The following is a 54,811-nucleotide window of genomic DNA, read 5'->3' as shown; positions in this document are numbered from 1 at the left end:
ATCGGCTGCGGCCTGCAGCAGTTCATCGTCTACCTGTTGCTGGGCGTGTTCCTGGCGGGGTTGATGACGGGCCGGACGCCGGAACTGTTCGGTCGCAAGCTGGAGACCCCGCAGGTGCGCCTGCTGGCCCTGCTGGTGCTGCTGCAGCCCATCACCCTGCTGGTGTTCACCGCGGTCACTCTGGCCGTGCCCGGCCTGGCCGGCACCTCCAATCCCGGCTTCCACGGCATCAGCCAGGTGTTCTACGAATACGTATCGGCCTACGCCAACAACGGTTCGGGCTTCGAGGGACTGGGTGATGCCACGCCGTGGTGGAACCTGAGCTGCTCGCTGGTGCTGCTGCTGGGTCGCTTTCCGCTGCTGGTGATTCCGCTGGTGGTTGCTGCCCAGCTCGCCGCCAAGCGGCAGGCACCGGAATCAGCGGGCAGCCTGCAGATCGAAACCCCGACGTTCGCCCTGACCCTGGTGTCGGTGATCGTCATCCTGACCGTGCTGCAGTTCATGCCGGCGCTGGTGCTTGGCCCGATCGCCGACCACCTGAGCCTGGGACTGCATTGAGGACACCCCCATGAGTAGCCACGCAACCTCAACCCGTAACCCGCTTGCGTCACGCCCTGCCCTGCTCGATGCGGCCGGCCTGCGCCGCGCACTGGTCGACGCCGTACGCAAGCTTTCACCGATGCATCTGGTGCGCAGCCCGGTGATGGCGGTGGTGATGGCCGGCACGATCGTCGCCGCGACCATCACCCTGACCGGCAACGCTCCACTGGGCTTCGGCCTGGCGGTGACCGCGATCCTGCTGGTCACCGTATTGTTCGGCAACTTCGCCGAGGCCGTCGCCGAAGCACGCGGGCGGGGCCAGGCCGCATCGTTGCGCCGTGCCCGCCAGGACCTGGTGGCGCGCCGACTGGCCGCCCCGCAGCCAGGGGCCGCAGAAACGCAGGTGCCGGCCGCCGAACTGCGCCCGGGCGACCACGTCATCGTCAGTGCCGGCGAGCTGGTGCCAGCCGATGGCGAGATCGTGCAGGGCCTGGCCACCATCAACGAAGCGGCGGTAACCGGCGAATCGGCACCGGTGCTGCGCGAAGCGGGTACCGATCGCTCCGGCGTGATCGGCGGTACCAAGGTGCTGTCCGACCAGATCGTCGTGCGTGTGACCGCCGAGCCGGGCCACAGCTTCCTGGACCGGATGATCGCGCTGGTGGAAGGCGCCAACCGGCAGAAGACACCGAACGAGGTCGCCCTGACCCTGCTGCTGGCGGCGATGACGCTGACCTTCCTGGTGGTGGTGGCGACATTGCCGGCCATCGGCGCCCATGTCGGCGTCCAGGTCGATCCACTGCTGCTGATCGCACTGCTGGTCTGCCTGATCCCGACCACCATCGGCGGATTGCTGCCGGCCATCGGCATCGCCGGCATGAACCGCGCCCTGGCGGCCAACGTGCTGGCCAAGTCGGGCAAGGCGGTGGAAGTGGCCGGCGACGTCGATGTGCTGCTGCTGGACAAGACCGGCACCATCACCTACGGCGACCGCCAGGCCAGCCACTTCCATGCGTTGGCCGGGATCGACGCCAGCCAGCTGCGCGACGCGGCCCTGTTGTCCTCTCTGGCCGACCCGACCCCGGAAGGCAAGTCGATCGTGCGCCTGGCACGCGAGCAGGGGTGCACCACCGCCGAGCCGGAGCAGGCCGTCTACCTGGCCTTCAGTGCGCAGACCCGCATGTCCGGCGTTGACCTTGCCCATGGCCGGCAGATCCGCAAGGGTGCGCTGGATGCGATCCGCAACCATGTGCAGGCGCAGGGAGGCGTGGTGCCGGCCGAGCTGGGCGGGCGCGTCGAACAGGTCGCCCGCAACGGCGCCACGCCGCTGGTGGTGGCGGAAGGTCGCCATGTGCTGGGCGTGATCGAACTGTCGGACGTGGTCAAGCACGGCATGCGCGAGAAGTTCGCACAGCTGAGGGCGATGGGCATCCGGACGGTAATGATCACCGGTGACAACCCGCTGACCGCGGCCGCCATCGCTGCCGAAGCCGGCGTCGACGACTACATCGCCGAAGCCCGGCCCGAGGACAAGCTGGCACGCATCCGCCAGGAACAGGCCGGGGGCCGTCTGGTGGCGATGGTCGGCGATGGCACCAACGATGCGCCGGCGCTGGCCCAGGCCGACATCGGGCTGGCCATGAACTCCGGCACGCAGGCCGCCAAGGAAGCCGGCAACATGGTCGACCTGGATTCGGATCCGGCCAAGCTGCTGGCGGTGGTGGAGGTAGGCAAGCAGCAGCTGATCACCCGCGGCGCGCTGACCACCTTCTCGCTGGCCAACGATGTCTCCAAGTACTTCGCGATCCTGCCGGCGCTGTTCGCCGCGGCGGTACCCGCGATGGCGGCGCTGAACGTGATGCAGCTGTCCAGTCCGCGCAACGCGGTGCTGGCCGCGCTGATCTTCAACGCCCTGGTGATTCCCGCTCTGATTCCGCTGGCTCTGCGGGGCGTGCGCTTCCGCCCGGCCACGGCCACCGCGCTCCTGCGCCGGAACATGCTGGTGTACGGCCTGGGTGGCGTGCTGCTGCCGTTCGCGGCGATCAAGGCGATCGACCTCCTTCTTGTCCTGGTATCCGGCTCATGAACCGCTCTGCTTCCACTTCTTCTTCCCTTCCGCGCGAAGCCAAGGCCGCATCCCGCATGGCCCGCCTGCAGGACGACGCCAGCTGGCGCCCGGCGATCGGCCTGGGTGTGGCGACCCTGCTGCTGGCCGGTGCGGTCTACGCCGGCATCGCCACCGGTTTTGCCGGCCTGGCGTACCCGATGCAGGCCGAAGGCAGCCTGCTGCGCGATGGCAGCGGCCAGGTGCGTGCGTCGGCGTGGCTGGCGCAGCCGTTCGCTGGCGATGGCTACTTCCAGGCGCGGCCATCGGCCGCCAACTATGACCCGATGGCGGCGGCCGGCTCCAACCTGGCACGCAGCAACCCTACGTTGATCGAGCGCGTCACCGCAAGCACGGCTGCGGTCGCAGCGCGCGAAGGCGTCGCACCGGACCAGGTGCCGGCGGACCTCGTCACCCAATCCGGCGGCGGGCTCGATCCGCAGCTGACGCCGGCGGCGGCGCAGCTGCAGGTGGCCCGCGTGGCGCGTGCCCGGGGCCTGCCGGTGGAACGTGTGCAGGCGCTGCTGCAGGCCCACACCGAGGGACGCCAATGGGGCGTGTTCGGCCAGCCGCGGGTGAACGTGGTGACGCTGAACTTCGCGCTGGACCACGCAGCCGCCAGGCCGTGATGCGATCGTGCACCCGCTGCGCGCACAATGGCCGCCATGACTGACCTGCGAACCCGCCAGGCCGACGCCCTGGTGGAAGGCCTGCAACGCGAAGCCGGTGGCAAGCTGACGGTATTCCTCGGCGCGGCGCCGGGCGTGGGCAAGACCTACACGATGCTCAACCGCGCGCAGGAACAGCTGCGCCGCGGGGTCGACCTGGTGGTGGGGCTGGTGGAGACGCATGGCCGTGCCGATACCCAGGCGTTGCTGGAAGGACTGCCACGGCTGCCGCTGAAGGACGTGGCCTACCACGGCCACGCCCTGCAGGAAATGGACCTGGATGCCGTGCTGGCGCGGCGCCCGGCGCTGGTGCTGGTCGACGAACTGGCACATCGCAATGCACCGGGCAGCCGCCACGAGCGACGCTGGCAGGATGTCATGGAGCTGCTGGATGCGGGCATCGATGTCTGGACCACGGTCAACATCCAGCACCTGGAAAGCCTCAACGACGTAGTGATGCGCATCACCGGGGTGCGCGTCAGCGAAACCGTGCCGGACGGTGTGCTCGACCGCCTGCACGACATCGTGCTGGTGGACCTGCCGCCACGCGAACTGATCGCCCGCCTGCAGCAGGGCAAGGTGTACGTGCCGGAGCAGGCGGCACAGGCACTGCAGGCGTTCTTCTCGCCGGCCAACCTGACCGCACTGCGCGAGCTGGCCATGCAGGAAGCCGCTGATCGTGTCGACAGCAGCCTGCGCGAGACCCGTGCCGCACGCGGCGAGGGCAACCTGCCGCTGCGCCGCGGCGTACTGGTGGCGATCGATGGTGGCGGGCAGAGCGAGTATCTGGTGCGGGTCGCGCGCCGCATTGCCGAACGGCGCGATGCGCCGTGGACGGTGGTGACGGTGCAGGGACGACGCCAGGACGAAGCGACCCGACGCGAGATCGACGCGGCGTTCGCGCTGGCACGTCGCCTGGGCGGCGATGCCGAACTGCTGCATGGCTCCAGCATCGCCGATGCCCTGCTCGACCACGCCGCGCACAACGGTGTCTCGACCCTGGTGCTGGGCCGCACCCGCGAGCGGCCGCTGGCACGGATGTTCAACCGCACCCTGACCCAGCAGCTGATCCAGCGCGGTGCGCACTACGAGATCACCATCATCAGCACGCCGCAGGCACGTGCGCGTTCACGCCGCGAAGGCCTGTTGCCGCCGGCGCGCGGCATCAACCACGAACCACTGCAGGCCCTGCTCGCCACCGCGCTGGCCTGCCTGGTCGCGTGGCTGGTTGAACGCTGGGTGGGCATGGCCGACCTGTCGATGGTGTTCATCGTGGCGGTCGTGCTGGTCGCAGCCCGCACCCGCGCCAGCGTGGCGGTCATGGCCGCGATCCTGTGCTTCCTCGCCTACAACTTCCTGTTCATCGCACCACGCTTCACCTTCGCCATCGGCGCACGCCAAGGCGTGATCACCGTGTTCCTGTTCCTGGCAGCGGCACTGGTGGCCGGGCGCCTGGCATCACGGCTGCGCATGCAGGTGATCGCCCTGCGGGCCGCCAACCGGCATGCGCGCGCGCGGCAGCAGCTGGGGCGACAGCTGGCCAGCGCTGCCGGCGATGGCGAGGTGGCACTGGCCGGCCGCCATGCGCTGGAGCAGGCGATGGACGTGCCGGCATGGCTGCGGATCGGCGTGGACACCACCGCCGGCGGCCGCACCCTGCCCGGCGACACCGACCTGGCTGCCGCCGACTGGGCGCTGCGCCACGGCCAGCCCAGCGGGCGTTTCACCGATACGCTGGCCGGCGCGCAATGGTGGTTCCTGCCCCTGCTTGATGGCGAGGACCGTGCAATCGGCGTGGCCGGCCTGTATCTGCCAGGTGCACGCCTGCTGCCCGAGCAGCGCCAGCTGGCCGAAGCGATGGTGGACGACATTGCCCAGGCGGCATTGCGCACGCGGCTGGTGGCCGAGCTGGAGCGGGCGCACGTCAGCAACGAGACCGAGCGCCTGCGCTCTGCTCTGTTGTCTTCGGTATCGCACGATCTGCGCTCGCCGCTGGCGGCGATGATCGGATCGGCCGACAGCCTGGCCAGCTATGGCACGGCGATGGACGTGGCTGACCGCCGCGCGCTGCTGGACACCATCCTGGTCGAAGGCGAACGGCTGGACCGCTACATCCAGAACCTGCTGGACATGACCCGGCTGGGCCACGAAGGCCTGAAGATCAACCGCGACTGGATCGGGGTGGACGAGTTGATCGGGTCGGCCGCGCGACGGCTGCAGCGCTACCAGCCCAACGTGAGGCTGGAACTGGATATCCCGCCGACCCTGGCGCCGATCTGGGTGCATCCGGCGCTGGTCGAGCAGGCGGTATTCAATGTCATGGAGAATGCGGCCAAGTTCTCCCCCGCCGATGCCGCGGTACAGGTGCAGGCGCGCGAACTGGACGGCCAACTGCGCATCGACGTGATCGATGCCGGTCCCGGCATCCCCGACGAAGAGCGGGCACGCATCTTCGACATGTTCTACAGCGTCGAGCGTGGCGACCGTGGCCGCCATGGTACCGGTCTGGGCCTGACCATCTGCCAGGGAATGATCGGCGCGCATGGCGGCAGCGTGCAGGCGCTGCCGGGACGTGACGGTCGCGGTACCCTGATCCGCATCACCCTGCCCCTGCTCAAGCCAGCCTCCCACGATGAGCCCGACCCCGATTGATGCGAGCGTACCGGCCCCGCGCGTGCTGGTGATCGATGACGAGACCCAGATCCGCCGTTTCCTGGATATCAGCCTGCGGGCGCAGGGCTATCAGGTCAGGCAGGCCGCGACCGGCCAGGAAGGCCTGCAGCTGGCTGCCAGCGAGGATATGGACCTGGTGATCCTGGATATCGGCCTGCCGGACATGGAGGGCCACCAGGTGCTGGAGCAACTGCGGCAATGGAGCCAGGTCCCGGTCATCATGCTGACCGTACGTGCCGGAGAAGCGGAAAAGGTGCGGGCGCTGGACAACGGTGCCAACGACTATGTGACCAAGCCCTTCGGCACGCAGGAACTGATGGCGCGGGTGCGCGCGCTGTTGCGGACACGCAGCGTGCCGACCGATGGCACGCCTCCGGTATTCGACGACGGCCATCTGCATGTGGACCTGGTGCGCCGGGAGGTGGCGATCGCGGGCGAACCGGTGGCGCTGACCCGCAAGGAGTACGCGCTGCTGTCGCTGCTGCTGCGCAATGCCGGCCGGGTGGTCACCCAGCCGCAGATCCTGCAGGAGATCTGGGGACCCACCCACCAGCACGACACGCACTACCTGCGCATCCTGGTGGGCAAGCTGCGGCACAAGCTGGGCGATTCGGCGCTGGATTCACGCTACCTGTTCACCGAACCTGGCGTCGGATTGCGGTTCAAGGGGTGAGGGTGTGCCGACCAACGGTCGGCACCCACCCGGATCGATCAGAACCCCAGCGGGGTGTCGCCAACGATCGGCTGCAGCTGGCTGCGGAACAGTGCCTGGATGCGCTCCAGCGCCGCCTCGTCGTCGCCCTCGAAGCGCAGCACCAGTACCGGAGTGGTGTTGGAGGCGCGCACCAGTCCCCAGCCGTCGGGGAAATCCACACGCAGGCCGTCGATGGTCGACAGGCGGCCACCCACATACGGGTTGTCCGGCGACTGCGCTGCCGCCACCAGCATCGCCACCAGGGCGTGCGGCGTACCCTCGGACACCGGCACCTTCAGCTCCGGTGTGGCCACCATCTCCGGCAGTCCGGACAGCACCTCATCCGGGGTTTCCTCGCGCTGGGCCAGGATCTCCAGCAGGCGCGCGGCGGCGTACAGCCCGTCATCGAAGCCGAACCAGCGTTCCTTGAAGAAGAAGTGGCCGCTCATCTCGCCCGCCAGCTCGGCGTCGGTCTCGCGCATCTTCGCCTTCATCAGCGAGTGCCCGGTCTTCCACATCAGCGGGCTGCCGCCGTTGCGCAGCACGTGGTCGGACAGCTTGCCCGTGCACTTCACGTCGTAGATCACCATCGCCCCGGGATTGCGCATCAGCACATCGGCGGCGAAGAGCATCAGCAGGCGGTCGGCGTAGATGATCCTGCCCTCGCCGGTGACCACGCCCAGGCGGTCGCCATCACCGTCGAAGGCCACGCCGAGATCAGCGCCAAAGCGTTTGACCGTCTGTACGAGGTCCTGCAGGTTGTCCGGCTCGCTGGGGTCGGGATGATGATTGGGGAAGGTGCCATCAACATCGCAGTAAAGCGGAATCACCTCGGCACCGATCGCTTCCAGCAGCTGCGGGGCCAGCGCACCGGCAACCCCGTTGCCGGCGTCGGCCACCACCTTCAGCGGGCGGTCGAGCTGCACATCGTCGGCGATCCGCTGGATGTAATCGGCGCCGACATCGCGCTGCTGGTAGTCACCCGGTTCGGCCGCCTGCACCAGGCGGCCCTCGACGATGCGCTGGTACAGGCCGGTGATGGCATCGCCGGACAGCGTTTCGCCGCCGATGACGACCTTGAAGCCGTTGTACTCGGGAGGATTGTGGCTGCCGGTCACCGCCACGCAGGTGCCGGTACGCAGGTGGAATGCGGCGTAATAGACGACCGGCGTGGGCGCCAGGCCGATGTCGATGACCGCGCAGCCGGCACGGCGCAGGCCTTCGGCCAGGCCGGCTGCCAGCTCGGGGCCGGACAGGCGCCCGTCACGGCCGATCACCACCTCGCGCAGGCCCTGTTCCAGCGCAGCGGTACCGATGGCCTGGCCGATCAGCGCGGCGGTCTTTGCCGTCAGTTCGCTGCCCACCACACCGCGGATGTCGTAGGCCCGGAAGATGCCCGCTGCCAGCGCTTCCGCCGGGACCGGCGGCGGAGGGGCCACTGTGGCGTCGGCGGCAGCTTCGGCGGCCTGTGGCGGCGCCATCTGCAGGCTCTCGCGCAGCGTCGGGCCCTCATCCACCTCGACGGCGGACGTGCGCCGCGGCAGCGGCAGGCGCTTCGGCAGGCGGTCGCGACCGACCAGCAGCAGCACGGCGATGAAGGCCAGCAGCAGCGCGACGATGCCGCTGGCCAGCGCGCCCAGACCGAGCGGGCCGGGTTCGACGTTGGGCACGGCCGCTGCCAGCCGCAGCGGGGTGCCGGCAATCGGCCTGGCCTGCGCCTCGGCGATCTGCGCCAGGCCGGAATCGCCCTGGGTGACCAGATCGTGCGTGCCCTGGCGCAGGCCGAGGAAACCACTGGCAGGTGCGCGGATCTGATCCAGCGGCGCGGTCAGGCGCAGCAGCGGCTGACGGACGTAGACCACCGCCGGCCCCAGACTGCCCAGTTGCACCGGCGCAGCCAGGCCGAGGCGGTTGCCTCCCCCATCGCGGACCACCCGCAGGCTCGGCCGGTCCTCGCCCAATGCCTGCTCCAGCAGGGCCAGGCGCGCATAGCCAAAGGTGGCCGGATCGGCGTAGGCAGCGGCCAGGTCGGCGCCCAGCACCTCCACCCGCTCCACGCCGGACCAGCTCTCGCGCAGGGCCAGCGCAGCGGCGGACGCATCGCCGGCCTGCAGCGCCTGCTGCAGGCGCTCGTTCTTCAACTGCTGCTGCAGCTGCTGCAACTGGCCACTGGCGGCCTGTTGCAGGCCCTGCACGGCCTGGTCACGCGCCTCTTCCAGCGCCTTGCCACCTGCCTCCTGGCGCCACTGCTGCACGGCGCTCCAGCCGAACCAGCCGGCCAGCAACACGAGCAGCACTGCCAGCAGCGGTGCGCTGCGCCCCAACGACCGTCCCTGCTGCCTTTCCCCGATGCCGCTCATCGATGTCCCCCGTCAACGCACCCCGGTATGGCCGAATCCACCCGTTCCCCGCACGCTGTCGGTGAAAGTATCCACCACCTGCAGGCTGACGCGGGCAATCGGAACCACCACCAGCTGCGCGATGCGGTCACCCGGCTCGATCGTGAAGGCCTCGCGGCCCCGGTTCCAGACGCTGATCAGCAGCGGACCCTGGTAGTCGGCGTCGATGAGGCCGGTGCCGTTGCCGAGGACGATGCCGTGGCGATGGCCCAGTCCCGAACGCGGCAGGATGACCGCGCACAGGTGCGGATCGGCAATGTGGATGGCCAGGCCACTGGGAACCAGCGCGGTATCGCCCGGCTGCAAAGTCAGCGCGGTGTCCAGCGCTGCGCGCAGGTCCATGCCGGCACTGGCCTCGGTGGCATACGCCGGCAGCGGCCAGCTGTCGCCGAAGCGCGGATCGAGCAGTTTGACCTGCAACGGTTGCGATGAAATCACCTGGGTCATGCCTGAAGCCTCCGCGCGATCAGCGCCAGCAGTTGTTCGGCCAGCTCGCGCTTGGAGGTCGCCGGGAATACCTGTTCGCCGTCCTGCCAGAAGGCCGTGGCGGCGTTGTTGTCACTTTCGAAGCCACCGCCACTGATGCCGACCTGGTTGGCGATCACCAGATCCAGGCGTTTGTCGACCAGCTTGCCACGCGCGTACTTCTCCACGTCGTGGGTTTCGGCGGCGAAACCGACCACCAGCTTCAGCGACTGCGTCTGCGCGGCCACCTCGGCCAGGATGTCCGGGGTACGCACCAGTTCGATCACCAGTGACTGGCTGTCGGCGGTCTTCTTCAGCTTCTGCGGCGCCACCTGCCGCGGGGTGTAGTCGGACACGGCGGCGGCACCGATATAGATGTCGGCCGGCAGCGATGAGAGCACGGCGTCGCGCATCTGTGCGGCCGAGCGCACATCGACGCGCTGCACGCCGACCGGCGTCGGCAGCTGCACGGGACCACTGACCAGCACCACCTGCGCCCCCATCGTCGCCGCGGCCGCGGCCAGTGCGAAGCCCATCTTGCCGCTGCTGCGGTTGCCGACGTAGCGCACCGGGTCGATGTCCTCGTAGGTGGGTCCGGCGCTGATCAGCACACGCAGTCCCTGCAGCGCGCGGGTTGCCGCGGGCGCGGCAGGCGCCACGGCATTGCCGTTGGCCGCCAGCGCGGCAACGATGTCACCCGGCTCGGCCAGCCGCCCCGGGCCGGACTCACCCTCGGCCAACGGCCCGTCGACCGGTCCGATCACCTGCGCGCCCCGCTGGCGCAGCAGTGCGATGTTGGCCTGCGTGGCCGGATGCAGCCACATGCGATGGTTCATCGCCGGACACACGGTCAGCGGCGCGGTACTGGCCAGGCACAACGTGCTGACCAGGTCGTCGGCGTGACCATGGGCCAGGCGCGCCAGCAGGTCGGCGGTGCCCGGTGCGATCACGATGCGGTCGGCCCAGCGCGCCAGCTCGATGTGGCCCATGGCCTGTTCGGCGGCGCTGTCCCACAACGTAGTGCGGGTCGGCTGCCCGGACAGGGCCTGGAAACTGAGCGGGGTCACGAACTGCTGGGCGCCGGCAGTCATCGCCACCTGCACCAGCGCCCCGGCATCGCGCAGCCGCCGCACCAGTTCCAGGGCCTTGTAAGCCGCAATCCCGCCGCCGACACACAACAGCAGTTTCTGGCCTTCCAGCGCGCCGGCCGGCGCGGGGGATGCGTTGGGGGAGTCAGCCACCTGGAATTCCTGTGCAAACGAGGGCGCTAGCTTACCCGATGGTCGGTAATGTCCCGATGCACAGCGCACATAGCTGGCAGCTATCAGCAGATGGAACTTCCACTACCGCAGTTCCCGGGTTCACCCGCCGATGATTCGGAACTTTCCTATACCCGTGCCCGGGTCGGCTTTGCAGAATCGGTACTGGCCACCTCCGGTGCGCCGCTCCGCTTCCCCGAGGATCCCGCGTGCAACCGCGCATCATCATCGCCGACGACCATCCGGTTGTACTGCATGGCATCCGTATCGTGCTGGAGGCTCACCAGATGCAGGTGGCCGGCAGCGCGGCCGACGGTGCCCAGCTGCTCGACCTGCTGCAGCGTGAAACCTGCCATGCCATCCTCACCGACCTGTCCATGCCCGGCGTCGGCCCCGACGGCCCTGCGCTGCTGGGCGCACTGCGCGAGCGTCATCCGGGCCTGCCGGTGGTGGTGCTGACCGGTGCCCGCCACCCGGGACTGCTGGACAGGCTGCTGCGCGAAGGCATCGATGGCCTGGTCGACAAATGCGCCGGCTTCGCCGAGCTGCCGATGGCGCTCGCGGCAGCCATGTCCGGCCAGGTCTTCGTCTCACAGCAGCTGCGTCATCACCTGCAGTCGCGCGACCTGCTGTTCCAGCGCACACCGGTCTCGCTCTCCGCGCGCGAGCAGGAAGTCCTGCAGCTGCTCGCCGAGGGCCTGAACATCAACGCCATCGCGGCCCGCTGCGGCCGCAGCCCGAAGACGATCAGCCGGCAGAAGGCCGAGGCCAAGCGCAAGCTGGGACTGCAGAGCAACCAGGAACTGTTCGACTACCTGAAGACCGTGCGCGATTGAGGCATCGGCTGACGGTCATCGGCGGCAAGCGCCGATGGGAGCGCCGGGCGCCGCTGGCGATGATGCAGGCATGCCCATCCATGACTGGCCTGAACAGGAACGTCCCCGCGAGAAGCTGCTGGCGCGGGGTCCCACCATGCTGTCCGACGCGGAGTTGCTGGCGCTGTTCCTCGGCTCCGGGGTCGGCGGCCGCGATGCCGTGCAGACCGCACGCGACCTGCTGCACGCGCACGGTCCGCTACGGGTGCTGCTGGACCGGCCTGCCGGCGAGCTGGCACGACTGCCCGGGCTGGGGCCGGCCCGCAGCTGCACCCTTGCCGCCGGCCTGGAACTGGCCCACCGGTACCTGGCCGCCGAACTGCAGCACGGCGAAGCAGTTGGCGACAATCCCGGGGCGGTGGGGCGCTACCTGCAGCACCGTCTGCGCGGGCAGGCCCGCGAACTGTTCCTGGTGCTGTTCCTGGACAACCGCCACCGGCTGATCGCGTGCGAGCAACTGTTTGCCGGAACCCTCACCGCAGCGGCGGTCTATCCACGGGAGGTCGTGCGGCGCGCCCTGCAGCTCAATGCCGCCGCCGTGATCATCAGCCACAACCACCCGTCCGGCGACCCGGAGCCATCGCCGGCCGACGCGCGCATCACCGAGGAGCTGCAGCAGGCCCTGGCCCTGGTCGACATCCGCCTGCTCGACCATTTCGTAGTGGGCGAAGGCCGCCCTGTTTCGTTTGCTGAACGTGGCCTGCTGGGCCAGCGCCAGGCCCGCCTGTTCGGCTGAGCCCCGGCCCCCCGGCCGACCCCGGGGGACCGCACAGGCAGGCAACGGTCAGCGTGGCCGCCGGCATCTGCGCTAAAATGGGCGATTCCGCCGCTCATTCTCACAGCAGGCCTCGTGAAAAATCTCCTCCGCGCCCTGATCAGCCAAGGCATCGAAGCCTTGCGCGCCAATGGCACCCTGCCCGCCGACTCCCTGCCGCCGGACTTCGTGGTCGAGCGCCCGAAGACCCGTGACCATGGCGACTTCGCCACCAACGCCGCGATGCTGCTGGCCAAGGCCGCGCGCAGCAACCCGCGCGCACTGGCGCAGGCACTGGTCGAGGCGCTGCCGCGCAGCGAGGACGTCAGCAAGGTCGAGATCGCCGGACCCGGCTTCATCAACTTCCACCTGGCTCCGGCCGCGTACCAGCGCGAAGCCGCCTCGGTCATCAAGGAAGGCCACGACTACGGGCGCAACCTGTCCGGCAACGGCCGCACGGTGGGCGTGGAGTATGTGTCGGCCAACCCGACCGGTCCGCTGCACGTCGGCCATGGCCGCGCTGCGGCGATCGGCGACTGCGTGGCCCGCGTGCTCGACGCCAACGGCTGGAACGCCAAGCGTGAGTTCTATTACAACGACGCCGGCGTGCAGATCGAGAACCTGGCGCTGTCGGTGCAGGCCCGCGTCCAGGGCATCGCCCCCGACCAGGAGGGCTGGCCGGAAGGCGGCTACCGCGGCGAGTACATCGCCGATGTCGCGCGAGCCTACATGGCCGGCGCCAGCGTCGACCTGGAAGGCACCCTCGTGGTCGGCGCCAAGGATCCGCACGACATGCAAGCGATCCGCCGCTTCGCGGTGGCCTACCTGCGCAATGAGCAGAACCTGGACCTGGCCGCGTTCGGCGTCGATTTCGACATCTACTTCCTGGAAAGCTCGCTGTACGCCGATGGCAAGGTCGCGGAAACCGTGGCCAAGCTGCAGGCGTCCGGCCACACCTACGAGGAAGGCGGCGCACTGTGGCTGCGCAGCACGGACTTCGGTGACGACAAGGACCGCGTGATGCGCAAGTCCGACGGCACCTTCACCTACTTCGTGCCGGACGTGGCCTACCACCTGTCCAAATGGCAGCGCGGCTACGAGCGCGCGATCACCGAGCTGGGCGCCGACCACCACGGGTCGCTGGCGCGCGTGCGTGCAGGCCTGCAGGCGCTGGAAGTGGGCATCCCGCAGGGCTGGCCCGAGTATGTGCTGCATCAGATGGTCACCGTCATGCGCGGCGGCGAGGAAGTGAAGCTGTCCAAGCGTGCCGGCAGCTACTTCACCCTGCGCGACCTGATCGAAGAAGCTGGACGCGATGCGACCCGCTGGTTCCTGATCGCGCGCAAGCCCGATTCGCAGCTGACCTTCGACATCGATCTGGCCCGCCAGCAGAGCAACGACAACCCGGTGTTCTACGTGCAGTACGCGCATGCCCGCGTGTGCAGCCTGCTCCGCCAGGCGCAGGAGAAGGGCCTGGCCTATGACCAGGGCAGTGGCCTGGGTCAGCTCGTGCGCCTGGCCGATGACGCCTCGCTGCTGCTGATGAACGAGATCTCGCGCTATCCGGAAGTGGTCGAAGCCGCCGGCGTGGCGCTGGAGCCGCATCTGGTGGCGCAGTACCTGCGTGAATTGGCGCATGCCTTCCACACGTGGTATCACGGGACACCGGTGCTGGTGGACGACGCCGACGATCGCAACGCCAAGCTGACGCTGGCCTGCGCGGCGCGTCAGGTGCTGGCCAATGGCCTCGACCTCCTGGGCGTGAGCGCCCCGGAAAAAATGTAAGCATCAGGAGACGCAGTACACATGGCAGCACGACGCGGCAAAAACCAGGCACGACGCAACAGCAGCAGCCAGGGCACCCCGGGATGGGTGTGGCTGGTCGCCGGTGTGGCCATCGCCGCCGTGGTGTTCCTGGCGGCGCCGAATCTGTTCAAGGGCGAGGGCGATGGCTTCCTGCGCGCCGGTCCGCAGCCGAACCCGAACGCGCAGCCGGCGCCGGTCGCTGATGCCGACGGCGATGTCGGCACGCAGCCAGCCGCACAACCGGCCACGCCGAAACCTGCCGAAGCCGAGAAGCCGGCGGCGACCCAGTACGATTTCTACACCCTGCTGCCCGGCAAGGAAGTGGAGATGTCCGATGCCGAACTGGCCGCCAGCACCCGCGCCGAGGAACAGCGCCGGGCCAAGGCCGAAGCGCAGCGCGCGCAGGCGGCGCTGGAAGGCAAACCGGTCCCCGCAACGCCGGCACCGACCGCAACGGCCAGTGTCGCCAGCACGGCACCGGTGACCGCGACCAGCCGTCCGCTGCCTGCCCCGCTGAGCGAACGCCCGGCAACGGCTGCACCGGCCACGACCAGCCCGGCGGCGACCAACACGGCATCGACCGCGCAGGCCGCTCGCGTGGACGCGGCGCCGACCGCCGCTGCGGCACCGGCCGTGGCCGGCGACAACGCGCGCTACATCCTGCAGGCAGGTGCGTTCGGCGCCTCCGGCGACGCCGAGGCCACCAAGGCCAAGCTGGCGATGATGGGCCTGGCGGCACGGGTGGAGTCGGCGCAGATCAATGGCAAGACCGTGTACCGCGTGCGCATGGGGCCCTACGGCAGCGCCGGTGAGCTGTCCGAAGCCAAGCAGAAGCTGGATGGCACCGGCCTGCAGGCGATGGCGATCAAGGCACAGTGATCGTTCGGGTCTGAACGGAAGAAGCCGGGCATTGCCCGGCTTTCTTTTTTTGGGCCCCGCAGGGCCGACCCACACCGGGCGGCCCTGAAGGCACGCAGGTCAGTCCTCGCGCGCGACCTGGAAGCCGGCGAACGACTGGCTGACCGGCATCAGTTCCAGGCGGTTGATGTTCAGATGCGGCGGCAGGCTGGCAACCCAGAAGATCTGCTCGGCGATGTCCTCGGCGGTCATCGGGTTGGCGCCGGAATACAGCTTGTCCGACGCGGCCTGGTCACCGTGGGTACGCACCACCGTGAACTCGGTTTCGGCCATGCCCGGCTCGATGGTGGTCACACGCACGCCCGTACCGTGCAGGTCCGAACGCAGGCCCAGCGAGAACTGGCTGACGAACGCCTTGGTACCGCCATACGCGTTGCCGCCCGGGTACGGGTAGACACCGGCAACCGACGAGATGTTGATGATCGCACCCCTGCGTTCGACCAGCTGCGGCAGCAGGCGGTGGGTCAACGTCACCAGGGCGGTGATGTTGGTATCGATCATCGTCGTCCAGTCCTGCAGGCTGGCGCTCTGCGCCGGAGCGGTGCCCTGCGCGAGACCGGCGTTGTTGACCAGCAGGTCGATCTCACCGAATGCGGGGGGCAGCGCCAGCAGCGCCGCTTCCATTGCGATCGGATCGCGGACATCAAACGCCGCTGCGTGCACCACGTCCTTGCCATAGCGCTCGACCAGCGGTTGCAGGCGATCGCTGCGACGGCCGGTGGCGATCACCTTCCAGCCTGCCTGGGCGAAGCGATGGACGGCGGCGGCGCCAAATCCGGACGTGGCGCCGGTAATCAGGACGGTGCGGGACATCAGGCAACTCCGTGGAGGAACGAGACCCCCATTCTGGCACCGTCGGCCGGACCCTGCCTTGCCTGATCGGTCTTCGCGCCGGGCACACTCAGCGCAGGCGGAACACGCGGGCCTTCGGCAGATCCTCGTCGACCTGCAGGAACCAGCGGCCGGCGATGCCCGGGATCACTTCGATCTGCGGCGCCTGGAGGGCCCTGCGCAGCTTCATCTGTCCCTTCATCACCTGCCATTGCTGTCCGTTGTCGAGGGTGAACACCGTGCCGGGGGCCCAACCGGCCACCTCCCCCACCACGCGTGCGCTGACCGGGCCTTCTTCCAGCCCCAGGTGCATGGCTGCCGGCGCCGGAACATTCGCAGGCAGCGGCGCGCCGGCGGGGGCGGCCGTGACCGCGGAAATGGCAGGCGACGCGGCCTCTGCCTGGCGCAGCACGCGGTTCAACGCCTGCAGTTGGGCCGGGCTCAGCCCCACTTCGGCCAGCTGGGCCGCAGTGAGCCGCTGTTCGACCGGAACAAAGCGGTCCTGGGCATGGGCGGCAACACTGCTGGCCGCCAGCAGGAGGAGAACGAGGTACCGGCGCATCGGAGGAGGTCTCTATGGAACAGCGCTCACGATGCTTCAATCCGGTGACAATCCGGTGACAACGGCCGGACCGCTACAATGGGCCATGATCAACAATGATGTACTGCGCAGCGTGCGCTACTCCCTGGACCTGGGCGACCATCACGTGGTGGCCCTGTGCCAGCTGGCCGACCGGACCTTCGCGGTGGATCTGGAGCAGGCCAGGGCGTGGCTGCGGCGCGAGGATGAAGCCGGCTTCGTGCCGATGGACGACAGTGCGCTGGCGCACTTCCTGGATGGCCTGATCGTGCACCTGCGCGGCCGCGACGAGAGCCAGCCGCAGCGCGCCGTGGAAACCCGCGTCGACAACAACCTGGTGCTGAAGAAGCTGCGCGTGGCGTTCCAGCTGCGCGACGTCGATCTGATGGACATCTTCGCCAGCGCCGGCTTCAAGGTATCCAAGTCCGAGATCGGGGCGCTGTTCCGCCAACCCGGGCATGCCAACTACCGACGTTGCCTGGATCAGATGCTGCGCAACTTCCTCAAGGGCCTGAGCCAGCGCCTGCGCGGTTGAGCCGCGCGGTACCGGCCCATGGGGCCGATACCGTCGTAGCGGCGCCGGCCCGCTAGAAGCTGCCCTGCAGCGCCAGTTCCCAGCGCCCGCCCGCGTTGCCCGGGAACAGCCGTCTGGCCGCGGTATCGGTGTCATGCACGGTGGCCCGCACTTCCCACGCCGGAGCCAACGTGGCGATGGCGCTGAGCTGCCCGTGCAGGTAATCCGGCCCCTGCGCGGCCGCCAGCCAGTAGTGGCCCACGGCCGCTTCAAGCCGGAAGCGCTCGTGCAGCGGCAGGCGCACGCCCAACTGTGCGTAGGTACCTCGATGGCCACCGGCCAGGGCATCGCTGGAATGCGCGACCTGCAGCCAGGTCCGCTGCTTCCAGCCCACCGTGGCAGCGAACTCTGTCCAGTCCAGCGCGCGGGCTGTCCCCGGATACACGTAGCGGGTCAGGTTGGCGTCCAGCGTCCAGTCCGCGGCCGGTGTGCCGGACCAGCCCGCTACCAGATCGAACTCGCTGCGTGCGCCGTTGTCCGGCTTGAACGATACGTTCGAGCCCCACGCGCTGGCATACCACCCGGACGCGAGCGCGAACTTCGCTCCGGCCTGCACCGCCGGGTCGCCGTCACTCTGCGAACTGCCGCGCCAGACGTAGTCACTGGTCAACGTGGCGTTGCCGCTCACCTGTGCCTGTGCGGTGCCGACGCCCAGCAGCCCCGCCAACGCCGCGGCCACCGCCGCGATCATCCCCTTGCTGTTCACTGCACATCATTCCTCATCCAATGGCGGCTCAACCGCCGGGACGGCAGTGTCGATGGCAGGGCCGTAACGGTTCGATGGCGCTACCGTGGCGGGGGCGCAAAATCAGCGTAAAACCACTTGGCAGTGGCGCGGTATGATGGCCGCCTGTTTCCAGGAAACCACCCATGGACGCCATCCTGACGCCGGTATCGATCGGCGAGCTGATCGACAAGATCACCATTCTCGAGATCAAGGCCGAACGCATCGGCGATGCCACCAAGCTGGCCAATGTGCGCACCGAGCTGGACGGCCTGCTGCCGTTGCAGCAGCAGCAGCTGCAGGCACAGCCGGCACTTGCCGCGCTGAAGCAGCAGCTGAAGGCCATCAACGAGCGCATGTGGGACATCCAGGACCAGCTGCGCGACAAGGAAGCGGCACAGGTGTTCGATGATGCCTTCGTCCAGCTGGCGCGCGGCGTGTACGGTACCAATGGCGAGCGCGTGCAGGTCAAGAACGAGATCAACCGCGTTGCGGGGTCGGCACTGGTCGAAGAGAAGCAGTACCAGGGGGAATAAGCCCGGGTTTCAGCCGCATTCGAGCAGGTGGCGGATGCGGAACAGCTCGCCGTCGCTGCGGATGCCGAGCTTCTGGTAGGCCGCTTTTTTCTGCGAGCTGACCGTGCTTGCGGAACGGCCGAAGCGCTGCGCGACTTCGCCGGTGCTGCAGCCTTCCAGCACCAGGCGCAGCACCTCGCGCTCGCGGCGGCTGAGCGGCATCAATGAGGGCATGCGGCGCGCCCGCGAGCGGCTCAACTGCGGGCGCAGTTCCGGCGGCACGAACCGCCCACCCCGGGCCACCACCTCCACAGCCCGCAGCAGCACGCGCGGTGCGGTCGCCTTGGACAGGAAGCCGCGCGCGCCGGCCTGCATGGCCGTCACCACCGTGCTGGCGTTGCAATGGGCTGAAAGCACCAGCACCGGCAACGACGGCCACTGCTGCGACAGCGTGCGCAGCAGTTGCAGGCCAACCCCCTGGTCACCCAGCGGAAGGGCATCGATCACCAGCAGATCGACACAACCGGGCTGCTGATGCAGCAGCGACAGCAGGTCGGCTTCATTGGCGAAGCTGCCACGGACCTGCAGACCGCTGTGCTCACATAACAACACTTCCAGGCCCAGCCGCAGCACCGGATGCGGATCCAGCAGCGCCAGGCGGCGCAGCTTCCCGGTATGCGGGGTGGCGGGGGCGGGCGGCATCAGTCGGATCCGGCGGAAGTGGATGCCCACCGTAGGTCGCGCCCTGCAACGGCGGAATCCAATTCGTTGCAATGCAGCATCGACTGCGCAGCCGCAGTCAGATTTCATTTCGGTTGGGTGGAACGCAACAGGCCCGGCAGATGCCGGGCCTGTCGATGCACGCAGGGCGCAGAGCGCCTGCAGCGATTACCAGCTGAAGCGCGGGCCGACGGTGTATTCCTTGTCACCGTCGCGGTTCATCTTGAGCTCGCCGTTCAGGCCCCAGTTCTGGTTCAGCTTCACCTGACCACCCAGGCGGCCGTACCACTCGCCTTCCGGATTGATGCCGCGCTTCTTCGAGAAGTCTTCGTAACCAACCATGCCGTAGACTTCGGCGTGGGCACCGAACGCGGTGCGGATGCCGGCTTCAGCGCTGTAGCCGTTGAAATCCAGGCCATGCTCCAGGTCACGCTTCTGGTACGCCACGCGGGCCACGAAGTCGGTCGACGGTGCGATTTCCTGGTTGTAGCCGACGCCGACCTTCCACTGGTCCAGCTTGAGATTGGTGTGGTCGATTTCCTGGCGGCTGTAGTCACCGAAGGCGTGGAAGTTCGGCAGGAAGCCGTAGGAACCCTTCACGCCCCAGCCGTCGGCCTTGAACGCGTCGATGTCGGTCTTGGCGTAGTTGGCTTCAGCATAGTTGTAGGACAGGTTCTCGGCAGCCGAGGCGGAGAACGGCAGGGCAGCAGCCAGCGCCAGGGCAATCAGCGAATTCTTCATGGGGGTACACCTTTACTTTCTTATGGTGAGCAGCAGCGCGGAAGCGCCGTCGCATCGGGAATGTAAATTCTCCGTTATTCGCCACAACGCACCCTGAAAACAGCAACCTTCGCATTGCTGAATTTTCTGGCTTGATTCAGGCGGTCTCTGGCATACGCGCGGCGCGCGGGTACGTCCTGAATGCTTCGATCGCGGCCGTGTCGATCTGCGGCGCCCTGGTTCGTCGAACAGAAGAAGGCCGCACATGCAGTGCGGTCCATCACGGAGGCAGGCAATGAGTTACATCGATGGTTTCGTTCTGGCGGTTCCCACCGCCAACAAGGAAAAGTTCCTCGCCCATGCGCGAAGCGGCGACGTGGTCTTCATCGAGTACGGGGCGCTGCGCGTGGTCGAGTGCTGGGGCGATGACGTGCCGCATGGCAAGACGACGGACTTCTTCGGCGCAGTGAAAGCGACACCGGAAGAGACGGTGGTGTTTTCCTGGATCGAGTGGCCTGACAAGGCCACCCGTGATGCGGGCATGCAGAAGATGATGGAAGACCCGCGCCTGGACCCCGCGAAGAACCCGATGCCGTTCGACGGTGCGCGGATGATCTATGGCGGTTTCACACCCATCTACGAACTGACCCGCTGACGCCTTCGCGGCGCTCAGCGCGTACCTGCGTCGTCTTCTCCGGCAGTGCCGGCGCCCAGCGCGGCGCCGGCCCCCAGGCCGAGCCCGCCCATGCCGGCGCCCATGCCCATTCCGCCGCCGCCCGCACGGCCGCCCTTGCCTTCGCCTTCAGGGCGGCCTTTGCCGCCCCCGCTGCCGCCCGCGGGCCGGGTCGGGCCCTGCCGTGGAATCTGCAGATCGGCCGGGATCGGCGCCAGATCCAAGGCTTCGCGGACAAAATCGCGCAGCGACACCACCAGCTCATGCGTGTGCACCGGTCGTCCCTGCGCCAGCTCATCGGCGGCGCGCGCGGCCAGCCGCACCTGCTCATCGGTACCCAGCAGCAGGATGTCCGACAAGGCCGCTTCGACGGCATCGCGGATGCGCCTCGCGCGATCCGAGCCGGGTTCGACGATGCCCTGCTCATGGGCGCGCTGGCGCAGGTCGCGCAGATGGCTGGGGTCGACCCCCAGCTCACCGGTGAACGAACCGCCCAGGGTCTTGTAGGCGGCCATCAGCGTGCGCAGCCGTTCGTTGATTTGCCGGTTCTCGCGCTCGCGGCGCTGCTGCAGGGTCTGCATCACCAGCAGGCGGATACCCACGCCCAGCAGCGTTATCAGCACCAGGCCGGCCAACGTGGAAAGCACACCCTGCCAGGAACTGAAATCGATGCCGCGCATGATGGGAACTCCAGCGGAGGGACTTCATCTTGCCCCAGGACGACCCCGCAGGCTTCATGCCGGGCCGTTGTACCGCCCCATGAACGCAGAAGGCCCCACCACCCGGCAGGGCGGAGGGGCCTTCGCCGCTCGCGCGATTACTTGCGCTTGGCGGCCTTGCGCACGGCCTTCTTCGCCGGGGCCTTCTTGGCAGCGGCCTTCTTCAGCGGTGCAGCCTTGCGGGCGACAGCCTTCTTGGTGGTCGCTGCCTTCTTGGCAACCGTCTTGCGGGTGGCAGCGGCCTTCTTGCCGACAACCTTCTTGGCGGCAGCCGTCTTCTTGGTGGCGACCTTGCGGGTAGCGGCAACCTTCTTGCCGACGACCTTCTTCGCGGCCACGGTCTTCTTGCCAGCCACCTTCTTGGCGGCGACCGTCTTCTTGGCCACGGCCTTCTTGGCGGTGGCCACCTTCTTGCCGACAACCTTCTTCGCGGCGGCGGCCTTCTTGGCAACCGTCTTCTTGGTGGCGGCTGCCTTCTTGGTCGCAGCCTTCTTCACCGTGGCGACCTTCTTGCCGGCAACTTTGGTGGCGGCCTTCGTGGTCTTCTTGGCAGCAGCAGCCTTCTTGGCGACAGTCTTGCCGGCAGCGGCCTTCTTCTTGGCCACTTCCTTCTTCAGGGCAGCGGCTTCGGCCTTGGCATTCTTCTTGGCGGCTTCCAGCTTCTGCTTGGCCTTGGCGACCGTCTTGCCGACCGACTTGGCGGCCTTCTCGGCCTTCTTGGCAACGGTCTTCTCGACCTTGGCCACGGCCTTCTTGGCCTTGGCGACGCGGGTGGTGGCGGCCTTGCGGGCGCGCTTGACGGTCTTCTTGACCGACTTCACTGCGTCTTCAGCGGCGTGGGCGATGGTCTCGCCGACGTTGGTGGCGGTTTCTTTCGCGTTCTCGACGGCGTCGGTCACGACCGACACACCATTACCGTTGCTCATGTTGCCCTCCTGGGGGCGTGGATTGTCAAAACGGGGCGATGCTATACCGACAATGACGATCGTGGAACGGGTGGTACGCCTGCAATCGCGTCTGCTGCGACGATAGTAGTGTAGGGGGAGGCTGGTGCTGCTACCGTCGATCCGCAGCAAACCCCTTTTTTTCAGCGCTGCGCCATCGGATTGAGGTGCACGTCGCGGCGACGGGCTGCCTGCACGCCCCTTGCCGGAACCTGCACGCGCGACGTGCCATCGCGCACCTTGGATCGGCAGAACTGCGCAAGTATCAGAGGGTGTCCTGACCACGCCGGCGGACACACCCTATCGGTGTAGCGCCGATGGCCGACCGCACCGCAGGCGGGTCAGCCGTCGTCGGGCGCCGCATCGACGAGGGTCTCTTTCATCGCGCATTTATCCACGCCGCGGCAGATTCATTCAGCTTGTTTTACCGTATGGGCCAACGGCCCCCATCCCACGCCTGCGAACCGACTCCCATGCGACCGCTACCTACCCTTCTCACGCTCGCAATCGCCGCCGCCTTCGGTGGATTCGTCGCCACCGGCATCAACGCCCACCTGGACAACCGCGCCGACGCCGCGCCCTTGCCGGCTGCCCTTCCGGCCACCGCCGCATTGCCGGCTTCGGTCGCCGGCCAGCCGGTGCCTTCGCTGGCACCGATGCTGGAAAAGACCATGCCCGCCGTGGTCAGCGTCAACACCAAGCAGGTGGTACGGGTACGCAACCCCTTCTTCAACGACCCGTTCTTCCGCCGCCTGTTCCCGGACATCCCGCAGGAACGGATCAACGAATCGCTGGGTTCGGGCGTCATCATCGACGCGAAGGAAGGCCTGGTGCTGACCAACCACCACGTCATCGAGAACGCCGATGACGTGCAGGTGACGCTCGCTGACGGGCGCACGGTCAAGGCGGAATTCCTCGGTTCGGACCGCGACACCGACATCGCCCTGATCCGCATCCCGGCGCAGAACCTCACCGAGATCAAGCTCGGCAACAGCGACCAGCTGCGGGTCGGCGACTTCGTGGTGGCGATCGGCAATCCGTTCGGCTTCAGCCAGACGGTGACCTCGGGCATCGTCTCGGCGGTCGGCCGCAGTGGCATCCGTGGGCTGGGCTACCAGAACTTCATCCAGACCGACGCCTCGATCAACCCGGGCAACTCCGGAGGTGCGCTGGTCGATCTGCAGGGCCAGCTGGTCGGCATCAACACCGCCAGCTTCAACCCGCAGGGCAGCATGGCCGGCAACATCGGCCTGGGCCTGGCCATTCCCACCAACCTGGCGCGCAGCGTGGTCGACCAGCTGGTCAAGCATGGCGTGGTGGTGCGCGGCACCCTGGGCGTGGAAAGCCAGAACCTGAGCGCGCAGATCGCCCAGGGCCTGGGCCTGGGCGAAACCCGCGGCGCGCTGATCACCCGGGTACTGGCCGGTTCGGCCGGTGCGGCGGCCGGGCTGAAGCCGGGCGACGTCGTGGTTGCCGCCAACGGTCAGCGCGTGGACAGCGCCGAAGCCCTGCACAACGTGGAGGGCCTGGCAGCGGTAGGCAGCGTACTGGCGCTGGACGTGCGCCGCGAAGGCAAGCCGCTGCAGATCCGGGCGACGCTGAAGGAGCAGGCGCGCGCCGCCAGCGGCGACAGCCTGGACCCGCGCCTGGGCGGCGCGACCTTCGTCGACCTGCCCGAATCACTGCGCCAGTCCGGCGTACGCGGGGTGCTGGTCAGCGAGGTCAAGCGCGGCAGCCGCGCAGCCAGCAACGGGCTCCAGCAGGGCGACATCATCACCGATGCCACGGTGGGTGAATTCGCCGACCTGGCCAGCTGGCGCGCCAATTTCCAGCAGCGGCCACCGACCCTGGTGCTGCGCATCCTGCGCAACAACGGCCAGCAGCAGGGCCAGTTGGTGATGCGCTGATCGCTCCGCCGTAACACCCCCTATACCCGGCCAGTGCTATTGCTGTACGTCCCTGTCGGCTAAAGCCGATCGTCCGTTCCCCCATCGCAACAGGAGTGATTCGATGAGCCCCACCAATACCGAGAACCTGAAGGAACACCTGGGTGAAGCCGGTTCCCACCTCAAGCAAGCCGCCAGTGCTGCCGGCGGTGCGATCAAGGGCGCGACCGGCGCTGCAACCGACGAACTGCGCATCGGCAAGGCCAACGTCAAGGCCGAGCTGTCCGACACGGCGCTGTCCGGCCTGGCTGCGGCTGAATTCGGCGGCGCTGCCGCCAAGGAACAGGTCGATGCACTGATGGACAAGGGCAAGGATCTGATCGACAGCGCCGCTGAACTGATCCGTGAACGTCCCTTGGCATCGTTCGGTGTTGCCTTCGCCACTGGCTGGATCATCGCCAAGCTGGCTCGCGGCAGCAGCGACAAGTAAGTCCACGGCGTGAGCGAAGACAACACGCAACGCCCCGATCCGGCGGCCACCCCGCCGCTGGACGAGAGCATCCGCCAGGTCGGCGCGGCCGGTCGCGCCGCCGCCGATTCGGCCAAGCACACGCTGCGCTCGCTGCGTCGCCTGGCCTCGTCGGATTTCGCGCTCGCCCGCAGTGCGTTCGGCCGGGCCCTGGCCTGGGCGGGCGTGGCGATCGTGTTCGGGGCCTCGGCCTGGCTGCTGATGGCCGCCACGCTCATCGCCCTGCTGCAGAGCTGGGGCCTGAGTTGGCTGCAGGCGCTTCTGATCACCTCGCTGATCAGCCTCGCGGTAACCGGCTATGCGATCTGGCGGGTGTCCTACTTCTTCCACCACACCGGCATGCACGCTACCCGGCGCCAGCTGTCGCGCCTTGGCCTGTTCGACGAGCCCAGCGAAGACGATCCCGATGCCGGCGTACAGATTCCGGAGGGCAAGCCATGAAGTTCGGCGCATTGCAGCGGCGGGTGAAGCGTTGCGAACAGGTGGTGGCCGTGCGCATGGGTGAAACCCAGGACAACTGGACCGTGCTCAGCGAGGTCTGGCGCCGGGGCTGGTCCCCACTGCGCATCGTGGTGGTCGGCTTGGCCGGTGGCTTCGTGGCCGGCAAGCTGGAAGTGCCGGGCAAAGTGAACGGTGCGCGCTGGCTGCAGATGATCGGCTCGGTCTCCAGCCTGGTGGCCAGCGGCCAGGCAGCACTGGCTGCCGCCGTGGCAGCCTACGCCGCCGACACCGCAGACGATGCGGCCGACACTGCCGAAGCCGCCGCCGACCCGGTCGCTCCCGCTGCCGCGGCACCCGCTTCCGCGCCACCTGCCGAGCCTGAGGCGCGCGAACCGCGGCCTGCCGAAGCGGCCACCGAACTGTCCGAACGTTGACGAACAGCATCCGCCGCGTTGACCGCGGCGGACGGATAATAGGCTCCCCTTCCCGGTCGGTACGTCGATGAGCGAGTCCCTCCTGTCCCCGTCACCGGCCGAACCCGCACCGTCTGCTGCCGCCCTTCCGCCGCCCACCCGCCCGCGCGGGCCGATGTCGCTGGTGGTGCTGGCAACGCTGGCGGTGGCCTACACGCTGTGGGCCGCACAGGACATCATCCTGCCGGTACTGCTGGCGATGTTCTTCGCGCTGGTCGGCAACCCGATCCTGCGCCTGCTGCAGAAGCTGTGGATTCCGCGGGCGCTGGGAGCGCTGCTGGTTCTCGGTGCCGGCCTGGGCGTGACCAGCTCGCTGGCCGTGCAGCTGATCGGCCCGGCGATGGAATGGGCGCAGGAAGCGCCACAACAGCTGCGCAAGGTCGCCCGGCAGGTACAGGATCTGACCAAGCCGGTGCAGCAGGCCAATCTGGCGGCCGAGAATTTCGCCCGCGTTGCCGGCGGCGACAGCAATCGCAAGGTGCAGGTGATCCGCACCCAGCTGGACGATCCCTATCGCATGCTGACCCGCGCACCCCGGCTGGCCGCCTCGGTACTGGCCGTGGTCCTGCTGACGCTGTTCTTCATGATCTATGGGCAAAGCCTGCAGCGCGCGGCGATCGCATTGTTCCCGAACCGCCAGCAACAGCGCTTCACCAGCGACATCCTGCGCTCGATCGAGCGCGAGGTGTCGCGCTATGTGCTGACCATCAGCGTGATCAACACGCTGGTCGGCCTGGTTTTCGCGGGCGTGCTGATGCTGCTGGGGATCGGCCTGCAGGAAGCGCTGCTGTGGGGGACGGTTGCGGCACTGCTGAACTTCGCGCCCTATGTGGGCCCGTTGATCGGAGTAGCGCTGATGCTGCTGATGGGCTTCGTCGAATTCCGCGACCCGCTGCAGGCACTGCTGCCCGCCGCGGCGTATCTGGGCCTGCATACCCTGGAGGGCCAGCTGGTGACCCCGATCGTGCTGGGCCGGCGCATGAAGCTCTCGCCGCTGGTCCTGATCCTGGCACTGATGGTGTTCGGCTGGGCCTGGGGCATGATCGGGCTGCTGCTGGCGGTGCCGCTGCTGGTCTGCATCAAGCTGGTGCTGGCCCGGCTGGACGGCATGCAGGGCTGGGCGCGCCTGCTGGAATGAAAGCGCGCGCGGGCAGGCGTAGAATGACCGGGTGAATTTCCCCGTCCTTGCCATCACCCTCGACCTCGACGACACGCTGTGGCCGTTCGCACCGATCGGCGCCCGCATCGACCAGGTGCTGCACGACTGGATGCGTGAACACAGCCCGGCCACCGCCGCGATGTATCCGCTGGCGGCGATGCGCGAACTGCGCGAGCGCTCGTTCCGCGACAACCCGCATCTGCATCATGACCTGAGCGCGCTGCGCCGGCTGACGCTGCGTGAGGCGCTGCAGAACAGCGGCGCCAGCCTGGACCTGCTGGAGCCGGCCTACGAAGCGTTCTATGCCGCGCGCAACCAGGTGGAGTGCTATCCCGATGCCCTCGATGCCCTGGCGCGTATCGCCGCGCGGGTACCGGTGGCCGCGCTGAGCAATGGCAATGCGGACCTGCAGCGGATCGGGCTGGCCCATCATTTCGCCTTCCAGCTGGGTGCGCGCGAACATGGCGCGGCGAAGCCGGAGGCGAGCATTTTCCATGCCGCGTGTACCCGGCTGGGCGTGGCCCCGGCGCAGGTGCTGCATGTCGGTGACCACATCGAGATGGACGTGGCCGGCGCCATCGCCGCCGGCCTGCGCGGCTGCTGGATCAACCGCGACGCCGCCACCTGGACCCATCCGCAGCTGCAGCCCGACCTGCAGTTCGACACCCTCACCGGCCTGGCCGACTGGTTGGACGCCAACCTCGGCGCCACCGCACCCCGGAGCAATTGACGCATGAGCGAGATCACGGGCTTCACCGCCGACACTTCTGCCGCACTGCCGCTGTACGTGCTGGATCGCGAGCAGTTCGCCCGCTGGAACGCCGGGCAGCCGGCCGCCACGCAGGCCTGGCTGGCCTCGCAGGGCTTCACCGCCGGCTCGCACAGCATCGCCCTGCTGCCCGGCAGCGAGGGTCTGGCCGGTGCGGTGATGGGCGTGGGCGATCGCGGCGATGCCTACAGCTATGCGCACGCGCCGCACGCCCTGCCCGAAGGCAGCGTGTGGCAGCTCGCCAGTGAGCTGCCGGCCAGCGAGCAGGCACTGCTGCAGCTGGGCTGGGGCCTGGGCAGCTATCGCTTCGACCGCTACCGCAAGCGCAACCGGCACCCGGCGCAGCTGGTTGCCGCACCGACCGGGGAAGTGGCGGATCTGATCGCCGCCAGCCTGCGCGTGCGCGACTGGGTCAACACGCCCACCGAGGACATGGGTCCGCAGCAGCTGGAAGAGGCCGCACGCACGCTGGCAGCGGCGCACGGCGCCGAGGTCGAAGCGATCACCGGTGATGCGCTGCTGGCGCAGAATTTCCCGGCCATCCATGCCGTCGGCCGCGCATCGCATCGCGCGCCGCGCCTGGTCGTGCTGCGCTGGGGCAAGGCGACGGATCCTGCGCTGGTGCTGGTCGGCAAGGGCGTGTGCTTCGATACCGGTGGGCTGGACATCAAGCCGGCCGATGGCATGCGCAACATGAAGAAGGACATGGGCGGCGCCGCGCACGCGCTGGCCCTGGCAGGACTGGTGATGGCCCAGCAGCTGCCGGTGCGCCTGACCCTGCTGGTGCCGGCGGTGGAGAACGCGATCGGCCCGGATGCGTTCCGTCCGGGCGAAGTCATCGCCACCCGCAAGGGCCTGAGCGTGGAGATCGACAACACCGACGCCGAAGGCCGTGTGATCCTGTGCGACGCGTTGACCTTCGCCGCTGAGCAGAAGCCGGACCTGGTTCTGGACTTCGCGACCCTGACCGGCGCTGCGCGCATCGCGCTGGGCCCGGACCTGCCGGCACTTTTCAGCAACGATGACACCGTCGCCCAGCAGTGGCTGCAGGCCGGAGATGAAACGCGCGACCCGGTCTGGCGCATGCCGCTGTGGCGTCCCTACCTGCGTTACCTGAGCAGCGGCATCGCCGACCTGGCCAATGCCGGTTCGCGCATGGCGGGCTCGGTTACCGCCGCGCTGTACCTGGAGCGCTTCCTTGAGGATGGCCAGCGCTGGGCGCACCTGGATGTGTACGCCTGGAACGATGGCGAACGGCCGGGCCGCCCGGCCGGCGGCGAAGCACTGGCCCTGCGCTCGGCCTGGGCGATGCTGAAGGCACGCTACGCCTGAGCGCAGCCGATGCGCGGGTGGAGCCGGACAGGGGTCCGCTCCACCGAGTTGTGACGAAAAATTGAATTCCGGCCACGGTCGGGTTCTGCGAGGATGTGTCGGTCGACCACCCACACATTCCGTGAAGGCAGGACTCCGACCATGTCGCTCTTCCGCTACACCCGCGCCGGCCAGGGGCCGCGCACACCGCGCAGGCATTCGCCGCTGCCCTGGATCGCGCTGATCGCCCTGATTCTTGGCGGGATCACGCTGGGCTTTGCCTGGCTGGCCGGCTGGGTCGGCCACCGCCTCACCGCGCAACGCTTCACCGACACCATCGAGGCCACCGGCCCGGCCCATCCCGGGTTCCGCCGTGCGCACAGCAAGGGCGTGTGCGTGAGTGGCTGGTTCGCACCCAGTGCACAGGCGCCGACGCTGTCCAGCGCGCGCGTGTTCTCGCAGGCCCGGGTACCGGTGCTGGGCCGCCTGTCGATCGGTGGTGGCGATCCCCATGGGGCCGATGGCAGCGCCCGGGTGCGCAGCATCGCCCTGCAGCTGGTCAGCGACGATGGCCAGGAATGGCGGATGGCGATGAACAGTTTCCCGTTCTTCGCGGTGCCGACGGCGGAGGCCTTCTTCGAACAGACGCAGGCGCAGGTCCCCGATCCGGCGACCGGCAAGCCCGACCCGCAGAAGATGGCGGCGGTGCTGGCGAAGTACCCCAGCGCGCAGGCGTTCCAGCAATGGGCACGGACCGCGCCGTGGACCGACAGCTGGGCCAATACCCGCTTCAACAGCGTCAACAGCTTCTGGTTCACCAATGCGCAGGGCCAGCGACGCGCCGTGCGCTGGCAATGGCAGCCCCGCACGCCGGTCGCCGAGCTTGATGCCGACGCCCGCAAGCGCGCCGATGTCGATTTCCTCAGCCAGGACCTGCAGCGCCGCCTGGCGGCCGGCCCGGTGCAATGGGACCTGGTGGTCAGCATCGCCGAACCGGGGGACGCCATCGATGACCCGTCGGTACCCTGGCCGGACGCGCGGGAAACGGTGGTGGCAGGCGTGCTGAGCCTGGAGCGCATGCAGTCGCAGGAACAGGGCGCCTGCGGCGAGCTGAACTTCGACCCGCTGATCCTGCCCAGCGGCATCCGCGGCAGTGATGATCCGATCCTGGCCGCGCGGTCGGCGGTCTATTCGCAGTCGTTCAACCGGCGCGAGCGCGAGCGCGCGGCCGGAGCGGCAGCGCAACCGAAGGAGGCTGCACGATGAGTACCGGCAATGGCCACTTCAACCTGTTGGCGCGGGTACTGCACTGGTCGATGGCGGTGATGATCATCGCCATGCTGTTCATCGGCGTGACCATGGTCGCCTCGCTGCACCTGCGGCCGATGCTGCTCGACCTGCACCGCCCGCTGGGCATCGCGATCGGCGTGCTGGTGCTGCTGCGCCTGTACAACCGCCTGCGCCATCGGCCGCCGCCGCTGCCGGCCGATCTTCCGGTGTGGCAGGTGATGGCGGCAAAGGCATCGCACTGGATGCTGTACGCGCTGATGCTGGCAATGCCGCTGGTGGGCTGGGCAATGCTGTCCGCGGGAGGCTACCCCATCGTGCTGGGGGGCGGACTGCACCTGCCACCGATCGTGCCGCACACACCGGCACTGTATGCAGCACTGCGCAGCGCGCACAGCCTGCTGGCCTACGTGCTGTTCGCCACGGTGCTGATGCATGTCGGTGCCGCCCTCTTCCACCTGTGGGTCCGCCGCGATGGCGTGTTCCAGGCGATGGCGCGCAGGAAGGACTGACGCGACTGCGGCCTGTCGATCGCTCGTGGGCCAGGGAACCCCTCGGGAGCCGCCGGGCATGGCTCGGCTCAAAAGGGTCGAGCCACTCCGCTACAGCCAGCCCTTCTGCCGTGCCAGCCGGTACGCCTCGATCCGGTTGGCCACGCCCAGCTTGCCGATGCACTCGGACAGGTAGTTGCGCACCGTGCCGTGCGACAACCCCAGCTGCTCGGCGATTTCGCTGGCAGTCCGTCCTTCGCCCGCCAGGCGCAGCACGCGCCGCTCGCGGTCGGTCAGCGGGTCCGCCTGTGACCAGGCATCGAGTGCCAGTTGTGGGTCGATCGCACGCACGCCCTGCTTCACCTTGCGCAGTGCATCGGCCAGGTTCTCCGCTGGCGCGTCCTTGAGCAGATAGCCGAGCACGCCTGCGTCCAGCGCGCGGCGCAGGAAACCGGCGCGCGCGAAGGTGGTCACGATCACCACCTTGATGGGCAGTTCGTGGCGTGCGATGCGCTGGGCCAGTTCCAGCCCTGACAGACCGGGCATCTCGATATCGGTCACCAGGATGTCCGGCTTCAGCTGCTGCAGCATGCGCCAGGCGGCCTCGCCATCGGCGGCGCTGCCCAGCACCTCGATGTCCGCCTCCAGGCTGAGCAATGCGGACAGTGCGCCGCGCACCATGGCCTGGTCTTCCGCCAGCAGGATGCGGATCATGCCGCGCCGTCCTGCGCCACCGGCGCGGGTGCAGCGGGCGGCAACGGGACAGTGGCCGCCGACAGCGGCACGCGCACGCTCAGCACCGTGCCCTCGCCGCGCGGAGACTGCACGGTGAGATACCCGCCCAGCGCCGCAGTGCGCTCACGCATCCCGCTCAGCCCATTGCCCTCGGCCTGCATGCCACCCCGGCCATCATCGCGGATCTGCATCACCAGTACTTTTCCTTCCTTCATGAAGTCCACCCGCGCCTGTGTCGCCTGTGCATGGCGGGCAATATTCGTCGCGGCCTCCCGCAGGACCAGCGCCAGGCCACGCTCCACCTCCACCGGCATCGGCGGCGGCGGCGCGTACTGCAGATGCACCTGCTGGCACTCCAGCAGCAGCCGCGCCGAGGCCAGCTCCCCGGCCAGGTCGCTGGCCCGGATGCCGGTGACCGCACTGCGCACCTGCGCCAGCGCTTCGCGGGCGATGGCCTCGGCCTCGCCAATCTCCTGCCGCGCGCGCGCGTCGCCGCGATCGTGCAGTTTGCGTGCCAGCTCCAGTTTCAGCGTGATCAGCGACAGGGTGTGGCCCAGCAGGTCGTGCAGGTCGCGACCGATCCGCTCACGCTCAGCGGTCGCCGCCAGGCGACGTACTTCCTCCTGCGACAGCTGCAGGGCCGCCTCCTTCTCCTGGTTGAGCGCCTCGACATTGACGACCAGGCCGACGATGTACGACACCGCCGGAATCCACACCAGGCTCTGCCAGGGATACTCGAACGCGAGCGCGACCACGCAGAACACGATGTTCAGGCCGGTCAACTGCAGCAGGTACCGCCACCAGCCACCGCGCCCGCTGACCCGCATCAGTACGCAGCCGAACACGAAGTAGGTCAGCCCGGACGGATACCAGGGCAGCAGGACCAGGGCCATTGCAATCAGACCCAGCGCATAACGGCTTGCGTGGTGGCGGGGCGATACCAGCACCTTGGCGTACAGCAGCAGGAACAGCGGGTAGCTGGCCAGGGTCAGCAGCAGCCAGCGCAGGGTGAACCCATGGCCGAGCAGCGGGGTCAGGAAGATCCACACCGACCACAGCAGATGGATTGCCTCGCTCCAGGGCGACTTGCCACGCCGCAGCGTGTCGGCGACCGCCGAGTCCGGCGCAGGGCGCAGCAGGGAGGCCAGCCAGCTCGATGACACGGGAGGGTCCAGGCGGGAACGATCGCTGCCGATCATGCCAGTTCAGCCGATCCTGCGCAGGCGCGGGCGCGCCAGCACGGCCCTGCCGGCCGCGTGCGCTGCCCTCCGCCAGGCCTGCGCAGGCGCAACAGCCCGCTGATCGCGGTACTCTTGCCGGCGCCGTTACGGCGCACCTGCACCTGCTGCAGGCCAGCCAGCGACGGGGCGATCGGAGCCATGGGCGGTACCGGTAGCGGGGACGTTGCCATCCTGCGCCCCCTTGGTCACGTTTCGCAGTTGCCACCGTCAAGGTCATCGGATGACAGCTGTCACTGCCGCCATCCCCGTGCCTGCCGTCATGCTGTGCCGCACGCTCCACTGCCGGAACCGCCGCTGTCCGCCCTTCCGGTCACACCCGCCCGAACGCCTGTGATGGAACGAATGAACGCTTCTGCCGAGCTGTTGAAGGAACTCCGTATCGAACGCAAGTCACCGCCGCCTGCCTCTGGTGGTGGTGGCAGCGGTCGCCGCTGGCTGTGGATCGCCGTGATCGCGGTGGTGCTGCTCCTGGCCGCAGGCGCCTTCGCGTTGTTCGGCCGCACTCCGGCCGTGCAGGTGGAAACCGCACCGGCGGTCGCCATCCAGCAGGGCAGCGCCAGCAGCTCGGTCCTCGATGCCAGTGGTTATGTCGTCGCCCGGCGCATGGCTACGGTGTCGGCCAAGATCACCGGCAAGGTGCGCGAGGTGATGATCGAGGAAGGCATGCGCGTGGAGGCGGGACAGATCATGGCCACCCTCGACCCGATCGATGCCGACGCGCAGCGCAGTCTGTATGCCTCGCAGCTGCAGGCCGCACGCAGCCAGGTGGCCGGACTGGAGGCACAGCAGAGGCAGGCGGCGGCAGAGGCCAGCCGGCTGCAGGCGCTGGTCGGGCAGCAGCTGGTCTCGCGCTCGCAGTACGACCAGGCCGTGGCCCAGCGCGACAGCCTGCGCGCGCAGCTGGAAACCGCACAGCGCAACGTGAAGGTGGCCAACGACCAGCTGGCGATCGCCGACCTTGGGGTGGACAACAACATCGTGCGTGCGCCGTTCTCCGGCGTGGTCACGGCCAAGGCGGCACAGCCGGGCGAGATCGTCTCGCCGCTGTCGGCCGGTGGTGGCTTCACCCGCACAGGCATCGGCACCATCGTCGACATGGATTCGCTGGAGATCGAGGTCGAGGTCGGCGAAGCCTTCATCGGCCGCGTGCAACCGAAGATGCCGGTGGAAGCCATCCTCAATGCCTATCCGGAATGGAAGATTCCGGCCGAGGTGATTGCCATCATCCCCACCGCCGACCGGGGCAAGGCGACGGTGAAGGTGCGTGTGGCCCTGAAGCTGAAGGACCCGCGCATCGTGCCGGAGATGGGCGTGCGGGTCAGCTTCCTGGAACAGGCGGCGCCGCAGGCTGAAGCCAAGCCGCAGGGCGTGCGTGTGCCGGCAGGCGCGGTGGTCGAGCGCGAGGGTGCATCGGTGGCTTTCGTGCTCGGCGACGAGAACCGCGTGCAGCAGCGCACGGTCCAGGCTGGCCAGGCCATGGGCAAGGATCGCCAGCTGCTCAAGGGTGTGAATGCCGGCGAGCTGGTGGTGGTCAACCCGCCGGACACCCTGCGCGATGGCACCCGGGTCCAGCAGAAACAAGCGCAGTAGCGGCAGGGCGCCTTCCGGGGCGCCGCCAGCGGCACCGTTCGACGACAACACCGTTCCACGCATGCCCGGCCGGCGGCCGGGGTGCGTCCCCGTTTCCCGCCTACGTGGAGAACCACCCATGTCGACCCTGGTTTCACTGCGCAACATCACCAAGACCTACCAGCGCGGCCCCGAGAAGGTGCAGGTGCTGCACGGCATCGACCTGGACATCGCCCGCGGCGACTTCGTCGCGTTGATGGGGCCGTCCGGTTCAGGCAAGACCACCCTGCTCAATCTGATCGGTGGCCTGGACAATCCCAGCGGCGGCGAGATCAGCATCGAAGGCGAGCGCATCGATCAGATGAGCGGTGGCCAGCTGTCGACCTGGCGCAGCCACCACGTTGGCTTCGTGTTCCAGTTCTACAACCTGATGCCGATGCTGACCGCGCAGAAGAACGTGGAACTGCCGCTGCTGCTGACCCATCTCAATGCCGCGCAGCGCCGCCGCAACGCCGAGATCGCGCTGACCCTGGTCGGCCTGGCCGACCGCCGCAACCATCGTCCCAACGAGCTGTCCGGCGGCCAGCAGCAGCGCGTGGCGATCGCCCGTGCGATCGTCTCCGACCCGACCTTCCTGATCTGCGACGAACCCACCGGCGATCTCGACCGCCAGTCCGCCGAGGAGATCCTGGGCCTGCTGCAGCAGCTCAACCGCGAACACGGCAAGACCATCATCATGGTCACCCATGACCCGAAGGCCGCCGAGTACGCCACGCACACGGTGCACCTGGACAAGGGCGAGCTGGCCGACGCGCCGCTGGCCCACTGACGGAGGCCACAGCGATGAAATACTTCTCTCTGGTCTGGGCGCAGCTGTTCCGCAGCCGCACCCGGACCCTGCTGACCCTGCTGTCGGTGGTGGCCGCGTTCCTGCTGTTCGGCATGCTCGACTCGGTGCGCGTGGCATTCACCTCCGGTGGCAGTGTGGAAGGGGCCAACCGCCTGGTGGTGGCCTCGCGCCTGTCGATCACCCAGTCGCTGCCGATCCGCCTGGAAACGCAGATCCGCCAGGTGGCGGGCGTGCGCGACGTGGCCTATGGCATGTGGTTCGGCGGCATCTACCAGGATCCGAAGAACTTCTTCCCGAACTTCTCGGTATCGCCCAACTACTTCGACGTCTACCGCGAGCTGCAGATCGACCCGGCGCAGCTGGAAGACTGGAAGAACACCCGCACCGGTGCGATCGTCGGCGAGACCCTGGCCAAGCAGTTCGGCTGGAAAGTCGGCGACACCATCCCGCTGCAGGCGACGATCTTCCCGCGCGGCGGCAGCAACGACTGGCCGCTGGAACTGAAGGGCATCTTCCGTTCCAAGGATCCGGCGCAGGCCTCCAACGAAGAGCGCCAGCTGATGATGAACTGGAAATACTTCGATGAGTCCAACGACTACATCAAGAACCAGGTCAGCTGGTACACGGTGACGCTCGACAACCCCGACCATTCTTCGCGGGTGGCACAGGCCATCGATGCGATTTCCGCCAACTCCGACCACGAAACCAAGACCCAGACCGAATCGGCGTTCCAGCAGGCCTTCGTCAAGCAGTTTGCCGACATCGGCATGATCGTCACCTCGATCATGGGCGCGGTGTTCTTCACCCTGCTGCTGCTGACCGGCAACACCATGGCGCAGGCCGTACGCGAGCGCGTGCCGGAGCTGGCCACGCTGAAGACACTGGGCTTCAAGGACAGCACGGTGCTGATACTGGTGATGATCGAATCGGTGCTGCTGATCGGTCTCGGTGGCCTGATCGGCATGGGCCTGGCGGCACTGATCCTGCCCGCCATCGGACCGAAGAGCATGGGCCTGCTGCCGCCGCACATCCCCACCCCGACCTGGCTGATGGGCTTGGGCCTGATCGTGGTGATCGGCGCGGTCGTCGGCCTGCTGCCGGCGCTGCGCGCCAAGCGCCTGAAGATCGTCGACGCACTGGCCGGCCGCTGAGGAGGACACCGACATGTTCAAGAACAAGCTCAAGAAGTGGTTCGGCAACACGGTGACCGTGCTGGCGCTGGCAATCGGCCTGGCGGTATGGATCGGCCTGCCGTGGGTGGGCGTGCTTGCCGTGGCGATGCTGGTCGGGCTGTGGCTGGCGCTGACCCGCAGCGGGCGGCTGGCCCTGGCCGCCACCCGCATCGGCATCGCCAGCCTGCCGCAGCGCTGGGGGGCGTCCTCGGTGATCGTGGTGGGCATCGCCGGCGTGGTCGGGGTGTTGGTGGCGATGCTGGCGATGGGCGAAGGCTTCCAGGCCACGCTCAGCAACACCGGCGATGACACCACCGCCATCGTGCTGCGCGGTGGTTCGCAGGCGGAAACCAATTCGGTCATCACCCGCGAGCAGGTACCGACCCTGTCCACCCTGCCCGGCATCAGCCGCGATGCGCAGGGACGGCCGCTGCTGTCGCCTGAACTCTCGCAGGTGGTCAACCTGGTCTCCAGGTCCGACGGTACCGACGTCAACGCGCAGTTCCGTGGCGTCGGGCCGCAGGCGTGGGCGGTGCATGACAAGGTCAAGATCATCGAAGGCCGCAAGTTCGCCACCGGCCTGCGCGAGATCGTGGTCGGCCAGGGCGCCAAGGGCCAGTTCCGCGACATGGAGGTCGGCAGGACGCTCACCCTGGGCAACCAGACCTGGACGGTGGTCGGTGTGTTCGCCACCGGTGATGCGCATGACTCCGAACTGTGGACCGACGCCGATACCCTGGCCACCACGTACCAGCGCAGTGCCTGGCAGTCGATCAGCGTGCGTACCGAGGGCAAGCCGGGCTTCGATCAGTTCAAGGCCGCCGTCGCCGCCGATCCGCGCCTGAAGCTGGACGTGGAAACCACCCGTGCGTACTACAGCAAGCAGGGCGGCGGCCTGACCAAGCTGATCGACATCCTCGGCAAGGTGATCGGTACGATCATGGCGGTGGGCGCGGTGTTCGGCGCGCTCAACACCATGTATGCCGCCGTGGCCACGCGTGCGCGCGAAATCGCCACCATGCGCGCGATTGGTTTCCGCGGACTGCCGGTGGTGACCGCGGTGATGCTGGAAACGATGCTGCTGGCCCTGCTCGGCGGCCTGCTGGGCTGCACGGTGGCGTGGCTGCTGTTCAACGGCTACAGCGTGTCCACCATCGGCAGCAACTTCAGCGCGGTGGTGTTCAAGTTCCACGTATCGCCGGAACTGCTGTGGACGGGACTGAAGTGGGCGCTGGGCATCGGTCTGGTCGGTGGCCTGTTCCCGGCGCTGCGCGCCGCCCGCCTGCCGATCACCACGGCACTGCGCGAAACCTGATGCGTGCGCCGCCAGCGGAGGCGGCGCGGACGCGGGACGGGGCCGGTGCTCCGTCCCGCGTTGCTTTCCGGCTCAGCGCTTTGCCGCCCGCATCGTGCGCAGGTTGTCACCGATGAACAGCAGCAGCCCGGCCCAGATCGCTGCGAAACCGACGGCCTTGGCCATGTCGAACGATTCGTGGAAGAAGAACACGCCGAGCAGCAGCTGCAGGCTCGGTGCGATGTACTGCAGGATGCCCACCAGCGACAGCGCGATGCGCTTCACACCGTAGGCGAAACCGATCAGCGGCACGGCGGTGACCACGCCGCCAAAGATCAGCAGCAGATCGTTGCGCAGGCCCCAGCCGCTGAAGAATCCGCCACCGTGGCCATTCTCGGCCCAGACCGCGAACGCCAGCGCAGGCAGGAACAGATACAGGCTTTCCACGCCCAGCCCGGCTACGGGATCGACCGAGACCAGCTTGCGCAGCAGGCCGTACAGGCCGAACGAACAGGCCAGGCCCAGCGCGATCCACGGCGGCGTGCCAGCGTCGAGAGTCAGCCAGGCCACGCCCACCGCCGCCATGCCCACCGCCACCCACTGCAGCCGGCGCAGGCGTTCCTTCAGCACCAGCACCCCCAGCAGCACGTTCACCAGCGGGTTGATGAAGTAGCCCAGGCTGGTCTCGATCACGTGGCCGGCATTGACGGCCCAGATGTACAGGCCCCAATTGAACGCGATGGTCAGGCTCGACACCGCCAGGATCGGCAGCGCGCGCGGCTGGGCGGCGATCTTGCGCCACCAGCCCAGTTTCGCACTGAGCAGCAGCCAGGCCACCACCAGCACCGTGCTCCAGATGATGCGATGGGCGATGATCTGGAACGACGGCACTTCATTGAGCAGGTGCCAGTACACCGGCACCAGCCCCCACAGCACGAAGGTGGATGCGGTGACCAGCAGGCCCCGGCGTTGTTCTGTCTCGTCGATGCTCATCGCTTGCGCGTCCTTGCCATTGTCAGTACCACCACGCCCAGCAGAATCACCACCATCGCCAGCACGTCGCGCCAGCCGAAGCGTTCGCTGTTGAGAGCTGCGCCCAGCAGCACCGCGATCACCGGGTTGACGTAGGCGTAGCTGCCGGCCAGCGCCGGGCGTACGTTCTGCAGCAGCCACACGTAGGCCGTGAACGCGACGATCGAGCCGAACACGCACAGATAGGCCATGGCCAGCAGGCCACCGGTATCGGGCAGCGTGGTGGGCCGCTCACCCACCGCCAGCCCGATCAGCACCAGCAGCACGCCGCCGCAGATCATCTGCCCGGCGGCCGTCATGAACGGGCCAGGCAGGTCCAGGCCGCGCGCCCACACCGAGCCGAAGGCCCAGCCGATCGGTGCGATCAGCAGCAGCACCAGCCCGGTGGGCGTCGCCGTCAGGCTGCTGCCCGCATTCAGCCAGACAACGCCGAGGAAGCCGATGGCGATGCCCAGCCATTCGCCACGGCTGGCGTGCTGGCCGCGCAGCGCCGAGAACAGCGCCATCCACAGGGGCACCGATGCCACCGCCGTGGCCGCCAGGCCGGACGACACATCGCGTTCGGCCAGCACCACCATGCCGTTGCCCAGCACCAGCATGGTCACCCCCATGAGCACCAGGTTGCGCCACTGCCGCAACGTCGGCTTCGGCATTTTCCAGAACAGGCGCAGCGCCAGGTACATCAGGCCCCCGGCGATGATGAAGCGGCTGCCAGAAACCATCGTCAGCGGCAGCGCACCGCCGTGCAGGGCCTTGGCGATACCGAGATAGGTCGAGCCCCAGACCACGTAGACCAGCAGCAGCGCCAACACGACAAGGCCGCCCCGGGGGGCAGCCGCAGACGGAACAGGGGGAGCCGACATGACGCACCAAGGGACCGGGGGAAGGCGGATTCTAGGACGTTCCCCTGACGGAAATCACCCCGGATTTCGACAAGCTGATTTTCACCTACAGAGCGGGCGGGTATCCCCTCACCGTGTCGTTGGCGGAATCTGAGCAACAGGCGCTCTATGGCAGCCCTGATTCGACGTTCTCTGACGTCTGCGGACAGAGCTGATCAATGTGAGACGCACGTCGGTAAATGTCACGCCTCGGTGGCGCACAAACTGCCCTGCCCGCAACGTTGCGGGCAGACCGAACCCAATTCTGGAGAAGCTGGATGTTGAAACCACCGCCCCTGACGCAACCCGTCGCCTTGGCTGGAGTACCCCACCTCTGTTCCCCGTTGGAGCCCATCACGATTGCGGTTGCGGTTGTGATTGCTGTTCTTCCTGTGTGAGACCTAGCTGATGAAACTCAAATCTCTGCCGAATCAGACCAGAACCGTCGGGATGTATGGTTCTTGCGCCCTCATCGAAACGACAGGCCCTGCATGCGCCGGGGTTGGCATTGTCGTTGGAATTCTCGTCAACCGAGGCATTCACCCGAGGTGAATAACCACGTGGGCCAGGGACCACTGGCCCACAACAAGGAAGAATGGATGGAACGCGCCGACCTGATGCTGGAACTTGCCGACAGTCCCACAGAACTGCACCGACTGATCTCTCTGCATGCCAGCCGTACGCCTCTCAACACCGTGTTGGAAGAGTCCGGCATCCTGGCCCGTGTACGAACTTATTCGTCTCGACTCCAAGACCGCGGTGATGCAGCCGTGAATGAGCGGAACATGCTTTCCATCTGTGAGCAGTTCAGTCCGGACATATTGCAGACCTACCTTCTGGACGAATGTAGACTCCACGCAGAATGTGCTCTCTACGTGAGCCCTGGAAAATTCTTCACCAAGACCCCGCTGCATGGGATGGTTCTCTACAAGGACGATGCAGTCCAGGTTCATTACATGCAGGTCCTCCATTCAGAGCCAAGGCCGGCAACTGGGCTGGAAACAGGCATCACAGTAAACGGTGCGGATTCACTGATCCTGTTTGTCAAAGCCAAAGAATGCCAGTATCGGGTATTCGATGTTGAAACCGAAAGCGGCACATCTCCCACTCTGAGCGAGCCCATCTTCCGATCGGCAAGTTCCAGCGAACATATTTTTCTCAAGGGTGGAAGACGAGGCATGCACTTGCTACCGCAGCCGCACGCGCTGACGATGATCGTGTGCCTTTCGAACCTTCCGAGAACCGACGCAACGCAGCACTTTTCGCTGAAATCGGGCTCGCTTGTCGGCCTCAGCGCTGCCAATGTCGAAGACTCCCGCCTCCAAGTCCTGACCACAGCCCTTGCCAGCATTCCTGGAACAGGGAATGTCGAAGCGCTGATCAAAATCTCACACCATTCCGCCAGCTTTGTTCGCTGGTCTGCTCTCCGTGCGCTTTCCTCCGTGGATGCGGACGCTGCCCTTAAACGCCTGACAGAAATGAAAGAGCAGGACGAAGACGCTGAGATCCGCTGTCTCGCCGCGGAATGCCTTGCCGAAGGATGAATCCAAACATGCCGATTCGCGTAAATGACACGAATTCAACCGCCATCAATCTCAGCGATCTGGTCGAGCATCTGCAACAGGAGCCCTTCGATCCGCGCGACCATGCGTCTATGCTCGACGTCGCGCCGATGCTCAAGCGTCTGAGCAACAATCGCACCTTCCTGTCCGACTTGATCTGCGAAGAACTAAAGGACAATCGCAACATCCAGGCCGGAAATGACTATACGCCACAGGTCTTCATGCTGCATCCGCCACAGCGGGCAGGCCAGAATTACTTCATTCGCGCCTGCTTCTGGCCTGGGTCGCAGGACGACATTCTTTCAGCCAGCGGCGACGGGGCGTTCTTCTATGGCGTGCCACATGACCACAATTTCAATTTTCTGACTGTTGGCTATCAGGGCCCAGGTTACGGAAGTGATTACTTCGAGTACGACTACTCAAGTGTCACAGGCATCCCGGGAGAGAAGGTCGATCTTGTCCACACTGAATCCAGCAGCCTCGCCGAAGGAGAGATTCTCCTGTACCGGGCGTTTACCGATGTCCACAGACAGATTCCTCCGGAGCGCTTCTCCATAAGCGTCAACATCATGGAGCACTCGCTACGCAGCGTAACAATGAATCAGTATGAGTTCTCACCTGAAGCGACAACGATCTCCAGCGTCATCAACAGGTCCAGTGCCTCGACCATGTTCATGATTGCCGCTGGATCTTCAGATGGACAAGCTCCAGAAATTCTCATGGACATTTTCAGAAGTCATCCGATGGAGCGAGTGCGAATGGCGGCCCTGGAGGCTCTGATTGCCCACAGCCAATCGGCGCAAGACGCCTTGAATCTGACTGGCCTCGTAAGAAGGTGCTCGAGCAGCTTCATGCGGGGAAGAGCACGACAGATTGCTTCAAGAATTGAAGAAGGAGCCCTCCATGTTGACGGCTAACCGGATATGCATGAGCTACGGCCAAAGGACGATACTGAGCAATGTGGACTTGCAGGTCTCCCCTGGCGATGTTGTTGGCATCATCGGTGTGAACGGCGCGGGAAAGACGACACTGTTCCGGATACTCTGTAACTTGATACCTCCCGACTCCGGAGAGGTCCTGTTCACTGCGAACTCGGCATCCCGTCCACTCTCACACTCCGACATCGGTTATCTCCCAGAGTCCAGAAGCCTCTTCAGCGAAGTAACCGTGGACAGAACCATCAGATTCTGGGCTCGACTCAGGGGATTGGACAGTGCCGGTGCAACGCATGCGTGCCGGCTGTGGTTGGACAGAGTCGGACTGCTTGATCGGGCCCCGCATCGGGTCTCCAGCCTTTCCAAGGGAAATCTGCAGAAGCTTCAGTTAGCAGCCTGCATGTTGCACGAGCCGCGAATTCTGATTCTGGATGAGCCTTTCTCAGGTCTGGATCCTGCCAACCAGATTGCCGTTGCGAATCTGATAGTACAGGCTGCGTCAGAGGGCACGGGCGTCGTGCTGTCCGCTCATCACCTCGATCTCCTCGAACGCATCGCGACGCGTGTGTTCATTCTTGAGAATCAGCATTTGAAAGCGGTGCAGAGTGGCCCGTCAGGTGGTCAGCTTCATCGCCAGTTCTTCGCAGCCTCAGCTTTGCCTCAATGCGCGAAGGCGGGCAAATGAGTATGCGGCGCTTCGCAGCGGTCACTCTGTTTGAGTTCCGACGACACCTTGACGTGCGCGGCGAGCTCGTAGGGCTTCTTCTCCTCGTGGTGATTGCGCTATTGAAGCTGGTGAGTGATTCAATAGTCACGAGAGAAGCATCATCCACGGTAACGCTGCTTGCAGAGGGTACCTCGTTGGCTGGCCTGCGCGAGGGGCGCTTCGCATTTGCTGATCAGATGCCGCAGGGTATCGCCCATCGTCACCCGGTTCTGAACAAGGATGAGAGCGGATATACGTTGCACGTCGCGCGGCCTCCCAGCTGGCTCGACGAGCTCAGCATCACGCTTGGCGTGCTTCAGCGCCGGCATGAACTGGCGTCACTCGGGGTCACGGCGATTGAGCTGCAGGCCATCGATAGCAGGCCGCCTATTCGGGTAGTGGGTTTCGACGGCCACCCTCTTCGACAGCAGGGGCCCTTGGCTGCGCTTTCGATTGCGCTCGTGGTGCTGACAACACTCTCCATTCTGGGATGCCTGGGCATGCTCTTCAACGGACTCCTCGGCGAGCGCTTCGGCCATGCTACAGAGATGATTCTAAGTGCAGTCCCTGCATGCTTCTGGCTTGACTGCAAGGTGACGTCCTCAATTCTTCATGGCCTGAAAACCATTGCTGTATATGGCACTTACTCACTCGTCGGCTGGATTCTGTTTCAGGGATCGCTTGGGGATCAGATCCTGCCGACAGCCGGTTTTGCTGCGTTCCTGGCTAGCCTGTTCGCGTTCTGCCTGCTGGGCCTGACGCTATGGAACTGGTTCTTCGCGGCCTGTGCTGCAGTCATCCGAAGTCCTCATTCAGCTTTTCGGAACAGTCTGGCGGCCTTTCCCCTGACGATGATCATCATCGGCCTTGGCGGAATGCGCGCCCCGGAAGGCGGCTTCATGCAGCTGCTATCGCACATCCCTTTCACGTCAATGGCAGCCATGCCGGTGCGCATGCTCTACGTCGACGTACCCACGTGGGAGCTCCTGCTGTCTCTGGGTTGGCTGGCGGTCAGCGCGCTGACTCTACGCTTCTGCGCTGAAAGATCATTTCAGAAGGCGATTGTTGCGCCTGCTGAAACAATTTCTTCTCCGGCTGCCCCGGTTCGGTAAGAATGGGACCTGGGGTCAAGGCCGTGGTCATAGGACGTTTGGGTTATGGTCGATCGGCCCTACCTCTTGGCATCCTATTGGGTCCCGTCTGCTCCGCTATCCGGCGTTGACGTGGGAGGCATTTCCCAGGAGTCTGGTCGGCACGCCTCGCGCCCTGACACCGGTCTTTCCGCGCACGGACGCTATCGCATCGAGGATCCCCGCCCAGATGAGCACCACGCCCCACCCTGCTGTTCCCGCGAACGACGGCGCCGCATTGCGCCGCTCGATCTCCAATACCCTCAAAGGCTCCGCCGGCAACCTGGTGGAGTGGTATGACGTCTACGTGTACTCGGTGTTCGCCGTGTACTTCGAGTCGCAGTTCTTCTCGCCGGAAGACAAGAACTCCACGATGTACGTCTGGGCGATCTTCGCCGCGACCTTCCTGATGCGCCCGATCGGTGCCTGGTTCTTCGGCCGCTTCGCCGACCGCCATGGCCGTCGCCTGGCCCTGACCGTATCGGTCACGCTGATGGCGTTCTGCTCCTTCATCATCGCCATCACCCCCACTGCCGCCAGCATCGGCATCTGGGCGGCGATCATCCTGCTGTTCGCGCGCCTGCTGCAGGGCTTCGCCACCGGTGGCGAGTACGGCGCGAGCGCCACCTACATGTCCGAGGCCGCCATTCCGGGCCGTCGTGGCTTCCTGTCCTCCTTCCACTACGTCACCCTGGTCGGCGGCCATGTGCTGGCCCAGCTGACCCTGTTCCTGATGCTGAACTTCTGGGGCAAGCCGGAGATCTCCGAGTTCGGCTGGCGCATCGCCTTCGGCATCGGTGGCATCGCCGCGGTCGTGGTGTTCTGGCTGCGCCGTGGCATGGATGAGTCGCTGGAAGAATCCTCGATCGAGGCCGCGCGCGAAGGCAAGGCCAAGAAATCCGGTTCGATGTACGAACTGTTCGTGCACCAGTGGCGCCCGCTGCTGCTGTGCTTCCTGATCACCGCCGGCGGCACCATTGCCTTCTACACCTACTCGGTGAACGGCCCGAAGATGATCCAGAGCGCCTTCGCAGGCGACGACCCGATGACCGGCACCCTGATCAACCTGGGCGTGCTGGCCTTCCTGATGGTGCTGCAGCCGGTCGGCGGCTGGCTGTCGGACATCATCGGGCGCAAGAGCCTGCTGGTGTTCTTCGGCGTGGGCGGCGTGCTGTACAGCTGGTACCTGATCACGCAGCTGCCGCACCAGCACGATGCCACCCTCGCCTTCCTCACCCTGGCGCTGGGCTTCGTCATCCTCACCGGCTACACCTCGATCAACGCCGTGGTGAAGGCCGAACTGTTCCCGACACACGTTCGGGCACTGGGCGTGGGCCTGGGCTACGCGCTGGCCAACTCGCTGTTCGGCGGTACGGCCCCGCTGCTGTACCAGGGCGCGCTGAAGACCGGCCACGTGGACTGGTTCGCCATCTATGTCACTGCCACCATCGCGGTATCGTTGGTGGTCTATGTGTTCTTCCTCACCAACAAGGGCCCGAACTGGCTCGACGGCACCCGCAAGTAAGGATGCCGTGCTGATGGCAGCCACCGGTGCAATGCCGGTGGCTGCCGCATCTCCCGCCACGCCCCTGATGTGGGCCGCCCTGCTGCTGGCGGTGGCAACCACGCTGGCCTGGCTGCTGCGACGCCCGGGCGCGCAGGCGCGCTGGCCACGCACCGGCTTCGGCATCGCCCTTCTGGTTTTCGCCACCGCGCTGGCAGTGCAGCTGGCAGTGGACCTGGGCAGCGGTCACAGCTCGCTGCGGATGAACCTGCTCGGCCGCTTCAGCAGCCTGCGCACGGTCAGCCTCGGCACCATGATCACCTGCTACCTGGCGGCATTGGCCGCCAGTGCATGGGGTGCCTGGACGCTGCTGCGCAGGCGCTAGCCGTCAGCGGCGTGCCGCCTCGCTCTTGTCGCGGGCAGCGCGGAACTCGGAGTCCTTCTCCCAGGTCGGCCAGCGCCGGCTGTTGGCCAGCTCCGCGCCCAGGTCGTAGACCAGCAGCGTATCGGCGGCATGACCGCTGGGATCCCAGCCCGGCGTCCACGCGTCGCAGGCCTGGTGATAGCAGTCGGCGAAGTACTTCTCGCGCAGCGCGCGCCCTGCTTCCACGCCTCCGTCCAGCTTGTCCAGGCCCGGGCCGATGGTGATCGCCGGTACACCCAGCCGGGCGAAGGCGAAATGGTCGGCGCGGTAGAAGAAACCGGCCTCCAGGTTGGGGTCCGGGCTGTAGCTGCGGCCGCGTGCCTTGGCCACCCGCTCCAGGTCGCCTTCCAGCGATACCCGGCCCTTGCCCCACGAAGCGATGTCACGGGTCGGCCCGTCCGGGCTGAACATCTCGATGTTCAGTACGGCAGCGGTCTTGTCCAGCGGCGCCAGCGGATGCGCAGCGTAGTAGCTGGCCCCCAGCAATCCCTTTTCTTCAGCCGTCAGCGCCACGAAGTAGAGCGTGCGCTGCGGCTGCGGGCCGGCCGCGAACACCCGGCCCAGTTCCAGCACGGTGGCCACGCCGGTGGCGTTGTCGATGGCGCCACGGCGCACGCGGTCGCCCTTCGCATCGGGCTGGCCGATGCCGAAAGCGTCCCAGTGCGCCGAGAAGATCACCGCTTCATCGCCGTGCTCGCCGCCCGGCAGCTTGGCCACGACGTTGCGGGTCACCACCTGCTCGCGCTTGAGGGCGAAATCGACGCTCAGCCGCGCGTTGTCCAGGGCCACCGGACGGAAGTCGGCACGCATCGCCTTGCGCTTCTCCGCCTCGAAATCGAGGCCGGCGTCGGCGAAGATCGCCTCGGCCAGCTCGCGCTGCATCCAGCCGCGCAGCGGTGTGTGCTGGGCCATTGCCTCGGCCTGGCTGCGCTCGATATCGAACAACGGCGAGGTACCCGAGCTCTTCACCGTCGCCCAGCCATAGGCCGCAGGTGCGGTCTCGTGCACGATCAGCACACCTTCGGCACCGCGGCGCGCAGCCTCCTCGAACTTGTAGGTCCAGCGGCCGTAGTAGGTCACTGCCTTGCCATCGAACGCGCCGGGAGCGTCGGCCTCGAAATCGGCATCATTGATCAGCACCACGGCAATCTTGCCGTGCAGATCAATGTCCTTGTAGTCGTTCCAATGGCGTTCCGGTGCGTCGATGCCATAGCCCACGAACACCAGCGGTGCATCCTTGATCTGCACCCGGGCGCGCGGCTGCAGGCTCTGCAGGGTCACATCCACGCCATTGACCAGGGCGCGGCGGCCCTGCTTCAACGCCAGGCTGGCCGTGGCCGCCCCCTCCAGCTGCGCACGCACCAGCGGCACCGGCTGCACCCAGCTGCCGTCCACGCCGCCGGGTTGCAGGCCATAGCTGCGGAACTGCTCGATCAGGTACTGCACGGTGCGCTCTTCGCCTTCGCTGGCCGGAGCGCGGCCCTCGAATTCGTCCGACGCCAGTACACGCACGTGGCGCGACAGCGCCTGCGGGTCGATACCGCCGCCGGGAAGGTCATTGGCCGCCTGGGCCAGGCCACCCACGAACAGGCAGGACGACAGCAGCAACACGCGCATCGGGTTCACGGCAATACCACGGCAGGATGGGAAGTCATCAGAGTGTAACGTGACAGCAGTGCCGGCCGCAGTCCCGCTCCGTCAGCGGCGCTCTCGATCCAGCCAGCAGGCCAGGCCCTGCGCGTTGAGCTCGATGTCCATGGCCAGCACGGCCACCACCGCTGCGTCATCCAGCACACAGCCATGCTGCTGCGCGCGCTCCAGGTACAGGGCCTGCAGCGCCGCCAGCAGGCAGCGATGGCGGTCGGGCCGCTCGTCGCACTGGCGGCCGATCGCCGCCATCGCATCGATCTGCTCGAACAGGTCGCCGGCCAGCCGCTGCACCTGCTCCACGCGGCCATAGTGGGTGAGGTACATCGACTGCGGATCGTAGTCGAGCATGCGCTGGATCGACGCCTTCATCGCTTCGGGATCGAACTGCACGGGCGAAGAGGTCGGAAAGATGAAGGCGCCCTGCGCGCTGTCCAGTTCGCGGTAGGAGATACCGAAGGTATCGCCGGTGAACCAGCTGCGGCTGCGCGCATCCCATACGCAGTAGTGATGCAGTGCGTGGCCGGGCGTATGCAGCAGGAGCAGTTCGCGTCCGGCAAGATCGAGGCGATGGCCATCCTCGGCCACCACGACGCGGTGCTCGGGAATCGCCTCGATGCGGCCATAGCTGCGTGCGATCTCCTCCGCGCCGTAGACCGCGGTGGCGCCTGCGATCAGCCGGGTCGGATCGATCATGTGCGGCGCACCGCGCGGATGCAGCACGGCCCGGGCATTGGGCAGCTGCTGCATCAACAGGCCCGCACCGCCGGCATGGTCCAGATGCACATGGGTCAGCAGAAGCCAGTCCACCGCGTCGGGCTGAAGGCCGGCATCGGACAGCGCCCGCAGCATCGCCGGCACGGACAGGCCGGTGCCACAGTCCACGAAGGCGCCCCGCCCGTTCTCGACGATCAGGTAGGCGGCATCGAAGTCGGGACGTTGGAAGCCGGTATCGATGGTGTGGATGCTGGGGTCGGCGATCATCGGCACGCACCTGGCGGAATCGGAATCAGGCGTCCATGGTAGGCGTGCAGGCAGGACCGGTTCGATGCAGCTTTGGTCGGAGGCACGCGCTCTGCCCCGGGACTACAACCATCGCGGTCGCAGCAGCAGTGCCAGCACCAGCACCGCCAGGAAAGCGCCGTAGGCATAGAGCACCGCCAGCACCTGCGGCCAGATCGGCCCCGCGTCGGTCTGCACCAGGCCCAGGTGGTGGCCCCACAGCATCGCCACGATGCTCAGAACAAAGGCCAGCAACAGCACCAGGCCATCGAACAGGCGCCGCCGCGTTGTGCGCGGCTGGCGCGGGAACAGCCAGTACAGGCTGCCCAGCACGACGAACCAGGGCAGGAAAAGCAGCAGCGACAACCACGCCATCGCAGACTCCTTTCATAGCGCCGGGCCCGATGCCCGGCTCCACATCCATCGGTAGCGCCGGGCCATGCCCGGCGGGGTGCATCAGGTAGCGCCGCCGGGCATGGGCCCGGCGTTACAGCACCCTCCGCTCAGGCATCTTCGCGCAGCACCGCCAGTGCCGCCAGGACCGCGTCAACCTCCGCCTCCAGCTTGAACAGCTCGCTCTGCAGCGCATCACCCTGCTCGGCCTGCTTGATCACGGCGATCAGCTGGCCGGCATCGCGCGGCGAATCAAAACCAATGCTCTGCATCAGCAGCGTGCCGTCGCCGGCGGTCAGCTTGAAGTAGAAGCGACCATCCTTCTCGCGGTACTGCTTGAACTGCGGCGGCGCCACGCGGGCAGCGCCGGCATCCTCGCTGGCGATGTCGCCGGCGGTGGACAGGTCGCGCAACCCCACGGCGTGCCGCAGCTCATCCAGCAGCGGCATCGCGAACGTCTCGCGCAGCTGCTGGCCACGGCGCTTCAGCAGCGCCTCGATCTTTTCCGGCTCGGCCATCAGCGCGTTGTAACGCTCGCGCAACGGTGACAGCTCACCGTCGATGCGCTCGAACAACTGCTGCTTGGCATCGCCCCAGCTGATGCCCTCGGCGAATGCCCGGGCGAAAGCAGCGGTCTGCTCCGGCGTGGCGAAGGCCTGGTACATCTGGAACAGCGCCGAGCCCTCGGTGTCCTTGGGCTCACCCGGTGCGCGCGAATCGGTCAGGATCGAGAACACCAGCTTCTTCAGCTCCTCGCGCGGCGCGAACAGCGGAATGGTGTTGTGGTAGCTCTTGCTCATCTTGCGGCCGTCGAGGCCGGCCAGCGTGGCCACCTGCTCATCGATCACCACCTCCGGCAGCGGGAAGTATTCCCTGCCGTAGACGTGATTGAAGCGCTGGGCGAAGTCGCGGGCCATCTCGATGTGCTGGATCTGGTCACGACCGACCGGCACCTGGTTGGCCTTGAAGATCAGGATGTCGGCAGCCATCAGCACCGGGTACATGAACAGCCCGGCGCTGACGCCGGCATCCTCGTCCAGGCCTTCCTCGCGGTTCTTGTCCACCGCTGCCTTGTAGGCATGGGCACGATTGAGGATGCCCTTGCTGGCGATCGCGGTCAGGAACCACATCAGTTCGGTGGTTTCGCGGATGTCGCTCTGGCGGTAGAACCAGACGTGTTCCGGATCCAGGCCGCAGGCCAGCCAGCTGGCTGCGATCTCCAGGGTCGCGCGCTGGGTGCGCTGCGGATCCTGCGCCTTGATCAGGCTGTGCAGGTCGGCCAGGAAGAAGAAGCTCTCGATCCCCGGGGTGCGGCTGGCCGCGATGGCCGGACGGATGGCGCCAACGTAGTTGCCCAGATGGGGGGTGCCGGAGGGGGTGATGCCGGTAAGGACTCGGGTCGTCATGACTGCGTGGGGAAACCTTCGATGAACGGAACCAGTTTACCGTGCCCACGGCCAACCCCGTCAGGGCCTGCGGGTCGTTCATTCACCCGAGCCCACCGGAGTTCCCACATGAAACGCCTGCTGCCCCTGCTGCTGATCCTGCCCCTGGCCGGCTTCCGCCCGGTTCCGCCGCCACCGCCGATGCCGCAGGACGGCCCTGTGCGGATGACCCTGATCGACCGCGACCGCGGCACCGAACTGCGCAGCCATGCAGCCGATGGACAGCGCTGGGTGGCGGGCGAGCGCGGCCATCGCTATGCGGTACGCCTGTACAACGACAGCCCGCGGCGAGTGCTGGTGGTGCTCTCGGTGGATGGCATCAATGCCATCTCCGGCGAAGATGCCGACCCGTCGCAGACCGGCTATGTGCTCAACCCCGGCCAGCGCGCCGACATCACCGGCTGGCGCAAGAGCCAGGATGAAGTCGCGCAGTTCGTCTTCAGCAGCCCCAGTGGCAGCTATGCCAGCCGTACCGGCCGTGCGGACTACATCGGCGTGATCGGCGCGGCGGTGTTCGAGGAGGCCCGTCGCTGGCCGCTCCGACCGGAGCCGCTGCTGCGCCGTGGCGCCCCGGCACCGGCCGCTGCGGAATCCGCTGCGGACGCCAGCGCCAGCCGCATGGACGGCTACTCAGCGCGGTCGCAGGCACCGTCGCTGGGCACCGGTCACGGCGCGCGCGAACGCTCCTCGGTGCGTGATACCGCATTCGAACGGGCCAGCCGCACGCCGGCGCAGGTCGTGCAGCTGCGTTACGACAGCGCACGCGCGCTGCGCGCACGCGGCATCGTGCTCGACCCGCCTTCGCGCCTGCCGCGCGAGCCGCAGGCGTTTCCGAACCGCTACGTGCCGGATCCGCCGACACGTTGAGTCCCTGACAGCACGACGCCCGCACCAGAGGGTGCGGGCGTCGACGTGGGGGAACCGCTTACCGCCGGCTGCTTACTTGTAGTCCGGGTAGTCCTTGCGCACGCTGTCTTCGAAGTCACGGACTTCCTTCTCGGCGCGATCCTTGGCCCAGCCATACCGTTCCTGCAGGCGGCCGGCCAGATATTCGGCATTGCCCTCGGCCACATCGAAATCGTCGTTGGTCAGATCGCCCCACTTGGCCTGGGCCTTGCCCTTCAGCTGCGACCACTTGCCGGAAATGATGTCTTTGTTCATTGCTGGGAATCCTTGGTTGCAACGGCGTTCTTACCGTGACTGCAGCTTCCCGCATCCGCTGTTGAAAGGCGGTCAACCGCTCATGAAACACATGCTCACGTGCTTGAATGGTTCACTCCATCGCCACACGCGATGGCGACTACGCGGCCATACACACGCACGAAAAAAAGGCCGGGAAGATCCCGGCCTTTTTCTGTTCCACACCGCGTCGGGCTTAGTTGCCCTTGGCGGCATCCTCGACCTTTTCACCGGCCTTCTGCACGTCCTTGCCGGCACCGGCAACGGTGTTGCAGCCGGCCAGCATGGCCACCGAGAACATCGACAACAGCATCAGGGCAACTACGCGCTTCATGGGCTTCTCCTTGGGTTCGCCGCTTCACCGCTACAACGCGGATGGGGTTCTGTCGCTCGGCAGGCAGGGCCGAAGCCACCGCCGCCGCGTGAGGTGCAATCTGGCGGCTGCGGCGTGCAGCGGGCGTGAACGGATCGGCGATCCGTTCAGGGATGCCCTCAATCGCGCATCAGCGTGGATTTGCCGAACAGGCTTTCCACCAGGTCCACGGCCAGTTCGGCGGTGGCGTTCTGCTTGTCCAGCAGCGGATTGAGCTCGACGATATCCAGCGACCCCATGCGCCCGCTGTCGGCGATCATTTCCATCACCAGCTGCGCTTCGCGGTAGTTCACCCCGCCCGGCACCGTGGTGCCGACGCCGGGTGCAATGCTCGGGTCGAGGAAGTCGACATCGAAGCTGACATGCAGATGGGTGCTGTCATCGATTCCGGCCAGCGCGGCCTCCACGGTGCGCTTCATACCGTTCTCGTCGATGTAGCGCATGTCGTAGACATCGACCTTGTGGGTCTTGATCAGGCGCTTCTCTTCCGGGTCCACCGAGCGGATGCCGATCTGGTGCACCTGGGCGGGCGTGATTGCCGGCGCACTGCCGCCCAGACGGGTCAGTGCCTCCGGCCCCAGCCCGCACAGGCAGGCCACCGGCATGCCGTGGATGTTGCCCGACGGCGTGACATCACTGGTATTGAAGTCCGAGTGTGCATCCAGCCACAGCACGCGCAGGGTCTTGCCCTGCTCGCGGCACCAGCGGGCCACCGCGGTGATCGAGCCGATGCCCAGGCAATGGTCGCCCCCGAGCATGATCGGCATGCGCCCGGCCTGCAGCTCGGCATAGCTGGCCTCCATCAGTGCATGGTTCCAGGCCACCACCTCGTCCAGATGGCGGTAGCCTTCAACCGGCGCGGTCCACGGGTTGCGCGGGCCATCCAGGTTGCCCAGGTCGCGCACGTCCACGCCGCGCGCCGCCAGCGCCTCCGGCAGGCCCGCCACGCGCAGCGCTTCCGGCCCCAGCCGCGCGCCCCGATGGCCGGCACCGACATCGGTGGGGACGCCGATCAACGAGACGGAAATGGGATGGGCCATGGGTGCCTCCTGCAACGGAAAAAGAAGCACAGTCTAGCCAGAGCTGTGTGACACGACTCGCGGCGGTGCAGCAGGGCAGATGCGGTCAGCGGTGGCGGAACACCGCACGGCAACGCAGTGTCGGAATCGGCACGGCTGGGCGCCCGTGGGCGATGTAGCCAGCCCGCACGTGAGCGATGGGCCATGACGACGCATGCGCGGATGCAGGGCCACCCGGGCTGGGCGGATGGCAGCACTGAGGCGTCTACGCCAGTGCCGATCCTTCAGCACCATCAGGATCGGCGCTGCACTTGCCGGCCATTGCCGTTAGCATCGTGACTGCCGTCGTCTGCCGCACCGGTTAAGCCAGCTCTACTTCGCGTATGTCGCGTCCATTGCCGCGCGTGGGATCACTGGAATTCCGCCCTTGCAAAGGCATCGCGCAGGATGTCGCTTTTGCCTTTACATCGCGCCAAACAGGCCAAAAGCGATAATTCATTTTTTCTTTCGAATCGCACGAAGTCATTGGAAAGAATGACTGGCGGGCGGTGTTTGCGCGTGCGCATGATGAATCGCCACCGACAACGGGTGGCCCGGGCTCCAATCCCGGAAGTCGATGTTGTTTACGCTTGTCAGTCGGCGCCACCTGTCTCGGGGTGGCGCCGGCTGGCAATCCGTCTGCCGATCTACGGCGGGCGGTGCGTGGGGGCCTTGTGCCCGCCGGTTCATCGACTCCGGTATTGGAACCACGCATCGTCCGCCACCCTTTGCGGGTGGCGCCTCTGTTCCGCATGAGGATGTCCCATGACCGCACCCCGCTACCCCTATCTGCTTGCCACCCTGGGCGATGCCGCCGAGCACCTGCCCCGCGAACTGGCAGAGCCGTTGGAAGCTGCGCTTTCCGCTGCCGTTGATCTGCCTGAGCCGATCACGCTGGTGGGCTGCCTGCAGCGCATCCGCAGCGGCGATGCCGCCGATGGCCAACCGTGGAAGGGCTCCGTGCCCAGCCCAGGCCAGGGCGTGACCCGTGCGCGTACCGACCGCGCCGCCGCCGGCCTGATCACGCTGCTGGAGGTATTCCACGCCGCCGAGCGCGTACGTGTGGATGGCGCCGAAAAGGACGACATCGGCAACGGCGCGCGCGAAGGCCTGCTGCTGGCCTGCCGGGGGCTGGCGGAGTATGTGGAGCTGCAATTGCATGCGGCATGAGCCGCGCCACGACCGCCAATTGTTTTGATTCGGCAAATAGTGATGGCGCTTTATAGGCGTTTATCCAGCCAATGCCGAGGACTACCTTAGGGCTCATCGATCCCCTTCTGGAGAATCCCATGAGCAAGCGCAATGCCGTTTTCCCGGCCGGCCGGCAGGACCTGTACACCTCGCAGACCTATTCGGCTGCGATCCAGTCGGGTGACCTGCTGTTCGTGTCCGGCCAGGTGGGCAGCCGCAGCGACGGGACACCCGAGCCCGACTTCGAGGCGCAGGTCCGCCTGGCCTTCGCGAACCTGGAGGCAACCCTGAAGGCCGGTGGTTGCGGGCTTGACGACATCGTCGACGTGACCACCTTCCATACGGACCCGCAGAACCAGTTCGGAACCGTCATGACCGTAAAGAGCGAGGTGTTTCCCGAGAAGCCCTATCCCAACTGGACGGCGGTAGGCGTCAACTGGCTTGCCGGATTCGACTTCGAGATCAAGGTGATCGCCCGCATTCCGTGCTGAGCATGCCGCCTCCGGGAGATCGTGTGCGCGCCTTACTGCCGCCCCGCAGGGGGATCAGCTCGTAGCCGGCACGGACGAGGAACTCGGCGTCGTCGAATGATGGCATATCGGCGGGGCACCGCTCGGCATCATTGATCCCGTGAGCTCTGGCAGGCTCCGTCTCCTGGTCAGTCGTAACCTTGCGCCCGCGGTCTAGCACGCCGTGGGCTTTTTCTTGTGCGGCCATCGGTCAGCCCTCCGACTTCTTGCGAAGGCTGGCGGCACGGCGGCGGCCGGCGAGCGCGGCCTGGGCGGCGCGCTGCACTCCTTCCCCCATCGCCTGCCCGCTCGCGTAGTCGCGCAGGTCGCCCACGCGGTAGCGGATTAGCTTCGGGCCGACGCGGGAGAACTTCGGGCCGACGCCCTGGCACCTGTACCAGGCGAGCGTCGTGTACTTGAGGCGCAGGAACTGCGCGGCCTCGTCGGCGGTGAGCAGGGCGTCGTCGGGCAGCGAGTG

Annotated in this window: 58 protein-coding genes (2 of these 58 cut by a window edge); 34 read left to right on the top strand and 24 right to left on the bottom strand. The window is 67.0% G+C overall.

What is annotated here, in order from left to right; translation table 11 throughout:
• The 5 genes in view from kdpA to ABE543_RS10740 are tightly spaced (at most 36 nt apart) and all read left to right on the top strand, a layout consistent with a single transcriptional unit that may run on beyond the window.
• Nucleotides 1-558 carry the end of a potassium-transporting ATPase subunit KdpA gene (gene kdpA / locus ABE543_RS10760; protein WP_065181998.1) on the top strand. Its footprint begins 1,149 nt before the window's first position, so 558 of the gene's 1,707 nt are visible here — the last part of the coding sequence; its start codon lies beyond the left edge, outside the window; the stop codon is at nt 556-558.
• A 10-nt stretch (nt 559-568) separates the two neighbouring features.
• Nucleotides 569-2,626: a potassium-transporting ATPase subunit KdpB gene (gene kdpB, locus ABE543_RS10755; protein ID WP_197600100.1), complete on the top strand. Its 2,058-nt coding sequence runs from the start codon at nt 569-571 to the stop codon at nt 2,624-2,626.
• Nucleotides 2,623-3,273: a potassium-transporting ATPase subunit KdpC gene (gene kdpC / locus ABE543_RS10750; protein ID WP_346475672.1), complete on the top strand. Its 651-nt coding sequence runs from the start codon at nt 2,623-2,625 to the stop codon at nt 3,271-3,273. Before kdpB ends, kdpC begins: the two co-directional genes overlap by 4 nt.
• Nucleotides 3,274-3,309: 36 nt before the next feature.
• Nucleotides 3,310-5,964, top strand: coding sequence for a sensor histidine kinase KdpD (locus ABE543_RS10745; RefSeq protein ID WP_065182159.1), 2,655 nt, complete (start codon nt 3,310-3,312; stop codon nt 5,962-5,964).
• Nucleotides 5,945-6,658 carry a response regulator transcription factor gene (locus ABE543_RS10740; RefSeq protein ID WP_053516504.1) on the top strand — a complete coding sequence of 238 codons (714 nt, stop codon included), beginning with the start codon at nt 5,945-5,947 and terminating at the stop codon, nt 6,656-6,658. The genes ABE543_RS10745 and ABE543_RS10740 overlap by 20 nt, the downstream gene beginning before the upstream one ends.
• A gap of 38 nt (nt 6,659-6,696) precedes the next feature.
• Here the strand turns inward: ABE543_RS10740 and ABE543_RS10735 are convergent, their stop codons facing one another.
• The 3 genes from ABE543_RS10735 to coaBC are packed head-to-tail and all read right to left on the bottom strand — an operon-like array spanning nt 6,697 to nt 10,784.
• A complete protein-coding gene (locus ABE543_RS10735; protein ID WP_346475671.1) occupies nt 6,697-9,039 on the bottom strand; it encodes a phosphomannomutase/phosphoglucomutase in 2,343 nt (780 codons plus the stop codon).
• A 12-nt stretch (nt 9,040-9,051) separates the two neighbouring features.
• Nucleotides 9,052-9,525 carry a dUTP diphosphatase gene (dut, locus tag ABE543_RS10730; RefSeq protein ID WP_053516506.1) on the bottom strand — a complete coding sequence of 158 codons (474 nt, stop codon included), beginning with the start codon at nt 9,523-9,525 and terminating at the stop codon, nt 9,052-9,054.
• On the bottom strand, nt 9,522-10,784 hold the full coding sequence (gene coaBC / locus ABE543_RS10725) for a bifunctional phosphopantothenoylcysteine decarboxylase/phosphopantothenate--cysteine ligase CoaBC (RefSeq protein ID WP_065174227.1): 1,263 nt from the start codon (nt 10,782-10,784) through the stop codon (nt 9,522-9,524). The genes dut and coaBC overlap by 4 nt, the downstream gene beginning before the upstream one ends.
• A gap of 227 nt (nt 10,785-11,011) precedes the next feature.
• Between coaBC and ABE543_RS10720 the strand changes: the two genes are divergently transcribed.
• From ABE543_RS10720 to ABE543_RS10705, 4 genes are all read left to right on the top strand, one after another.
• Nucleotides 11,012-11,638: a response regulator transcription factor gene (locus ABE543_RS10720; RefSeq protein WP_346475670.1), complete on the top strand. Its 627-nt coding sequence runs from the start codon at nt 11,012-11,014 to the stop codon at nt 11,636-11,638.
• A gap of 70 nt (nt 11,639-11,708) precedes the next feature.
• A complete protein-coding gene (radC, locus tag ABE543_RS10715; protein WP_346475669.1) occupies nt 11,709-12,413 on the top strand; it encodes a DNA repair protein RadC in 705 nt (234 codons plus the stop codon).
• Between the two features lie 114 nt (nt 12,414-12,527).
• Nucleotides 12,528-14,216 (top strand): arginine--tRNA ligase, encoded by a 1,689-nt coding sequence (gene argS / locus ABE543_RS10710; RefSeq protein ID WP_053516518.1) that lies wholly within the window; start codon nt 12,528-12,530, stop codon nt 14,214-14,216.
• A gap of 21 nt (nt 14,217-14,237) precedes the next feature.
• Nucleotides 14,238-15,116: an SPOR domain-containing protein gene (locus tag ABE543_RS10705; protein ID WP_053516520.1), complete on the top strand. Its 879-nt coding sequence runs from the start codon at nt 14,238-14,240 to the stop codon at nt 15,114-15,116.
• Nucleotides 15,117-15,215: 99 nt separating this feature from the next.
• On the opposite strand, the gene ABE543_RS10700 is transcribed toward ABE543_RS10705, so the two are convergent.
• Together ABE543_RS10700 and ABE543_RS10695 are read right to left on the bottom strand one after the other, a co-directional pair.
• Nucleotides 15,216-15,968, bottom strand: a complete 753-nt coding sequence (locus ABE543_RS10700) for an SDR family NAD(P)-dependent oxidoreductase (RefSeq protein WP_053516521.1) — start codon at nt 15,966-15,968, stop codon at nt 15,216-15,218.
• Nucleotides 15,969-16,056: 88 nt separating this feature from the next.
• Nucleotides 16,057-16,548 carry a hypothetical protein gene (locus ABE543_RS10695; protein ID WP_053516522.1) on the bottom strand — a complete coding sequence of 164 codons (492 nt, stop codon included), beginning with the start codon at nt 16,546-16,548 and terminating at the stop codon, nt 16,057-16,059.
• Nucleotides 16,549-16,633: 85 nt separating this feature from the next.
• Here ABE543_RS10695 and ABE543_RS10690 point away from each other — a divergent pair, with 85 nt between their 5' ends.
• Nucleotides 16,634-17,101, top strand: coding sequence for a DUF1456 family protein (locus tag ABE543_RS10690; RefSeq protein WP_197571924.1), 468 nt, complete (start codon nt 16,634-16,636; stop codon nt 17,099-17,101).
• Between the two features lie 52 nt (nt 17,102-17,153).
• On the opposite strand, the gene ABE543_RS10685 is transcribed toward ABE543_RS10690, so the two are convergent.
• The gene (locus ABE543_RS10685; RefSeq protein ID WP_111186480.1) at nt 17,154-17,846 is read right to left on the bottom strand and encodes a TorF family putative porin; all 693 of its coding nucleotides are present in this window, start codon (nt 17,844-17,846) and stop codon (nt 17,154-17,156) included.
• Nucleotides 17,847-18,010: 164 nt separating this feature from the next.
• Between ABE543_RS10685 and ABE543_RS10680 the strand changes: the two genes are divergently transcribed.
• On the top strand, nt 18,011-18,400 hold the full coding sequence (locus tag ABE543_RS10680) for a DUF6165 family protein (RefSeq protein WP_065182008.1): 390 nt from the start codon (nt 18,011-18,013) through the stop codon (nt 18,398-18,400).
• A gap of 9 nt (nt 18,401-18,409) precedes the next feature.
• Here ABE543_RS10680 and ABE543_RS10675 read toward each other — a convergent pair whose 3' ends face one another.
• Entirely contained in the window at nt 18,410-19,081 is a 672-nt protein-coding gene (locus ABE543_RS10675) for a response regulator transcription factor (RefSeq protein WP_053516559.1), read from the bottom strand.
• A gap of 186 nt (nt 19,082-19,267) precedes the next feature.
• Entirely contained in the window at nt 19,268-19,840 is a 573-nt protein-coding gene (locus tag ABE543_RS10670; RefSeq protein WP_053516527.1) for an Ax21 family protein, read from the bottom strand.
• A gap of 274 nt (nt 19,841-20,114) precedes the next feature.
• Between ABE543_RS10670 and ABE543_RS10665 the strand changes: the two genes are divergently transcribed.
• Nucleotides 20,115-20,474, top strand: coding sequence for a DUF1428 domain-containing protein (locus ABE543_RS10665; RefSeq protein WP_053516528.1), 360 nt, complete (start codon nt 20,115-20,117; stop codon nt 20,472-20,474).
• Nucleotides 20,475-20,488: 14 nt separating this feature from the next.
• Here the strand turns inward: ABE543_RS10665 and ABE543_RS10660 are convergent, their stop codons facing one another.
• Complete coding sequence (locus ABE543_RS10660; RefSeq protein WP_111186481.1) at nt 20,489-21,172, bottom strand: hypothetical protein; 684 nt, start codon at nt 21,170-21,172, stop codon at nt 20,489-20,491.
• A gap of 137 nt (nt 21,173-21,309) precedes the next feature.
• Nucleotides 21,310-22,137 carry a histone gene (locus tag ABE543_RS10655; protein WP_180876926.1) on the bottom strand — a complete coding sequence of 276 codons (828 nt, stop codon included), beginning with the start codon at nt 22,135-22,137 and terminating at the stop codon, nt 21,310-21,312.
• 491 nt (nt 22,138-22,628) lie between these two features.
• Here ABE543_RS10655 and ABE543_RS10650 point away from each other — a divergent pair, with 491 nt between their 5' ends.
• The 9 genes from ABE543_RS10650 (at nt 22,629) to ABE543_RS10610 (ending at nt 30,522) form a co-directional block, all read left to right on the top strand.
• Nucleotides 22,629-24,062 carry a Do family serine endopeptidase gene (locus ABE543_RS10650; protein ID WP_053516532.1) on the top strand — a complete coding sequence of 478 codons (1,434 nt, stop codon included), beginning with the start codon at nt 22,629-22,631 and terminating at the stop codon, nt 24,060-24,062.
• A 103-nt stretch (nt 24,063-24,165) separates the two neighbouring features.
• Nucleotides 24,166-24,531: a hypothetical protein gene (locus tag ABE543_RS10645; RefSeq protein WP_053516533.1), complete on the top strand. Its 366-nt coding sequence runs from the start codon at nt 24,166-24,168 to the stop codon at nt 24,529-24,531.
• A gap of 9 nt (nt 24,532-24,540) precedes the next feature.
• Complete coding sequence (locus ABE543_RS10640; RefSeq protein ID WP_053516534.1) at nt 24,541-25,011, top strand: phage holin family protein; 471 nt, start codon at nt 24,541-24,543, stop codon at nt 25,009-25,011.
• Nucleotides 25,008-25,445 carry a hypothetical protein gene (locus ABE543_RS10635; RefSeq protein WP_053516536.1) on the top strand — a complete coding sequence of 146 codons (438 nt, stop codon included), beginning with the start codon at nt 25,008-25,010 and terminating at the stop codon, nt 25,443-25,445. Before ABE543_RS10640 ends, ABE543_RS10635 begins: the two co-directional genes overlap by 4 nt.
• Before the next feature lie 67 nt (nt 25,446-25,512).
• Nucleotides 25,513-26,622: an AI-2E family transporter gene (locus ABE543_RS10630; protein ID WP_053516537.1), complete on the top strand. Its 1,110-nt coding sequence runs from the start codon at nt 25,513-25,515 to the stop codon at nt 26,620-26,622.
• A 31-nt stretch (nt 26,623-26,653) separates the two neighbouring features.
• Complete coding sequence (locus ABE543_RS10625) at nt 26,654-27,373, top strand: HAD-IA family hydrolase (protein WP_053516538.1); 720 nt, start codon at nt 26,654-26,656, stop codon at nt 27,371-27,373.
• 3 nt (nt 27,374-27,376) lie between these two features.
• Nucleotides 27,377-28,744 (top strand): leucyl aminopeptidase family protein, encoded by a 1,368-nt coding sequence (locus ABE543_RS10620; RefSeq protein WP_053516540.1) that lies wholly within the window; start codon nt 27,377-27,379, stop codon nt 28,742-28,744.
• A 141-nt stretch (nt 28,745-28,885) separates the two neighbouring features.
• On the top strand, nt 28,886-29,989 hold the full coding sequence (locus ABE543_RS10615; RefSeq protein ID WP_346475668.1) for a catalase family peroxidase: 1,104 nt from the start codon (nt 28,886-28,888) through the stop codon (nt 29,987-29,989).
• A complete protein-coding gene (locus ABE543_RS10610) occupies nt 29,986-30,522 on the top strand; it encodes a cytochrome b (RefSeq protein WP_346475667.1) in 537 nt (178 codons plus the stop codon). Before ABE543_RS10615 ends, ABE543_RS10610 begins: the two co-directional genes overlap by 4 nt.
• Nucleotides 30,523-30,612: 90 nt before the next feature.
• On the opposite strand, the gene ABE543_RS10605 is transcribed toward ABE543_RS10610, so the two are convergent.
• From ABE543_RS10605 to ABE543_RS10595, 3 genes are read right to left on the bottom strand one after another with little or no spacing between them, the layout of a single operon-like run.
• The gene (locus ABE543_RS10605) at nt 30,613-31,215 is read right to left on the bottom strand and encodes a response regulator transcription factor (protein ID WP_053516542.1); all 603 of its coding nucleotides are present in this window, start codon (nt 31,213-31,215) and stop codon (nt 30,613-30,615) included.
• Entirely contained in the window at nt 31,212-32,435 is a 1,224-nt protein-coding gene (locus tag ABE543_RS10600; RefSeq protein WP_053516543.1) for a sensor histidine kinase, read from the bottom strand. Before ABE543_RS10600 ends, ABE543_RS10605 begins: the two co-directional genes overlap by 4 nt.
• Nucleotides 32,432-32,617, bottom strand: a complete 186-nt coding sequence (locus ABE543_RS10595) for a hypothetical protein (protein ID WP_065182016.1) — start codon at nt 32,615-32,617, stop codon at nt 32,432-32,434. Before ABE543_RS10595 ends, ABE543_RS10600 begins: the two co-directional genes overlap by 4 nt.
• 202 nt (nt 32,618-32,819) lie before the next feature.
• Here ABE543_RS10595 and ABE543_RS10590 point away from each other — a divergent pair, with 202 nt between their 5' ends.
• The 4 genes from ABE543_RS10590 to ABE543_RS10575 all read left to right on the top strand — a co-directional run bounded on the left by ABE543_RS10590 (nt 32,820) and on the right by ABE543_RS10575 (nt 37,383).
• Nucleotides 32,820-34,067 (top strand): efflux RND transporter periplasmic adaptor subunit, encoded by a 1,248-nt coding sequence (locus ABE543_RS10590; RefSeq protein WP_197600111.1) that lies wholly within the window; start codon nt 32,820-32,822, stop codon nt 34,065-34,067.
• Between the two features lie 118 nt (nt 34,068-34,185).
• Entirely contained in the window at nt 34,186-34,875 is a 690-nt protein-coding gene (locus ABE543_RS10585) for an ABC transporter ATP-binding protein (protein ID WP_053516547.1), read from the top strand.
• 14 nt (nt 34,876-34,889) lie between these two features.
• Nucleotides 34,890-36,047: an ABC transporter permease gene (locus ABE543_RS10580; RefSeq protein WP_053516548.1), complete on the top strand. Its 1,158-nt coding sequence runs from the start codon at nt 34,890-34,892 to the stop codon at nt 36,045-36,047.
• Nucleotides 36,048-36,060: 13 nt separating this feature from the next.
• Complete coding sequence (locus ABE543_RS10575; RefSeq protein WP_346475666.1) at nt 36,061-37,383, top strand: ABC transporter permease; 1,323 nt, start codon at nt 36,061-36,063, stop codon at nt 37,381-37,383.
• A gap of 72 nt (nt 37,384-37,455) precedes the next feature.
• Here ABE543_RS10575 and rarD read toward each other — a convergent pair whose 3' ends face one another.
• A complete protein-coding gene (gene rarD / locus ABE543_RS10570; RefSeq protein WP_053516550.1) occupies nt 37,456-38,355 on the bottom strand; it encodes an EamA family transporter RarD in 900 nt (299 codons plus the stop codon).
• On the bottom strand, nt 38,352-39,257 hold the full coding sequence (yedA, locus tag ABE543_RS10565) for a drug/metabolite exporter YedA (protein WP_111186490.1): 906 nt from the start codon (nt 39,255-39,257) through the stop codon (nt 38,352-38,354). The genes rarD and yedA overlap by 4 nt, the downstream gene beginning before the upstream one ends.
• Before the next feature lie 617 nt (nt 39,258-39,874).
• On the opposite strand from yedA, the gene ABE543_RS10560 reads away from it, so the two are divergent.
• The 6 genes from ABE543_RS10560 to ABE543_RS10535 all read left to right on the top strand — a co-directional run bounded on the left by ABE543_RS10560 (nt 39,875) and on the right by ABE543_RS10535 (nt 45,497).
• Nucleotides 39,875-40,819, top strand: a complete 945-nt coding sequence (locus ABE543_RS10560) for a HEAT repeat domain-containing protein (protein WP_346475665.1) — start codon at nt 39,875-39,877, stop codon at nt 40,817-40,819.
• 8 nt (nt 40,820-40,827) lie between these two features.
• A complete protein-coding gene (locus ABE543_RS10555; protein ID WP_197572369.1) occupies nt 40,828-41,754 on the top strand; it encodes a transposase in 927 nt (308 codons plus the stop codon).
• Entirely contained in the window at nt 41,741-42,457 is a 717-nt protein-coding gene (locus ABE543_RS10550; RefSeq protein ID WP_053516553.1) for an ABC transporter ATP-binding protein, read from the top strand. Before ABE543_RS10555 ends, ABE543_RS10550 begins: the two co-directional genes overlap by 14 nt.
• Nucleotides 42,454-43,590: an ABC transporter permease gene (locus tag ABE543_RS10545; RefSeq protein WP_053516554.1), complete on the top strand. Its 1,137-nt coding sequence runs from the start codon at nt 42,454-42,456 to the stop codon at nt 43,588-43,590. Before ABE543_RS10550 ends, ABE543_RS10545 begins: the two co-directional genes overlap by 4 nt.
• 208 nt (nt 43,591-43,798) lie before the next feature.
• A complete protein-coding gene (locus tag ABE543_RS10540; protein ID WP_180876914.1) occupies nt 43,799-45,133 on the top strand; it encodes an MFS transporter in 1,335 nt (444 codons plus the stop codon).
• A 13-nt stretch (nt 45,134-45,146) separates the two neighbouring features.
• A complete protein-coding gene (locus tag ABE543_RS10535; protein WP_346475664.1) occupies nt 45,147-45,497 on the top strand; it encodes a hypothetical protein in 351 nt (116 codons plus the stop codon).
• A gap of 3 nt (nt 45,498-45,500) precedes the next feature.
• Here ABE543_RS10535 and ABE543_RS10530 read toward each other — a convergent pair whose 3' ends face one another.
• The 4 genes from ABE543_RS10530 to ABE543_RS10515 form a co-directional block, all read right to left on the bottom strand.
• On the bottom strand, nt 45,501-47,153 hold the full coding sequence (locus ABE543_RS10530; RefSeq protein ID WP_128987916.1) for a M28 family metallopeptidase: 1,653 nt from the start codon (nt 47,151-47,153) through the stop codon (nt 45,501-45,503).
• Nucleotides 47,154-47,234: 81 nt separating this feature from the next.
• Nucleotides 47,235-48,167, bottom strand: a complete 933-nt coding sequence (locus tag ABE543_RS10525) for an MBL fold metallo-hydrolase (protein WP_053520143.1) — start codon at nt 48,165-48,167, stop codon at nt 47,235-47,237.
• Nucleotides 48,168-48,269: 102 nt separating this feature from the next.
• Nucleotides 48,270-48,560, bottom strand: coding sequence for a hypothetical protein (locus ABE543_RS10520; protein ID WP_053520144.1), 291 nt, complete (start codon nt 48,558-48,560; stop codon nt 48,270-48,272).
• A 128-nt stretch (nt 48,561-48,688) separates the two neighbouring features.
• Nucleotides 48,689-49,984: a tryptophan--tRNA ligase gene (locus tag ABE543_RS10515; protein WP_197572246.1), complete on the bottom strand. Its 1,296-nt coding sequence runs from the start codon at nt 49,982-49,984 to the stop codon at nt 48,689-48,691.
• 108 nt (nt 49,985-50,092) lie between these two features.
• Between ABE543_RS10515 and ABE543_RS10510 the strand changes: the two genes are divergently transcribed.
• Entirely contained in the window at nt 50,093-50,890 is a 798-nt protein-coding gene (locus ABE543_RS10510) for a hypothetical protein (RefSeq protein WP_346475663.1), read from the top strand.
• A 72-nt stretch (nt 50,891-50,962) separates the two neighbouring features.
• On the opposite strand, the gene ABE543_RS10505 is transcribed toward ABE543_RS10510, so the two are convergent.
• The 4 genes from ABE543_RS10505 to ABE543_RS10490 form a co-directional block, all read right to left on the bottom strand.
• Nucleotides 50,963-51,184 (bottom strand): CsbD family protein, encoded by a 222-nt coding sequence (locus ABE543_RS10505; protein WP_019661831.1) that lies wholly within the window; start codon nt 51,182-51,184, stop codon nt 50,963-50,965.
• A 214-nt stretch (nt 51,185-51,398) separates the two neighbouring features.
• Nucleotides 51,399-51,536: an entericidin A/B family lipoprotein gene (locus ABE543_RS10500; RefSeq protein ID WP_053520147.1), complete on the bottom strand. Its 138-nt coding sequence runs from the start codon at nt 51,534-51,536 to the stop codon at nt 51,399-51,401.
• Between the two features lie 158 nt (nt 51,537-51,694).
• The gene (gene rocF, locus ABE543_RS10495) at nt 51,695-52,615 is read right to left on the bottom strand and encodes an arginase (RefSeq protein ID WP_053520148.1); all 921 of its coding nucleotides are present in this window, start codon (nt 52,613-52,615) and stop codon (nt 51,695-51,697) included.
• Nucleotides 52,616-53,004: 389 nt separating this feature from the next.
• Nucleotides 53,005-53,160 carry a hypothetical protein gene (locus ABE543_RS10490; RefSeq protein WP_346475662.1) on the bottom strand — a complete coding sequence of 52 codons (156 nt, stop codon included), beginning with the start codon at nt 53,158-53,160 and terminating at the stop codon, nt 53,005-53,007.
• A 238-nt stretch (nt 53,161-53,398) separates the two neighbouring features.
• Between ABE543_RS10490 and ABE543_RS10485 the strand changes: the two genes are divergently transcribed.
• A complete protein-coding gene (locus tag ABE543_RS10485) occupies nt 53,399-53,803 on the top strand; it encodes a hypothetical protein (protein ID WP_346475661.1) in 405 nt (134 codons plus the stop codon).
• 119 nt (nt 53,804-53,922) lie between these two features.
• The gene (locus ABE543_RS10480) at nt 53,923-54,315 is read left to right on the top strand and encodes a RidA family protein (protein ID WP_197572247.1); all 393 of its coding nucleotides are present in this window, start codon (nt 53,923-53,925) and stop codon (nt 54,313-54,315) included.
• Between the two features lie 229 nt (nt 54,316-54,544).
• On the opposite strand, the gene ABE543_RS10475 is transcribed toward ABE543_RS10480, so the two are convergent.
• Nucleotides 54,545-54,811, bottom strand: partial view of a helix-turn-helix domain-containing protein gene (locus ABE543_RS10475; RefSeq protein ID WP_197600113.1) — the 3' portion only. It continues 27 nt past the right edge of the window; the window shows 267 of its 294 coding nt (coding positions 28-294); its start codon lies off the right edge, out of view — the gene reads right to left on this strand; it ends in the stop codon at nt 54,545-54,547.

This window comes from Stenotrophomonas sp. TWI169 (assembly GCF_039674705.1).
GTDB classification, from domain to species: Bacteria; Pseudomonadota; Gammaproteobacteria; order Xanthomonadales; family Xanthomonadaceae; genus Stenotrophomonas; species Stenotrophomonas maltophilia_P.
The sequence above is the reverse complement of the archived record's forward strand: the minus strand, read 5'-3'. Positions and strand labels throughout refer to the sequence as shown.

Coding starts and splice junctions, on each gene's coding strand:
- ABE543_RS10585 (WP_053516547.1), top strand. CDS start 34,186: ATGTCGACCCTGGTTTCACTGCGCAACATCACCAAGACCTACCAGCGC.
- ABE543_RS10700 (WP_053516521.1), bottom strand. CDS start 15,968: ATGTCCCGCACCGTCCTGATTACCGGCGCCACGTCCGGATTTGGCGCC.
- ABE543_RS10665 (WP_053516528.1), top strand. CDS start 20,115: ATGAGTTACATCGATGGTTTCGTTCTGGCGGTTCCCACCGCCAACAAG.
- ABE543_RS10545 (WP_053516554.1), top strand. CDS start 42,454: ATGAGTATGCGGCGCTTCGCAGCGGTCACTCTGTTTGAGTTCCGACGA.
- ABE543_RS10660 (WP_111186481.1), bottom strand. CDS start 21,172: ATGCGCGGCATCGATTTCAGTTCCTGGCAGGGTGTGCTTTCCACGTTG.
- ABE543_RS10610 (WP_346475667.1), top strand. CDS start 29,986: ATGAGTACCGGCAATGGCCACTTCAACCTGTTGGCGCGGGTACTGCAC.
- ABE543_RS10655 (WP_180876926.1), bottom strand. CDS start 22,137: ATGAGCAACGGTAATGGTGTGTCGGTCGTGACCGACGCCGTCGAGAAC.
- kdpC (WP_346475672.1), top strand. CDS start 2,623: ATGAACCGCTCTGCTTCCACTTCTTCTTCCCTTCCGCGCGAAGCCAAG.
- ABE543_RS10535 (WP_346475664.1), top strand. CDS start 45,147: ATGGCAGCCACCGGTGCAATGCCGGTGGCTGCCGCATCTCCCGCCACG.
- ABE543_RS10695 (WP_053516522.1), bottom strand. CDS start 16,548: ATGCGCCGGTACCTCGTTCTCCTCCTGCTGGCGGCCAGCAGTGTTGCC.
- ABE543_RS10735 (WP_346475671.1), bottom strand. CDS start 9,039: ATGAGCGGCATCGGGGAAAGGCAGCAGGGACGGTCGTTGGGGCGCAGC.
- ABE543_RS10605 (WP_053516542.1), bottom strand. CDS start 31,215: ATGATCCGCATCCTGCTGGCGGAAGACCAGGCCATGGTGCGCGGCGCA.
- ABE543_RS10575 (WP_346475666.1), top strand. CDS start 36,061: ATGTTCAAGAACAAGCTCAAGAAGTGGTTCGGCAACACGGTGACCGTG.
- ABE543_RS10600 (WP_053516543.1), bottom strand. CDS start 32,435: ATGATCGGCAGCGATCGTTCCCGCCTGGACCCTCCCGTGTCATCGAGC.
- ABE543_RS10555 (WP_197572369.1), top strand. CDS start 40,828: ATGCCGATTCGCGTAAATGACACGAATTCAACCGCCATCAATCTCAGC.
- ABE543_RS10590 (WP_197600111.1), top strand. CDS start 32,820: ATGAACGCTTCTGCCGAGCTGTTGAAGGAACTCCGTATCGAACGCAAG.
- ABE543_RS10680 (WP_065182008.1), top strand. CDS start 18,011: ATGGACGCCATCCTGACGCCGGTATCGATCGGCGAGCTGATCGACAAG.
- ABE543_RS10705 (WP_053516520.1), top strand. CDS start 14,238: ATGGCAGCACGACGCGGCAAAAACCAGGCACGACGCAACAGCAGCAGC.
- ABE543_RS10505 (WP_019661831.1), bottom strand. CDS start 51,184: ATGAACAAAGACATCATTTCCGGCAAGTGGTCGCAGCTGAAGGGCAAG.
- ABE543_RS10525 (WP_053520143.1), bottom strand. CDS start 48,167: ATGATCGCCGACCCCAGCATCCACACCATCGATACCGGCTTCCAACGT.
- ABE543_RS10530 (WP_128987916.1), bottom strand. CDS start 47,153: ATGCGCGTGTTGCTGCTGTCGTCCTGCCTGTTCGTGGGTGGCCTGGCC.
- ABE543_RS10500 (WP_053520147.1), bottom strand. CDS start 51,536: ATGAAGCGCGTAGTTGCCCTGATGCTGTTGTCGATGTTCTCGGTGGCC.
- rocF (WP_053520148.1), bottom strand. CDS start 52,615: ATGGCCCATCCCATTTCCGTCTCGTTGATCGGCGTCCCCACCGATGTC.
- yedA (WP_111186490.1), bottom strand. CDS start 39,257: ATGTCGGCTCCCCCTGTTCCGTCTGCGGCTGCCCCCCGGGGCGGCCTT.
- ABE543_RS10520 (WP_053520144.1), bottom strand. CDS start 48,560: ATGGCGTGGTTGTCGCTGCTGCTTTTCCTGCCCTGGTTCGTCGTGCTG.
- ABE543_RS10580 (WP_053516548.1), top strand. CDS start 34,890: ATGAAATACTTCTCTCTGGTCTGGGCGCAGCTGTTCCGCAGCCGCACC.
- radC (WP_346475669.1), top strand. CDS start 11,709: ATGCCCATCCATGACTGGCCTGAACAGGAACGTCCCCGCGAGAAGCTG.
- ABE543_RS10745 (WP_065182159.1), top strand. CDS start 3,310: ATGACTGACCTGCGAACCCGCCAGGCCGACGCCCTGGTGGAAGGCCTG.
- ABE543_RS10645 (WP_053516533.1), top strand. CDS start 24,166: ATGAGCCCCACCAATACCGAGAACCTGAAGGAACACCTGGGTGAAGCC.
- ABE543_RS10510 (WP_346475663.1), top strand. CDS start 50,093: ATGAAACGCCTGCTGCCCCTGCTGCTGATCCTGCCCCTGGCCGGCTTC.
- ABE543_RS10670 (WP_053516527.1), bottom strand. CDS start 19,840: ATGAAGAATTCGCTGATTGCCCTGGCGCTGGCTGCTGCCCTGCCGTTC.
- ABE543_RS10550 (WP_053516553.1), top strand. CDS start 41,741: ATGTTGACGGCTAACCGGATATGCATGAGCTACGGCCAAAGGACGATA.
- ABE543_RS10540 (WP_180876914.1), top strand. CDS start 43,799: ATGAGCACCACGCCCCACCCTGCTGTTCCCGCGAACGACGGCGCCGCA.
- ABE543_RS10560 (WP_346475665.1), top strand. CDS start 39,875: ATGGAACGCGCCGACCTGATGCTGGAACTTGCCGACAGTCCCACAGAA.
- ABE543_RS10620 (WP_053516540.1), top strand. CDS start 27,377: ATGAGCGAGATCACGGGCTTCACCGCCGACACTTCTGCCGCACTGCCG.
- ABE543_RS10595 (WP_065182016.1), bottom strand. CDS start 32,617: ATGGCTCCGATCGCCCCGTCGCTGGCTGGCCTGCAGCAGGTGCAGGTG.
- rarD (WP_053516550.1), bottom strand. CDS start 38,355: ATGAGCATCGACGAGACAGAACAACGCCGGGGCCTGCTGGTCACCGCA.
- ABE543_RS10485 (WP_346475661.1), top strand. CDS start 53,399: ATGACCGCACCCCGCTACCCCTATCTGCTTGCCACCCTGGGCGATGCC.
- ABE543_RS10615 (WP_346475668.1), top strand. CDS start 28,886: ATGTCGCTCTTCCGCTACACCCGCGCCGGCCAGGGGCCGCGCACACCG.
- ABE543_RS10690 (WP_197571924.1), top strand. CDS start 16,634: ATGATCAACAATGATGTACTGCGCAGCGTGCGCTACTCCCTGGACCTG.
- ABE543_RS10480 (WP_197572247.1), top strand. CDS start 53,923: ATGAGCAAGCGCAATGCCGTTTTCCCGGCCGGCCGGCAGGACCTGTAC.
- ABE543_RS10630 (WP_053516537.1), top strand. CDS start 25,513: ATGAGCGAGTCCCTCCTGTCCCCGTCACCGGCCGAACCCGCACCGTCT.
- ABE543_RS10490 (WP_346475662.1), bottom strand. CDS start 53,160: ATGCGCACGCGCAAACACCGCCCGCCAGTCATTCTTTCCAATGACTTC.
- kdpB (WP_197600100.1), top strand. CDS start 569: ATGAGTAGCCACGCAACCTCAACCCGTAACCCGCTTGCGTCACGCCCT.
- ABE543_RS10675 (WP_053516559.1), bottom strand. CDS start 19,081: ATGCCGCCCGCCCCCGCCACCCCGCATACCGGGAAGCTGCGCCGCCTG.
- ABE543_RS10650 (WP_053516532.1), top strand. CDS start 22,629: ATGCGACCGCTACCTACCCTTCTCACGCTCGCAATCGCCGCCGCCTTC.
- ABE543_RS10740 (WP_053516504.1), top strand. CDS start 5,945: ATGAGCCCGACCCCGATTGATGCGAGCGTACCGGCCCCGCGCGTGCTG.
- ABE543_RS10515 (WP_197572246.1), bottom strand. CDS start 49,984: ATGACGACCCGAGTCCTTACCGGCATCACCCCCTCCGGCACCCCCCAT.
- ABE543_RS10635 (WP_053516536.1), top strand. CDS start 25,008: ATGAAGTTCGGCGCATTGCAGCGGCGGGTGAAGCGTTGCGAACAGGTG.
- dut (WP_053516506.1), bottom strand. CDS start 9,525: ATGACCCAGGTGATTTCATCGCAACCGTTGCAGGTCAAACTGCTCGAT.